This window comes from Vibrio sp. Vb0349, from assembly GCF_033338975.1.
This window is the reverse complement of record NZ_JAWOTS010000006.1, coordinates 115343-173013: the sequence shown is the minus strand read 5'-3', so window position 1 is coordinate 173013 and position 57671 is coordinate 115343. Positions and strand designations below refer to the sequence as shown.

Below are 57671 nucleotides of genomic sequence, written 5' to 3'. Positions count from 1 at the left end.
CCAACGAACGAGTGCTTCTGCGCCGTTGATACTGAAGTCTCGCGCGTTAACCTTAGGTTGATACCACACTTCCAAACCGTTCTGCTGCAATGCTTTTTGCAGTTCGATTTCAAGCCACAAACGCATACGCGCTTCTTTGTTCATTTGATCGTTAAATTTGATCAGACGATTTCTACCACGATCTTTGGCTTCATACATCGCAGTATCGGCATTTTGTAGTAGGATTCGCGCATCTTGTCCGTCTTCAGGGTATCGAACGCTACCAATTGAACAGGCAAGGCGTTTGCTGAAGTGGTGCAAGTCGAAAGGTTGGTTGATCAACGAGATAATGCGATCGGACAAAATTTCAGCCATGCGGGTGTTTTCTGGCTCCGGTAGAATGACGCCAAACTCATCGCCACCCAAATGACCAATTATCGCTTGGTTTGGCAGTAACCGTTTAAGACGGGCCGATACCTCTTGAATCACTTTATCGCCAATATGGTGACCAAGTGAGTCATTAATGTTTTTGAAGTTATCGATATCCAAATAGAACACCAGAAGCGGTGTTTGCTTTTTGATCAGCTGTTCCAAACGTTTGGTGAAGCCAAAGCGGTTGTAGAGTTTGGTGAGCGAGTCAATGTGTATGTCTTCATTCGATGCAGAAGACAGGTTTTTGGGCGCATCATCAGCATCTTGGATTAGGATAATTTGAGATTCGCTACCTAATATCGCCGTGGAATCCGCGTGTAGCTGAACTTTCCGTTCAAAGCCGCATCTTGCGCTGGTTAAGCAGACAAAAGGTTTGTCAGAAATTAATGTACTCAATCGATGACTAAATACCTTTTTACTATTTTCATCGATGAATAAACGACTTAGCTCTTCGCCCAACAATTCATGAGGAGAGTTAAGTCCGAGAAGGCGCGCTGATGCGGGGTTCGCAGAGATGACAATATCATCTTCGATAAGCAGTAAGCCGTCTGGTAGCAGTTGTGTTAACTTCGCAAACTTACTTTCGGACTCTTCTAAGGAGCGAACGAGTATCTGCTTTTCTGAAGTATCGACAGCGTGAAAAACAACAAAGCGAATGTCGTTACCTTCAAAAACTGGCGAAAGACTAAAGTGAAGACTGGTTTCAAGGTCGGTTTCATCGAGCGTGATTTCGGCTTCGACATGTGCCCCTTTGAACGCGCGCTGATAGTATGGTGCAAGCTTCTTATAAAACTGTTCACCCAGCACTTGGCAATCGTTTAAGCCGACGATTTCCTCATGACTTAAACCTGCGATATCGCAGTAACGGTCACTTACCATTCGATAATTGTGTTTTTTATCAAGAATGGCAAAGAAGAAAGGGCTATTTGAGGTTAGCGTGGCAAACCAATGTTTTAATTGCTGGGAAGGCATTAGGGTATTACCGATCTCCAATGAGCCAGATTATTCGTCCGTGTATAAAAAGCGACACCCTGATAAGCCTGCGGCGGTCTACCACCAAGCTAAAGTGTTACCTGCCATTAAAGGGCTCGCGGTTTTAGCTGTGCAGTCGACAATCACATGGATACGCTCAGATAACTATAACTTTGAAAATACGGTTGTAAAAGTGTTTATCCACCTGTTCGCATCAATAATACACGTAAGTTCAAAAAAAGAAGCGTTAGTGAGCAATAAACCACCAATCTAAAATAAGCACTTTATTGATACATAACAGTAATCTCATCGCCACGATTGCTTAATATAAGCAACCTAATGACAAAGTAACGGATAATGAACGTGTTAAACAAGATTCGCAGTCAACTAGTAAAGAACGCAGCTAATATTTTGCGTTCTCCAGTCCAGTTATTACCACAGCCAATTCAGCAAAAAGCGTTGCTGGAAGGGCTAAAAATGGTGTTTAAAGAAGCCTTGGAAGATGGTGACTTTGAGTTCCTTGAAGACAAGTGGTTAAAAGTTGCGATTAAAGACTTGAACTTAGCATGGTACATCAGCTATCAAGACGAAAAATTGGTGGTAGCTGAAAAACCAGTTCAGGAAGATGTGAGTTTTAGTGGTAATCTAAACGACCTAGTACTGATTGCTGGTCGTAAAGAAGACCCTGACACACTGTTCTTCCAACGTCGCCTTTCAATTGAAGGTGATACTGAGCTTGGCTTAGAAGTGAAAAACTTAATGGACAGTGTCGACTTAGAGCAGTTACCGAAAGCAATGCAAGTCGCTTTGAATCAATTGGCTGATTTTGTTCAGAAAGGAGTTCAAGCGCCTGCACAACCAACCGGAGTAGCGAATGCTTATTCGAACTGAAGCCCCAGCGGACATTCTTACCATTGACCGCTTATTGAAACACGCCTTCCCAACGGAAGCTGAAGCTGAGCTTGTGATGCGTTTGCGCGAAAACAGCAAATTCACGCTTTCCTTAGTCGCGTGTACAGATGAGGGAGAGGTGATAGGCCATGCTTTATTTAGCCCAGTGACCTTAAATGGTGAAGATTTGTCATGGCAAGGGCTAGCGCCATTAGCTGTTCATGAAGATTACCGTCGCCAAGGCATCGCTGCAGAGTTGATCAAAGAAGGTTTTGATTCACTGCGTGATTTTGGCTACCCAGTGTGTGTGGTGTTGGGCGATCCTGATTATTACGCGCGCCAGGGTTTTCAATCATGCGACGAGATGGGCTTTGAATGTGCTTGGGATGTCCCTAAAGGTGCATTTCGAGTCGCAGAGTTGGTCGAAGGTCAATGTGCTGGACGCTCCGGACGCATAGACTATGCGCCAGAGTTCTCTGAACTGTAAATGAAAGAAGCCCACGACTAAGTGGGCTTCTTTCTTATTCACTGAAAACTGAGATAGGGAGGTTAGGATGACTGGTTACTTTTCTTTTTGCCCCAGACCTCTATTTTCGCTTTTTTACTTACCCCTAGCAGGCTGAGTTTTGTGCTTCCCCAGCTACTGTAAGTCATTTCAATCTGTTTTAGCTTGGCTTCTTTTGTACCTGGAAGGCTCCAGGCACGAGTCGACAATCCGCTTGTTAGTACGCCCATAGAGGAAAGCTTTTTCTCACTACCATCTGTCATGACGACTTTTAAACCATTAATGTCTACCGTTCCTTGCACACATTTTAGTTTTATTTTACTGAAGCTTCGGTTTCGGAATAGGCTATTTGGTGTCACGGTATCTGTTTCTGTATGAAAGTTAACGGTTTTCGTTGCAATCAGCTCCCACTCATCGCTGTTATTAGCAAAAACACTCATACTGGTGGCGGCTACCAGTGTGCAAAGTAGTAGCGTATTTAAGAATTTCATAATGTACCTCATATGTCATACCCAATGTGTGGCCGTTGGCAAAACGCTATGTTCAGGAATATCCAAATCATCTCATTGTGTTCAGGTGTTCCTTGAAGTCCTTTAGGTATAATCGCGATAATTTGATAGGATTGCCCTCGTTCAAATAGGTGACGGAAAATGTCAATTAACGAGAAACAGTATTTACGTGAAATGGGGATCAGCACATGGGAGCTGGTACACCCTGAAAGACTGGAAGGCTATCAATCGCCATTATTGGATTTGCAAAGTTCATGTAAACTCCTATTGGTATCGCCAATATGTCCAGAAAACGAGACGGCATTGATGTTTGAGCGCGTATTAAAAAGCATTAAGCTCACGCTTGATGATGCGCTACACCTAGAGCCTGAGCGCTTATCCATGCTGGGTGAACATCAGCTAGAGTGGGTGTGGTTTGCAGGCTGTGAGGCTGATAAAAGCATCAAGGCAAAGCACCTGACCTCGCCACTATTACAAGATATTGATGGTAATAACGAACAGCGCCGCGCATTGTGGCAACAAATCTGTTCGTACTCTTAACGGAGCTAATGCGTGACAATTGAAATTACGCCGATGCGTGCAGAGCACCTCGACCAAGTTTTGCAAATCGAGCAGCAAGCACATTCTCACCCTTGGGCCGAATCTTTGGTTCGTGACTTATCCAGTCGCGGTGCTTGCCATCATGTGATGTTGGAAGGCTCTCAAGTGGTTGGTTACTTCTATGGACAGAATATTGTTGGAGAAGTGACACTATTAAATATTGCAGTAGCGCCTTCTCAACAGGGCAGAGGGCTAGGGCAAAAATTGCTGGACGCGTTTATTGAATACTGTGAACAAGCCAAAGCAGAGAGTGCTTGGTTAGAAGTGCGTGAAAGTAATCACCCAGCTATCCATATTTATGAGCAAGCAGGTTTTAATGAAGTGGACCGTCGTTACAACTATTACCCAGCTAAATCGGGAAATGGTAAGGAAGACGCCATTATCATGAGTTACTTATTTTTGAGTTAGTTTTAGGCCGTTACTAATTACCTCATCAACACTTATGCTTTAAATGCGTATCCGGATTCGAGGCTTTTGAATATGTAATAATAATTTTTTGAATTTTTACATCTCTTTGTGTGGAGCTGGCTTTCCCTTGTTAGTTGCAGGTAAAGGCTGGTGAGCCGAGTAAATTCAGTTCATGTCTTTCCAGTTTGCTAGCACAGCGATAATAAGCGAGAATACCGCACAATATCGAATAGTAGATATGCTTGCCTATTTTGTGAGCATGAAAGTAATTTAGAAGATTAACTAATGTCAAATCCCCTTTTTTTAGGCGAAGTGTCTAAGCGCAGAACGTTCGCTATTATTTCTCACCCGGATGCGGGTAAAACCACCATTACTGAAAAAGTCCTTTTATTCGGAAACGCGATCCAAAAAGCAGGTACGGTTAAAGGTCGTGGTAACGCACAGCACGCAAAATCAGACTGGATGGAAATGGAAAAAGAACGTGGTATCTCGGTAACCACTTCTGTAATGCAGTTCCCTTACAATGACTGTCTGGTAAACCTACTTGATACGCCTGGACACGAAGACTTCTCGGAAGATACATACCGTACGTTAACGGCAGTAGACTCGTGTTTGATGGTTATCGATGCGGCGAAAGGTGTCGAGGATCGTACACGTAAGCTGATGGAAGTAACGCGTCTGCGTGACACGCCAATCGTAACCTTCATGAACAAACTTGACCGTGACGTTCGTGATCCAATGGAAGTATTGGACGAGGTAGAAAACGAGTTGGGCATGATGTGTGCGCCAATTACATGGCCAATCGGCTGTGGTAAAGAATTTAAAGGTGTGTACCACATTCACCGTGATGAAACGATTTTATACGAATCAGGTCACGGTCATGAGATTCAAGAAGTTCGAATCATCAAAGGTCTCGATAACCCAGAGCTTGATGAAAAAGTTGGTGCAGGCCTTGCGGAAAGTGTTCGAGAAGAGCTTGAGCTTGTTATGGGTGCTTGCCCTGAGTTTGATTTGGAAATGTTCCTAACAGGTGACCTGACGCCAGTTTACTTCGGTACTGCATTAGGTAACTTTGGTGTGGATCATATGCTAGACGGTCTAACTGAATGGGCTCCAGCGCCGAAAACTCGTCAAGCGGTTGAACGTGAAGTTGAAGCGACTGAAGAGAAGTTCTCTGGTTTCGTATTTAAGATCCAAGCGAACATGGACCCAAAACACCGCGACCGTATCGCATTCATGCGTATTGTATCGGGCACTTACACGCAAGGTATGAAGATGAACCACGTTCGTCTTGGCAAGCAAGTGAGTATCTCTGATGCAGTAACCTTTATGGCTGGTGACCGTGCACGTGCAGAACACGCTTACGCCGGTGACATCATTGGTCTACACAACCACGGCACTATTCAGATTGGTGATACCTTTACGCAAGGTGAATCACTGAAGTTCTCTGGTATTCCGAACTTCGCTCCGGAACTATTCCGTCGTATTCGCCTGAAAGATCCATTAAAGCAGAAGCAGCTTCTCAAAGGTTTGGTTCAGCTATCAGAAGAAGGTGCGGTACAGGTATTCCGTCCTCTACAGAACAACGATCTGATCGTTGGTGCCGTTGGTGTACTTCAGTTTGATGTTGTTGTGGCTCGTTTGAAATCTGAGTATAACGTTGAAGCGATTTATGAAGGCATTAACGTTGCAACTGCTCGTTGGGTTGAGTGTGGTGATGCGAAGAAACTGGATGAGTTCCAACGCAAGAATCAAGCGAACTTAGCATTGGATGGTGGTGATAACCTAACGTATATCGCTCCAACAATGGTTAACTTAAACTTGGCGAAAGAGCGTTTCCCTGACGTTGATTTCCGTGCGACGCGTGAGCACTAATTTGCGCGGTTAGGGTAAGCCTTAACGCAAACTAGATTTTAAAACGCCCTTGGCTATAAACTTAGCCAAGGGCGTTTTTATATAAGGATAAGATATGAATTGGTTTAAACGTGGGCTAAAGCGTTACGACAACTGGTGTAAAGAGATGGGGTTAACTCCCGATCAGAAACGCAGTTGTGTCCCATATCGAAAAGACCCAGCCCATCAAACTGAAGAGAAGAGTGAAGCCCAACCATCCTCTGATTTTCTGCCCGCAGATACAGATAAAAAGCGTCAAGATGAAGCTCTTTGATACGCACTGCCACTTTGATTTTGATGTGTTTCAAGATGACTTTGCGCATCAACTTGAGCTTGCTCAAACGCAAGGCGTCGCAAGAATTTTGATTCCTTCCGTCGGTCCGCAAAACTGGGCTCGTATTCAAACTTTGGCAGAGCAACATGCCAATTTGTATTATGCGCTCGGCTTTCATCCGTATTTTCTTGAAGATAACGTTGAGCAGCACCTTACAGAGCTAGAAGGCTATCTAAATCAAAAAGGACCACAGTGCGTAGCAATAGGAGAGTGTGGTTTAGATTTTGCCATTGATGTTTATCCACAGTTGCAAGAAAAGATACTTGAAGTTCAATTTGAGCTGGCTAGACGCTTCGAACTCCCAGTTATTTTACATAGCCGAAAAGCGCACAATCGCCTCATTCAAATGGTGAAATCGGCGAATCTCCCTAGAGGTGGTGTGCTACACGCTTTTTCTGGGAGTTATCAGCAAGCCATGGAGTGGGTCAAATTAGGTTTTTTTATCGGTGTAGGAGGAACGATTACCTACCCAAGAGCCAAGAAAACACGCGACGCAATTCAAAAATTACCACTCGAAAACCTAGTAATCGAAACAGACGCACCAGATATGCCTATACTTGGATATCAAGGGGAGTCAAATCACCCAGCCAAACTCATTCACGTCTTTAATGAGCTCGTAGAGTTGCATAACGGCCGAAAGCAATCGATTGCCTCTCAACTGTGGAAAAATAGCAATTTTGCTTTCTCGATATGTGAATAAAATCTAAAGATGTGGTTTGAAATCGAAAACGTTTTCCTGCTTATTGTGAATTAACTCACAAAGCTGGTTGAATCAATCATGAATCTTATAGGAAAGTGTGAGGCTGGCATTACTTTAATTGATTCTGCATGAGTATAATTGCCCCCGCTTTATAGCTCCATTTTGTAACACGCCAATAAATAACTTATAAGGAAGTCATAAACTATGAGCCTGTTTATGAGCCTAATCGGTATGGTAGTGCTTCTTGCGATTGCAGTAGCATTTTCTAACAACCGAAAAGCTATCAACTTTAGAACTGTGGGTGGCGCATTCGCTATCCAATTCGCATTAGGTGCATTTGTTCTGTATGTACCTTGGGGCCGTGATCTACTAAACGGTTTCTCTTCAGGTGTTTCTAACGTTATCAACTACGGTAACGATGGTTCATCATTCCTGTTCGGTGGTCTTGTTTCTGACAAGATGTTCGAAGTATTCGGCGGCGGCGGTTTCATCTTCGCATTCCGTGTTCTTCCTACACTGATCTTCTTCTCTGCACTGATTTCAGTTCTTTACTACATTGGCGTTATGCAATGGGTTATCAAGATTCTTGGTGGCGCACTACAAAAAGCGCTAGGCACTTCTCGTGCGGAATCAATGTCAGCTGCAGCTAACATTTTCGTAGGTCAAACTGAGGCACCTCTAGTTGTTCGCCCATTCGTTCCAAAAATGACTCAATCAGAGCTATTCGCGGTAATGTGTGGTGGTCTAGCTTCTGTTGCTGGTGGTGTACTAGCTGGTTACGCATCTATGGGTGTTCCACTAGAGTACCTAGTTGCGGCATCATTCATGGCAGCACCAGGTGGTCTACTGTTCGCTAAAATCCTTCACCCTGAGACTGACCAGCCTCACGAAAGTATCGAAGAAGCGATGGACGGCGGTGACGACAAACCAGTTAACGTAATCGACGCAGCTGCGGGCGGTGCGGCTTCTGGTCTACAACTTGCGCTTAACGTAGGTGCAATGCTAATCGCATTCGTTGGTCTAATCGCGCTAATCAACGGTATGCTAGGTGGCATCGGTGGTTGGTTCGGCATGCCAGAACTAACACTAGAGCTAATCCTAGGTTACGCGTTCTCTCCACTAGCATTCCTAATCGGTGTTCCATGGGCAGAAGCTGTAACAGCTGGTTCATTCATCGGTCAGAAAATCGTAGTGAACGAATTCGTTGCTTACTTGAACTTCACACCATACCTAGGTGAAAACGCTCAAGTAATCGCGGCAACTGGTGAAGTAATGTCTGAGAAGACAACAGCTATCATCTCATTCGCACTATGTGGTTTCGCGAACCTTTCTTCTATCGCGATTCTACTTGGTGGTTTAGGTAGCCTTGCACCAAACCGTCGTAGTGACATCGCTCGCATGGGTGTTAAAGCAGTTCTTGCAGGTACGTTGTCTAACCTTATGGCAGCGACAATTGCAGGCTTCTGCTTAAGCCTTGCAGCACTATAATTAGAATCGGTTCTTAATATATAGACGCCGTTTTACATCATGCCCTGTAGCAAGAGATTGCTGCGGGGCATTTTTCGTTTTTCGGGCTCCAAAATTTCATCGGGTGTTTGCCTTAGTCGAGGTATTACGCAGTCAATGGAATAGGGGCTAGGAAATTTTGAGATACAAACCGTTTGCGCTCTATTTGGTGCTACAGTTTTGCGGTGAAACTCTATAATGTATTAATCACAGGATAGTGGTTAAGCTTGATTCTTAATCACGTAATGAATATTACATAATCGATGGGCAAATGAATTGCCCTGCAATATCAGATCTAATAGGCGTTTTGCTTTGTGATGTGATATTAAAGACACCGCAATCATAGATTGTTGTGCCATAGGCCAAACTGGTACTGTGCGGTGACAAGGATAGCAATTGGCATATGATAAATTTTCGCTGTATATGCCGAGTCTTCAGGGAACCAAGTCCGTTCATTAATAGACTGTTTAGCCATTTACTCACATTGTCTCGACTTGTTGATTATAGTTAAAGACGTGATGTAAGGCTGAGTAGTGAATTTTTTGAATATTGATCGGAGATAGAAATGAGCGATTTAAAAGCAGCAGCGCTACGTGCACTTAAACTTATGGACCTAACTACGTTGAATGACGATGACACTGATGCAAAAGTGATCTCACTATGTCATGACGCGAAAACAGCAGTAGGCAACACAGCTGCAATTTGTATTTACCCTCGCTTTATTCCTATTGCTAAGAAGACACTTCGTGAGCAAGGTACGCCAGAGGTTCGTATTGCAACAGTAACGAACTTCCCACATGGTAACGACGACATTGAAATCGCAGTTGCCGAAACAAAAGCGGCGGTTGCTTACGGTGCAGACGAAGTTGACGTAGTTTTTCCTTACCGCGCGCTAATGGCGGGTGATGAGAAAGTAGGCTTCGAACTAGTTAAGCAATGTAAAGAAGCTTGTGGTGACATTCTTCTTAAAGTGATCATCGAAACAGGTGAACTAAAAGAAGAAGCACTAATCAAGAAAGCATCTCAAATCTGTATTGAAGCAGGTGCTGACTTCATTAAAACTTCAACTGGTAAAGTGCCAGTAAACGCAACACCAGAATACGCTCGCATGATGCTTGAAGTTATTCGCGACATGGGTGTTGCAGAAACTGTTGGTTTCAAACCAGCAGGTGGTGTGCGCACTGCTGAAGACGCAGCAGCATACCTAGCAATGGCTGACGAAATCCTAGGTGACAACTGGGTTGATGCTCGTCACTACCGTTTTGGTGCGTCTAGCCTGCTAACCAACCTACTAAATACATTAGAAGTATCGGACGACGTCGCTGATCCAACAGCGTACTAATTCCAATAATGCGTCTGAACGGTAGCACCTAAACGGGTGCTACCAAACCTCTTCTATCCTACTACAACCATGGCTCAAAAGAGCTTGGGAGGCACTAATGTATTTACCACAAGAAATCATTCGTAAAAAACGTGACGGCGAAGTCCTAACCGCCGACGAAATCAACTTCTTTATTCAAGGCGTAGCGAACAACACGGTATCTGAAGGTCAGATTGCGGCGTTTGCTATGACGATTTTCTTTAATGAAATGACCATGGATGAGCGCATCGCCTTAACGTGTGCAATGCGTGATTCGGGCATGGTTATCGACTGGAGCCACATGAACTTCGGTGGTCCAATTGTCGACAAACACTCAACCGGTGGTGTGGGTGACGTAACTTCTTTAATGCTTGGCCCAATGGTGGCAGCGTGTGGCGGTTTCGTACCTATGATCTCTGGCCGCGGTCTTGGTCATACAGGCGGTACGCTGGATAAACTTGAATCTATCCCTGGTTACAACATTACGCCGAGCAACGATGTTTTTGGTCAAGTAACCAAAGACGCTGGTGTGGCGATCATCGGTCAAACTGGTGACCTTGCTCCTGCGGATAAGCGTGTTTACGCGACTCGTGATATTACCGCAACGGTAGACAATATCTCCCTGATTACGGCGTCGATCCTTTCTAAGAAACTGGCGGCGGGTCTGGAATCGCTAGTGATGGACGTAAAAGTGGGTTCAGGTGCATTTATGCCAACTTACGAAGCGTCTGAAGAGCTAGCAAAATCAATCGTTGCGGTAGCAAACGGTGCTGGCACTAAGACTACGGCAATTCTTACGGACATGAATCAAGTATTGGCGTCTTCAGCGGGTAACTCAGTGGAAGTTCGTGAAGCGGTTCGTTTCTTAACGGGTGAATACCGTAACCCTCGTCTACTTGAAGTGACCATGGCTTCATGTGCTGAAATGTTAGTACTTGGCAAGCTTGCTGAGAACACAGAAGACGCACGCGCAAAACTGATGGAAGTGCTGGATAACGGCAAAGCGGCTGAGTGCTTCGGCAAGATGGTTGCTGGCTTAGGCGGCCCTGCGGACTTCGTAGAAAACTACGACAACTACTTAGAAAAAGCAGAAATCATCAAGCCAGTTTACGCAACAGAAACGGGCATTGTCTCTGCAATGGATACACGTGCTATCGGCATGGCTGTGGTTGCTATGGGTGGTGGTCGTCGTGTTGCTACTGATGAAATCGACTACGCAGTTGGTTTCGACGAGTTCATCCGCCTAGGTGAGGTCGCAGACAGTGATAAACCTCTTGCGGTCATCCACGCTCGCACTGAAGAGCAATGGGAAGAAGCGGCAAAAGCACTGCGCAGTGCAATCAAAGTAGGTGGTGAATACACACCAACTCCAGAGGTTTACCGCCAAATTCGTGCAGAAGATATCTAATAGAACAAGTAATTACACAAGGCCTACTCAACCATAATAAAAAGCCGAGTGGGTCTAAGGAACGAGCAATGAAAAGAGCATTTATTTTAGTACTAGACTCATTCGGTATCGGTGCAACTGCCGACGCTAAAGAATTTGGTGATGTAGGTTCAGACACACTAGGTCACATCGCTGACCAATGTGAAAAAGGCTTAGCAGATAACGACAATCGCCAAGGTGCACTTCGCCTTCCAAATCTATCGAAACTTGGTTTGGCAATGGCGCATAAAGAATCGACAGGTCGCTTCGCACCTGGACTAGACGCAGACGCTGAAATCATTGGTGCATACGGTCATGCAGCAGAGCTTTCTTCAGGTAAAGACACGCCGTCTGGTCACTGGGAAATCGCAGGTGTTCCTGTTCTGTTTGACTGGGGTTACTTCACTGACAAAGCAAACAGCTTCCCGAAAGAATTGACTGACCGCATTCTTGAGCGTGCAGGTCTTGACGGTTTCCTAGGTAACTGCCACGCATCTGGTACTCAAGTTCTTGACGATCTTGGTGAAGAGCACATGAAGACTGGTAAACCAATCTTCTACACGTCTGCTGACTCTGTATTCCAAATCGCATGTCACGAAGAGACTTTCGGTTTAGACCGTCTACTAGAGCTTTGCCAAATCGCACGTGAAGAGCTAGAAGATTACAACATTGGTCGTGTTATCGCGCGCCCATTCGTTGGTGCTGGTAAAGGTCAATTTGAGCGTACAGGTAACCGTCGTGATCTTTCTGTAGAGCCACCATCAGCAACGGTTCTTCAGAAGCTCGTTGATGAGAAGCAAGGCAATGTGGTTTCTATTGGTAAGATTGCTGATATCTACGCAAACTGCGGCATCACTAAGAAAGTGAAAGCGACAGGTATCCCTGCATTGTTCGAAGCAACGCTAGAGCAAATCAAAGAAGCGGGCGACAACACGATCGTATTCACTAACTTTGTAGACTTCGACTCAGCTTACGGTCACCGTCGTGACGTAGCGGGTTACGCAGCGGCACTTGAGTACTTCGATGGTCGTATCAACGAAGTGCTAGAGATTATGGAAGAAGACGATGTGCTTATCCTAACGGCAGACCACGGCTGTGACCCAACATGGCCAGGCACTGACCATACTCGTGAGCACATCCCAGTATTGGTTTATGGTCAAAAAGTACCAGCTGGTTCTCTTGGCCGCCGCGAAACATTCGCAGATATCGGTCAAACATTGGCAAGTTACTTCGGTACTTCTCCAATGGATTACGGTAAGAACTTCCTATAATTAGTTAGGTTTTTGAAAACTAGGAGCTTGATTGCTCCTAGTTTTATGTTTGCAGTATGTAAATGCTGCTTGTCGGAAATGAGAATACTCTGGCTTATATCGCCTTAAGCGCGGAGCGCTAGAGAAAGGTTAAGGAAAAGAAAATGGCAACTCCACATATCAATGCTGAAATGGGTGCATTTGCAGACGTCGTACTGATGCCTGGCGATCCACTACGTGCAAAATACATCGCAGAGACTTTCCTTGAAGATGTCGTTCAAGTGTGTGACGTTCGTAATATGTTTGGTTACACAGGCACATACAAAGGCCGTAAGATCTCGGTAATGGGCCACGGTATGGGTATCCCATCATGCTCGATTTACGCAACTGAACTAATCAAAGACTTCGGCGTGAAGAAAATCATCCGTGTTGGCAGCTGTGGCGCAGTGAATGAAGACATCAAAGTGCGTGATGTTGTGATCGGCATGGGTGCATGTACTGACTCTAAAGTGAACCGTATCCGCTTTAAAGGTCATGACTTCGCGGCAATCGCAGACTACAACATGGTTCGTGCGGCAGAAGACGCTGCAAAAGCTCGCGGTATTGACGTTAAAGTTGGTAACCTATTCTCAGCAGAGCTTTTCTACACGCCAGATCCAGAAATGTTCGATGTAATGGACAAGTACGGCATTGTTGGTGTTGAAATGGAAGCTGCTGGTATTTACGGTGTTGCGGCAGAATACGGTGCAAAAGCTCTGACAATCTGTACGGTTTCTGATCATATCAAGACTGGCGAACAGACTACATCTGACGAGCGTCAAACGACATTCAACGACATGATGCTAATCGCACTAGATTCAGTATTGCTTGGTGACGAAGAGTAAGCGACGAAGAGTCATTCTATTTTTCGCTCTCAAGAGCTAAAAAAACAGCCCGCACATTGCGGGCTGTTTTTATATGAGTTGTTAGCGCTACCTAGTTACTTGGTTAGCAGCAGGTTTGGCGCTTTTTTACGACGTATCGGTTGTCGACGTAAAATCAAGATGAACAACATACCACAGACAAAGCTCATTAAGACCATCATGTACATATAACGATCGCTCTTGCGATAGTGGTGGTCAGAAATAGCCGTCACCCGGCCCGTCTCAAAGGTCACGCGAACAAAACCGATAAGCGCACCATCTGCAAAAACTGGTTCAACCAACTGCTGGCGACCAATGGAAGCTGTTGCCAAAGGCGTATCTAGGCCAAGAACTTCGCGTACCGATAATGCCTCTTCACTAGACGCTAAACGTACACCCTGTGCATCGTAGATTGTTGCATCAAACACTAAACGGTCTTGTGCTAGTTGGTTTGTTAGCTGAAGTAATCGTTCTTGATCTTTAGTTAAAATCATCTCACTGGCAGAAAGAGACGCCTGTGAAATCAAAACTTTGGTGAGTGTTTCAAGCTGTTGTGCTTGAATTTTCTCATTACCCTTACTGATCACAACACTGTTTTTTATTGTGATAAACAACATCACACACAGTAGGATTAGTGCCAGAATTCTTAGGGCATTCCTTACTGAGAACAAAGATTCACTCATGCTCTTTACTCATCCATTTAAAATAAAACAAAGACTTGCCTTTTTAGTTTGTTGAGGTAACGTTTTAGCAAAGTCATAAGGGATTATATACATGGACGCGTCAAAAAGCTTGCCTATCAGAAAACATACGACACTTTTAAAACGATTACCCGAGACTCGATTTGCCTCCCAATTAGATAAAGCAAAAGCAAACTGGATCGTATTTGCTGAGTACCTTTCGCCAAGTCACTTCGAAGACATTGATTTCTTCACCGGCTTTTACAACCCGATACTAGAAACGTGGAAAGTTGGCCAATATGAAGTAGCCCTGATGGCCGGAGAGTTGACTCCTCAACATGAAACGATCTTACAAAGTCTCAACCTAGATTACGCCTCGCTTAATGAAGTGCCCGATCTATCAACCCAAGGGTTGATTGTATTTGATATGGATTCAACGGCGATCCAGATAGAGTGTATTGATGAAATCGCGAAACTGGCAGGAGTAGGGGATGAGGTCGCTGAAGTCACTGAACGTGCCATGCAAGGTGAGCTGGATTTTGAGCAAAGTTTACGTCAGCGAGTTGGTAAGCTCAAAGGTGCCGATGAATCAATTCTTGAACAAGTTCGTTCCCAGTTACCATTCATGCCGGACTTTGAAGCGCTAATTGCGACGTTGAAAGCCTTGGGCTGGAAAACAGCGATTGCCTCCGGTGGTTTTACTTACTTCTCTGATTACATCAAAGATAAAGTCGACCTAGATTTTGCTCGTTCCAATCAATTAGAAATTAATGACGGCAAACTCACGGGTAACGTACTTGGCGATGTGGTAACGGCGCAGATGAAGTCTGACATTCTAGTGGAACTGGCGGATGAATATGAAATTGAGCAGCACAACACGGTTGCTGTCGGTGATGGCGCTAATGATCTTGTGATGATGTCGGTGGCAGGATTAGGGATTGCGTATCACGCAAAACCAAAAGTGGAAGCTCAAGCGCAATCTGCGATTCGCTTTGCTGGGTTGGGCGGTGTGCTCTGTATTTTATCTGGCGCATTGGTGAAGCAGCAAAAGGTTAGCTGGAAAGCTAAACCTTAACCATCCATTCAAAAACACCGCCAGAAAGGCGGTGTTTTTTTTTCAATTTGGTATGACTTTGAATTTACTCGGTTAACTCCAATCTAATTACAACCTCTTCAGTAATGTCTTCAAATTCACTGTAACCAACGAGCGCCGTCAACTCTTTTTCTAACTTGCTCGCTTGATGTACACCAAATTGGGTTAAGTCACTTAAATCTTGTTGCAGTAATGATGTCATCGGATCGAAAATTGGTGCAGTAGAAAGGCGAAGCACGTAAAAGTCACCCATCATTCGCGCTTTCTTTATAAATTGAATCCGCTCTTTTACGCTGTTGAACTCTTGATGAAGCTTTGACTCAATGCCTGTAATTTTATTGCCTACTTTTGCGGCGCTTATGTAGATATCCTGATGTCTGGCTTGAGCACCTTCTACACGTTTTATTGGCTCTGCGATTAATGTGCTTGTCCGGCCTTTAAAGATAGGTTCAAGTGACAACAGTTGGTCATGCCCAAGACGGGCAAAAAGCTCAATGTGTTTAGGTAGCGGCAAGTTCACCCCGATAACGGGGGTTTTTATTGAAGATGACGTACTCTTACTGATAAAAATGGGCGTGCTCAGCGTACGCGAGAGCAACATGCAGTGCAGCCTTTCAAGTAGAGCATTACTTGGTAGCGTCTCTTTTTGCGGGATTAGCTTGTCTTGATTGTGCTCGATAATGCTGTTGAAAAAAGCGATTACCTTCATGGTTTGGCTGCTTTCATCAATAACTAGCTGCACGCTACAACCATCTGGGCTTACACGAATTACTCGATATGGCACCGACATTAACGGCAATTTTTTATCGTAGAGTTGTAATTCTCGAAAGTTGATTCTTACCTCTTGCCCAGAACGTAACATCGTGGGCTCACTTAGCCTAATTCCGAGTCCTCGTTTGGAAAGGTCAACAGTACAGCCGCCTGTTTTAGTTTGTCCTGAGTACAACTCTAAAGGTGTTTTAAAACGATAACGAGGCTCTTTACGACGAGACTTTGCATCAAAATAAATGCCCTTTGGATTGCCGATAACTCTTCTCGGATGACGAAACGCGTTTAACGTATTAGCGGGTAAGCGCGGCTTTTCAGTTAGCAGGTAATCCTGCCCTGATTTTTCGTCAGCAATTTCTTGCAAAATACCAATATGAGTCAGTGATTGAGACGTTTCTGCCAACTCTGGAGAGAAAGCTGCTAGGTCTTCCTGCTCTTGCTCTGATAGTTCAAAGATTGAAATTCTAAAGGCGCGCCAACTCTCTCGTTTGCCACCTAAATGCCAAAATAGCTGGCGCTGTTCGCGAGTTGCTTCTGGGCGAAACATCGAATAGAAATAGGTTCGATTCTCGTGCTCGTGAGTAAATGAATAAAGGACATTGGTTGTTCCTTTAACACCAGGCTTAATGAGTGACGCGATGCGTTGCTCGTTGAATAAAGAACCAAACATTTGCTGGTTTCTCTCATCGTGCCAGTATTGCCAAAGCTTTTGATTGTTTGGCGTTAACATTGCTAATTTTAGGTCACTACCATCAAAGAATAGAGGCAAGCTGCTGGTGTGCTTTAGTGCGATATGCTCATAACCGCGAGTTCGAGCTCGAATAATCTTGTCTTGATTGTCGTGACGAGCCCTTTTAGCAGTACTGTTGAGCGCTTCATCTATCACTCGGGTGACGACATTGGTGTCAGTTAAGCGTATGGTTCTGAGGTATCGAACTGAATCATTTTCGTAACAGTCATCAACCGCGAGTATGCGGTATGCAAGCGGTTTCTCTATACCTGCAACGTTAGATTTGCTGGCAAATTCAGTAAACGTGACCTGAATAATTTCCCCAAGGTTATATTTAAATGCGCTAGGGACTTTAAACTTTGCGCCAGAGCTAGATAAATCAATGCTTAATCCATGAAGAAGCTGTCCTTTAGAACGGCAAATTTCAACTTGAGATTGGACTTTCAAGCGTTTTTCTTGGCGCTTTAAATCGTAGCCTAGGTGAACGGGTTCTGCTAAGAACGGGCTTTTAGGATCCGTTAACGATTGCGTTTTTTGCTGAGTAAGGCGCTTGCTCATTACGCGAAAGTTATTTCGCGTGTTGACCAATGCTTCCCACATTCCTTCCGTGTAGCAGCCAAACTTTTTGATGTTTTTATGGTAAGCGTTGAAAGCAACATCATCCAACCAATGTGGAATACCATCCAAAATATACTCGCGACATTCGCCTTGAACGCGACCTCGCAAATCAATGCTTTTTTTGCATGGAGCCATTAAGCGGTTAAGTTCCATTTTAACCAAAATTTTGGCCGAAGGCGGCTCTTCCTCGGTCAGTTGGCCAAGGACAAAGTCAAAGTCATTCGTACCGTAAACGGGAATGAGTCGTTCTGCGAGCGAGAGAATTTCAGATTGCTGCATTATTTCTGTTAGAGTATGTCGTTACTTTAAATTGTATCGGCTAAGCGAAGTAATACTTAAGTATATCAATAGTTCATTTCAGTTCAGGTCTGACTTGGCTGTGCTTAGTCACATTTGTAGAAAAAATTGAGGCATCATGGCGAAAGCAAAACGAGCGTATGTTTGTAATGATTGTGGCGCGGACTTTCCCCGTTGGCAGGGGCAGTGTAACGCATGTGGTGCATGGAATACGATAACAGAAGTACGTATCGCAGCATCGCCAACCGTTGCTCGCAATGAACGCTTAAGCGGCTACGCTGGTTCCGCAACAGAAGCTACGGTTCAAACGCTATCCGAAATTGATCTGCAAGAAGTACCTCGCTTCACCAGTGGGTTTAAAGAGCTTGACCGCGTGTTGGGTGGTGGTGTTGTGCCAGGTGCCGCAATTTTGATTGGTGGTAACCCTGGTGCAGGTAAATCAACCCTTCTGTTGCAAACCATGTGTAGTTTATCTGCGCAAATGCCAACGCTTTACGTAACCGGTGAAGAGTCATTACAGCAGGTGGCAATGCGTGCTTCCCGATTGGGCTTGCCGAAAGATCATTTAAAAATGCTATCGGAAACGAACGTCGACAAAATTTGCCAAATCGCCGAAAAAGAGCAGCCTCGTATAATGGTAATAGACTCGATTCAGGTGATGCACGTTTCTGATGTTCAATCGTCGCCTGGCAGTGTTGCTCAGGTACGTGAATCTGCGACGGCTCTGACACGATACGCAAAACAGAATAATGTTGCGGTATTTATTGTTGGTCACGTAACAAAAGATGGTACCCTTGCGGGCCCCAAAGTTCTTGAACACATTATCGACTGTTCGGTACTACTCGATGGTGGAACGGATAGCCGATTCCGCACTTTGCGTAGTCATAAAAACCGTTTTGGCGCTGTGAATGAGCTTGGTGTCTTTGCAATGACAGGCCAAGGATTGAAAGAAGTGAGTAACCCATCAGCGATCTTCCTTTCTCGTGGTGAAGAAGAAACATCAGGCTCTTCCGTCATGGTGGTTTGGGAAGGCACGCGCCCTCTGCTAGTAGAGATTCAAGCGCTGGTGGATTACTCGCAGTTAGCCAACCCTCGTCGTGTTGCGGTCGGCTTGGAGCAGAACCGCCTATCACTTTTGCTCGCTGTGTTGCATAAGCATGGTGGCTTACAAATGGCAGACCAAGATGTCTTTGTTAATGTGGTTGGCGGTGTTAAGGTGACGGAGACGAGCGCTGATCTTGCTTTAGTTATGGCGCTTTTATCGAGTTTTCGTGACCGTCCACTCCCTAAAGATGTGGTGATTTTTGGTGAGGTAGGGCTTGCGGGCGAAATCCGTCCAGTACCAAGTGGGCAAGAGCGTTTGAATGAAGCGTTCAAACATGGTTTCAAGAAAGCCATCGTGCCAGCAGCCAACATGCCGAAAGGTGGCATCCCTGGCATGCAAATTCACGGCGTTAAGAAATTGTCGGAAGCTATAGAGGCTTTTGACGAGCTGTAATGCTCATAAGAATGGTATTTGTGCAATCACAAACTGTTCTATTCGTCCTCAATAAAATGCGAATAAAGTACATAAATTGCTGTGTTTGACTATGCTTTGGGGACGGAAATTTCACGTTAAAATTTTTTTTCTTCCATCCGCACGCAAGGGTATCAGTATTGACAGAATGTGATATACTCTGCGCGCACTTTATACCTTATTAACAGAGTAAGACAATGACTGATTTATCAAAATACAGAAACATTGGTATTTTTGCTCACGTAGACGCGGGTAAAACTACCTCTACAGAGCGTATCCTAAAGCTAACTGGTAAGATCCATAAGATCGGTGACACTCACGACGGTTCAACTACTACTGACTTCATGGAGCAGGAAGCTGAGCGTGGTATCACAATCCAGTCTGCAGCAACAACTTGTTTCTGGAACGATCACCGTCTAAACATCATCGATACTCCTGGACACGTTGACTTCACTATCGAAGTTTACCGTTCTCTAAAAGTACTTGACGGTGGTATCGGTGTATTCTGTGGTTCTGGTGGTGTTGAGCCTCAGTCAGAAACTAACTGGCGTTACGCTGACGAATCACACGTATCACGTCTGATCTTCGTTAACAAACTAGACCGTATGGGCGCAGATTTCTACAAAGTTGTAGATCAAGTACAGAACGTACTAGGTGCTACACCTCTAGTTATGACTCTACCTATCGGTATCGAAGAAGATTTCGTAGGTGTTGTAGACGTACTAAGCCAACAAGCTTACGTATGGGATGAGTCTGGCCAACCAGAGAACTACGAAGTTCAAGATATTCCAGCAGACATGGTAGAAAAAGCTGCTGAATACCGTGAAATGCTAATCGAAACTGCTCTAGAGCAAGACGAAGATCTAATGATGGCTTACCTAGAAGAAGGCGAAGAGCCATCTCTAGAAGACATCAAACGTTGTATCCGTAAAGGTACTCGTGATCTAGCATTCTTCCCAACTTACTGTGGTTCAGCGTACAAGAACAAAGGTATCCAACTTATTCTTGACGCGGTAATTGATTACCTACCATCTCCAACAGAAGTTGATCCACAGCCTCTAACTGATTCAGAGACTGGTGAGCCAACTGGTGAAGTTGCGACTGTATCTGCAGACGAGCCACTACGTGCTCTTGCATTTAAGATTATGGATGACCGCTTCGGTGCTCTAACCTTTATCCGCATCTACTCTGGTAAGATGAAGAAAGGTGACACAATCCTTAACTCTGCAACTGGTAAAACAGAGCGTATCGGCCGTATGGTTGAGATGCACGCGGACGAGCGTAACGAGATCGATTCAGCACAAGCTGGTGACATCATCGCTGTAGTTGGTATGAAGAACGTTCAAACTGGTCACACTCTATGTGATCCTAAGCACGAATGTACTCTTGAGCCAATGATCTTCCCAGATCCAGTAATCTCTATCGCAGTTAAGCCTAAAGATAAAGGCGGTTCTGAGAAGATGGGTATCGCGATCGGTAAAATGGTTGCAGAAGATCCATCATTCCAAGTTGAGACTGATGAAGATTCAGGCGAAACTATCCTGAAAGGTATGGGTGAACTTCACCTAGACATCAAGGTAGATATCCTTAAGCGTACTTACGGCGTTGAGCTAGAAGTTGGTGCTCCACAGGTTGCTTACCGTGAAACTATCACTCAAGCAATCGAAGATAGCTACACGCACAAGAAACAGTCTGGTGGTTCTGGTCAGTTCGGTAAGATCGACTACCGCATCAAACCAGGTGAGCCAAACTCTGGCTTCACGTTCAAATCTACAGTTGTTGGTGGTAACGTACCTAAAGAATTCTGGCCTGCAGTTGAGAAAGGCTTTGCGTCAATGATGGAGCACGGTGTTCTAGCTGGCTTCCCTACTCTAGACGTTGAAGTTGAACTATTCGACGGTGGTTTCCACGCAGTTGACTCTTCAGCTATCGCTTACGAAATCGCAGCGAAAGGTGCATTCCGTCAGTCTATGCCTAAAGCTGGCGCGCAACTTCTTGAGCCAATCATGAAAGTTGACGTGTTCACTCCAGAAGATCACGTTGGTGACGTAATCGGTGACCTTAACCGTCGTCGTGGTATGATCAAAGACCAACAAGCAGCTTCTACTGGCGTACGTATCAAGGGTGATGTACCTCTATCAGAAATGTTTGGTTACATCGGTACTCTACGTACTATGACTTCTGGTCGTGGTCAGTTCTCTATGGAGTTCTCACACTACGCACCATGTCCAACAAACGTTGCAGAGCAAGTAATTGCTGACGTTAAAGAGCGTAACGCTAAGAAGTAATTCTTAAGTTAACTCTATAACTTGAAAGCCCCGCTTAGTGCGGGGCTTTTTGTATTTAGCAGTCTTATACGCAGAGCGTGTTTGTTTTATTCCTATTTAGCGTTTGTTTTGACGATTGTTATGATGCCGTTCTAGTACTGTTGCCTTTTAGGTCAATGGTCCTAAAGTCTGGTACCACTGACTTTTCAAATATTTCTATTTCTTCCTTCAACCATTGCGCAAACAATTGAGCTTTAGGTCTTTTTAAGTAGCCTTTTGGCGCACACAAGTAATACGCAAAGTTGGGCTTGATAGCGATATCTCCAATTCGGACCAATTTGCCAGAACGAAAATATTGATGAGCTAAACTGTGTTTTACTAATGCCACGCCTTGAAGTGATAGTGCAGCCTCAAGCACGAGATGTGATCCACTGTATTTTAAGGTAGGCTTTGCTGCGCAGTGACCCAAGGTTGCTAACCACATATTCCAATCAAGATCAGGCCAAACATCTTCAATCAGCTCAGCTTTGCTTAAATCCTCGATGTTATAGATCCCGTGCTCTTTCTGGTACACCGGATGACAAGCAGGATAAAAAGCTTCGTCCATCAGCCATTGTGATTCTAAATTGGGATATTTTCCTAAACCGTAACGAACGCATAAATCTATCTGACTATCTTGAAAAGACACCAAATCATTGGTTGGTTCTAATAGCAAGGCGATATCAGGGTGACGCTGACGAAAAGCCGTAATTTTCGGGACTAACCAATGATGAGCGAAAGAGGGGAGTGTTGATATCGAAAGGTGGTTCGGGTTTGGATCTTGATTGACTAATCTAACCCCTTGCTGCAAATGAGCAAACCCTCTTTCTGCCTGACTAAACAGTAGCTCTCCCTCTGGTGTGAGCACGATTTTTCTGTGCTGACGAACAAATAGGTCCGTGCCTAAGAACTCTTCTAAATGACGAATTTGCTGACTAATGGCCGCTGGCGTAACAAACAGTTCTTTTGCTGCCGTTTTAAAGCTTCCTTCCTTTGCTGCAACGAAAAAGTAATACAAGCCCTGTAAGGGAGGCATTCGATCTTTCACATTAGTTTTCCTTAACTCTATGGCAGATTCTATCGTTTGAGGATATCAGCGTAGTCGCTGATTATTAAGTGGTCAACATTGTATAGGGATCTTTGAAATGGAAAACATGACACACACTTGTGAGCGTACTATACCTACTGCCCATCAGAGCGGGTTACAGTTAATTTATTCTAAACTGGCGGCTTGGAGAAGGAACTATAAGACACGTCGTCACTTGAGAGAGTTACCAAAGCACCTTTGGGACGATATTGGATTAGGTGAAAGGGAGATTAGTTGTGAAGTGAGTAAGCCATTCTGGAGAGAGTAGTCTATGAGTTTGATTCAAGCTCAAAGTTAAGTTGCACTCCCCAATGGTGTTGAGGAGTGCAAGCAAAATTACAAGTCTTCTTCCCACACGACCAATTCATCTTTTGGCCAATTGTGGCCTATCTCATGATACTTTTGTTCGAGCACATGACGTTTAATTTTAAGCGTTGGCGTCAGTACGCCATTTTCTATACTCCAAGGTTCTTTAATCATTAACACGCCTTTGATTTGCTCATGAGAGGCGAGTTCTTGATTCATCCTAGCAATAACTTTACGTGTGGTGCGTGCGTATCGCTCTCGATCAAAGTTAGGGAAGTCATGTGGCACAACCAAAAGAATTGGGGCGGGTAGCCCTAAACCGATGAGACACATCATCTCTACGCGACTGTACTCAAAAAGCTTTTTCTCGATAGGAACCGGAGAGACAAATTTACCTTTGGCGGTTTTGAAGTTATCTTTTTTACGGCCTTGAATCGTTAGATAACCATCTGAATCGATAGCGCCGATATCGCCTGTGTGTAGCCAGCCCTCTGAATCAAAAGACTCTTGGGTGGCAATGTCATTTTTGTAGTAGCCAGAAAATAGCCCTTTGCCACGCACCATGATTTCATCATCAGCTGCGATTTTTAACTCAATGCCTGGCCCTGCATTACCGACACTACCGATTTTGTCAGCTCTAAATGGGTAGTTGAGCGTGCTGTAGGCAAATGATTCCGTCATCCCCCAAGCCTCTGTGATATCAAGGCCCACTGAGTGGTACCATTCCAACAGCGCTGGCGAGACAGGTGCAGAGCCACAGCCTAATACTCGAGCCTGATCTAAACCTAGACCATCTGCTAGCTTTTTCTTGATCAAAGAATTGACGAATGGGATTTTCAACAGAATATTGAGCTTCTTCTGTGGAAGTTTGTCTTGAATACGTTGCTGGAATAGCGTCCATAATCGTGGGACGGAGATAAACAGAGTTGGTCGGTGCATCTTCACATCTTCGATAAAAGTGTCCAGTGACTCTGGAAATGCTGTTGGCACGCCACCCATAATCGATGAACCGAAGATATAAACACGCTCTGTAATATGAGCGAGCGGTAAATAAGAGAACAGTCGGTCGTTTTCTTGGATACCAATATGATTGATCAGTTGCTGAACAGACCAACTGAATGCGCCGTAAGTTAGCATCGCGCCTTTCGGTAACCCTGATGTGCCTGAGGTATACACCAACGACATTAGCTTGTCATCGTAATGCTGCGGACGCTCTTCACTTGGCACTGCACCAGCAATGAGCGCTTGGTATTCGTGCTTACACTTAGGTGCCGTGTCATAAGGTAGAGCGATGCTAATGAGTTCAGGCATAGCATCAATGACTTGCTGAGTTGCTTTGGGATCATCGAGTTTTCCGCCAATGATCGCTTTACTTTCACTATGAGTCACACAGTATTCGATGGTGTCTGCACCGGCGGTAGGAAAGATTGGCACACTGACATAGTCACCAAGCATCATAGCAAGATCGCAAATAAACCATTCTGCACAGTTTTTAGATACTAACGCAACTTTGTCGCCAGGCTTTACACCAAGCGAGCGTAGTGCGCTGACAAGTTTTAAGGCTTGATCTGCAACATCAGAGAATGTGTACTCAACAAACTGTCGGTTAATAATTTGTTTTAGGTAGACCTCATTTGGACGCTCTTGAGCCCATTTGAGGATCATTTCATTTGGTGGTGGGAGAGCGCAACCAGCAGCGCTATTTAGATTCGGCTGATTCATTTTAAGTGACTCCATGTCTTCTCATTGTATTTATAATTGTTAACGCATTGTTAACTTTAGCATGTTAAATCGCGACACGGGAATGCATTTTGATGAAATATGTGGGGAAGATAGCGTTAGTTGTCCTGACAGTCGCTACAAATAAAGCCTAAAACTGCTGTCGATAATTTGCTGGAGACAGCCCCGTTTTTTTCTTAAAAATTCGAGAAAAGTAAGAAACGTCTCGATACCCGCACTGATAAGCAATGTAAGCAATTTTCATCGATTCATTTTCAATTAGCATTTTCTTAGCTAATGAAATGCGTTTCGCCGTGACATAATCACGAAAGCACATACCCACTTTACGGTGGAAAACTTTGGAAAAGTAGTTCGGCGAGTAATGACAAAGAGCGGCTGCTTCCTCTTCTCTTAGGTCCTTATGAACGTTATTGGCGATGTAATGGACTACGTCTGAAAAGTTTGACTTGCCGCTTCGAGAGAAAAGTTTATCTACCGAGATTTGTTCTTCGTCTACTTTACTATGCAAAAAGTATTTCAATTTTATTTGTGAAAGCCAGATAGGAAGAGTGAGCTCGTTCAACTTATAATATTCCGCACAAATATGCTTGGGCGGCAAGTGAGGAGCCGTATCTTTTGGAGATACGACGATCAGTTTTTTGTCGAGGTTTTTACAGAGCGTTACAACACCTTTCAAGTGCTCTTGATGATCACAGGTTATGTAGTAAAAGAAATAGCTATGTTCTTTATCACTGAGGACTGAGATATCTTTACTGCAGTCCATAATGTCAAAGCACCCATCAAACTCACAACGAAATTGTTCCGGCAGCGAGCAAAGGGTCTCTCCTATCCAGTAAGCTTTGGTCTGTTTATCCATATGAATCCTGCTCAGTACGTACTACACCAATGTTAGTATGCATTGAGGTCAGTCGAGCCTCATTCCTTGAGCTTCAGACCTCACCCTTTCGTTTATTAAGCTTAGGCTTATATAGTCATACTGCAAGTGTGAAATGTGTCACATAGCTTACAGTGATGTGTCTTATTTATGATACATTTCGTCTCTGAAGCGCAGACAGGCAAGAAAGTACTAACCTTTGGCAAAAAAGTCCTAACCCCCCTAATTCTTGATGACTAATGTTTAAGCATGATTCGGGTGTATATGATACCTGCGTCATGGACAAGCGAGATTTGGTTAAATAAAGGGGATAATCTTATGGATAACTTTCGTAATCTAATCAAGGACTTCATGGAAGACGAAGAGGGGCTAACACTTTTGGAGTATATCCTAGGTGCGGCACTAATTGTTACTGCATTCTTGACTTCAGGCTTCTGGACAACCTTGTCTAACAAGTTCACTTCAGTAGCTGGTCGTATTAGCTCTTCGTAATGGTTAGCGAGTTAATTATTTGGTCATTACTTATTGCGATTGGAGTTTCAGACGCACAGAAACACAGAATACCGAATAAAGCGGTGCTTATGCTTTTGGTTGCAGTAACTGCAAACGTAATTTACAACCCAGCCACAACTGGTTTGGATCATTTATATGGTGGGTTGGTTGCGTTTGCGGTGTGTTTCGCGCTGTATCTTTTCAAAGTAATGGCTGGAGGAGACGTTAAGTTACTCGCCGTCATAGGGGCATGGTTGGGATTGAGTAACCTTGGGGAAGCGTCTACCGGGATAATACTCGCTGGAGGCATTGTCGGCATTTTTTATCTAATGCTACATGTGTCATCGACTAGTGTTGCTCTATCACATCAGATTAAAGGGTATTGCTTAGAAAAAGTAACACCAGGTTTTAGGTCCAGTAAGCCGTTGGTCATTCCATTCGCGCCGATAATCGTAATTGGATTAGCTTATTTTTCCTATACCCACTAAATAAAAATAATAAATGGCATGCAGCATCAGTTGGCTAAGCAACTTCAAGGAGGGGAAGTGTGATGGGCTCTGTGTATTGGGAAAAACTCGTGCCACAAATAAATCCACCAAAAGTACCTTCATCGGTAGAAGGTCTTGGCATACCGGCTTCAGTCGTTGAAAACTTAGTGTTGAAACACCTGTCAGCTTATCCGAAATGTGATTTGATCGAGTTAACACAGCGGTTATGTGTGGTTTCAAATATTGTTGAACTTGCTTTGGCGCAGTTGAGGAAACGAAGCTGGGTTGAGGTATATCAGCCTACATCTGAGAAGCTAAACCATTCGTACTCGAACATTCGTTATAGTCTAACGGAGTTAGGACTTGCGGAAGCAGACATTGCATATAGAAAAGATCCGTATATCGGTCCTGTTCCAGTTTCTTTGGAAGAGTATTGGACCGTTGTTGAAGGACAAGATCTACGCAAAAACCCTGTTACCCGTATCGATGTAGAGCGTGCATTATCTGATGTTTTTGGCTCGGATCACTTAGTTCCTGTTCTCGGACCTGCTATCAACTCTGGACGAGCTTTGTTGCTTTACGGCCACGCGGGTACTGGTAAAAGTTACGTTGCATCAAGAGTGCTCAATGCAATGAACACTTCGGTGTTTATTCCTTACGCCGTATATGCCGATGGCAACATCATCAAAGTGTTCTCAGAGCATCATCACCGTCGTTTAGACAACTCCCATTCTCAGGTTTTCGTTAAGTTGGAAACCCATTACGACAAACGCTGGGTTCTTTGTGAAAGACCAAACATTCAAGTGGGCGGTGAGCTGACATTGGAGATGCTTGAGGTAAACCACAGCGAGCATAATCGTGTATGGATTGCGCCACTTCAAATGATGGCTAACAACGGAATCTTAGTAATTGATGATCTCGGTCGTCAGTCAATGCCTGTTGATGCCTTGCTAAATAGATGGATCGTTCCGATGGAATACTTATTTGACCATCTGGCGCTGCCAAATGGTCAACAAGTAACGGTGCCATTTATGCTTACTTTGGCATTCTCATCCAATTTTGCACCAAGCAAAATTGCTGACCCTGCTTTTTTACGCCGTCTGGGGTACAAAATTGAGTTTAAGCCACTTGGTGATGATGACTATAAAGCGCTTTGGTTATCGCTGTCCAAAGACTTGCAACTCGCGTTGTCGCCTGAATTCTTTGACACATTAAATCAATTGCACCGTGAAAATAACATGCCTAATTATCCATGCTTACCTAAAGATCTTTTGGGCATTAGCAGAGACGTTCTCGTTTTTGAAGGAAAACGAAAAGTCGTCTCATCAGACATTTTAACTCGTGCCTGGGGACTGTATTTCACAGTGGATGAATAGGGAGATCTAAATTATGAGTCGGACTCAAGTCATCATGCTATTGCTACTCTCCATTGTTTTCGGCCTTGCTGCCGTGTTGATAGCTAAACAATGGATGGATGGCAGAAACCAACCAACAGTCGAGTTAGAAGAGGTCGAAAGGCATCCCGTTTTAGTTGCCGCCATGGAGCTAGAACCAGGAACTATTCTCTCTGAGAAACATTTGTCTACTAAGCTCATGGAAGTGGACTGGATAGATGATGAAACATTGAAAGTAAAAGAACAGGCATTGGGAAGAATCGTTGCCAATACTATTTACGCGGGTGAACTTGTTAACCCTCATCGCCTTGCCCTACCTGGTGAAGGCGCAACACTTGCTGCATTAATTCCAGAAAACAAGCGAGCAATCACTATTCGCGTAAATGACGTTATCGGTGTGGCAGGTTTTTTGTTACCAGGCAACAAGGTCGATGTCCTGAATACAGTGAGTTATGGACAAGGTAAAAACGCCACAACAAAAACAGTGCTTAAAAATATCAATGTTCTTGCGGTGGACCAAACAGCCAAAACGAATGATAACAAACCCGTGATTGTACGCGCTGTGACTTTAGAAGTAACACCGAAAGAGGCAGAAAAGCTCTTATCGGCGAACAGCAAAGGCGATATACAGCTTGCTCTGCGCAACCCTCATGAAGTGGATAAACCTGTTGTAGCAAGAAAATACACGCCACGACCTAGTGTGACCATTATTAAGGGATCTCAGGCATCCAGTGTCCGAGTCAGCAATTAGGTGAATTATGAAAACAATAATATTACTTGTTAGCCAGTTACTTTTCGTCAGCTTGTCTGTTAACGCAGCTACGGCGCAGTCAGGAAAAGTCGTAACCGTTGCACATCACCAATCAACTCAATTGATGATATCAGGCCAAGCAAAGAAAGTGACGTTAGGGGATCCAGAAGTCTTGGATATTTTAGTGCTCAGATCGAACGAGCTGTTTCTTATTGGTAAGAAGTTAGGTACCACGAATGTGTCGGTGTGGGATCGCAGAGGCCGGTTAATTGAGCAGTTTAACGTGGAAGTCACGCATGATCTAAATACGCTTAAGTCGAAGCTTTATCAGTTCTTGCCGGATGAAAATATCGAAGTGCACAGTGCGCAAGAAAAAGTGGTACTTAGAGGCTTGGTCAGCAGTCAGCAAAACATGGACACTGCAGTCAAAATTGCTGAAACCTTTGCTTTGGGTGAAGCGGCAGATGAAGAAGATGATAGCTCTAAAGATGATGAAAGTATGGTCATCAATCTACTTTCTATTGGTGGTGCTCAGCAGGTGACGCTAGAAGTTACCGTTGCCGAAGTACAGCGCACACTTGTAAGACGCTTCGACTCAAACTTCCACTTTTTCCAAAGAAGTGGGGACTTTACTTGGGGTGGTACGACTGCTGGTGGCGGTATTGATGGCATTGGACCGATTTTGAACGTCCCAACAGTCGAAGATTTCGGTTTTCTCGGATCGTTTATCGACAGCAATACCTTATTTACCTTTGCGCTTGATGTGGCGAAGCAAAACGGCGTAGCGAAAGTGCTGGCAGAGCCTAGCCTTACCGCATTAAGTGGTACGCAAGCCGAGTTTGTCGCTGGTGGTGAATTCCCAATTCCAGTACCAAATGAAGATGGCATTACCATCGACTACAAAGAGTACGGTGTTCAACTCGACTTTGTTCCGTTTATTTTGAGCGATAAGAGAATCAATCTCAAACTGAACGTCAATGTGAGTGAAATTTCCAATTCTGGTGTGTTGACGTTTAATCCAAACGAAGTGAATGCCACTTTCTTTATTCCACCAATCACAAAACGAAGTGCTGGTACAACGATTGAGCTAGCAGATGGTCAAACCATTGGTATTGCGGGGCTATTGAGTGAAAACGCGCGTAACGTTGCGAATGGTATACCTGGTGCGAGTGATCTACCTGTGTTAGGCCGCTTGTTTAAGAGTGAAGAATTTACCTCTGGGGAAACAGAACTAGTCATTCTGGTTACTCCTCGATTAGCAACCCCAATTGATCGACGTCGAATCACTCTACCAACAGATGGTTTTGTTGCTCCAAACGATGTGGAGTTCTATTTGCTTGGTAAAGGTGCTGAGTTGGATTTCGATAGGTACCAGCTAAACGACATTAGTGAAGAAGATACTAACAACAATTTTATTCAATACGGTTCGTCAGAAGGTGGCTCTGAGGGCAAGTTTGGGCACAGTCTATAAGTGGGAGAACAAGATGAAAAGCATAATGATAATGACCATTTGTTTCACATCATTCGGCTTGTTTGGCTGTGCGAATGACCCCGAGCTTGGTATCTCGGTTAGCCAGCTGCGCGCTGAACAAACTCTGAATCCAGAAGCCTGGTATGAGAATTTGGGCTACTTACCGGAAGGTAGTGGTGAGCGCACACAAGTTAGCTTAGAGGTATATAACAACAATGGGGTAGCCAAAGATGATTAAGTGATATGTTCACTTAGGAGGGGCTATGCGAAGGAATATGCATATAGCGCCAAGGAGAGCTCAGAAAGGGATTACCTTGGTATTAATTAGTTTAGTTTTATTATTTTTACTTGGTGTTGCAGCCTTTGGTATTGATTTGAATCACCAAGTACTCAATAAAACAAGACTACAAAACGCGGTCGACTCCGCTGCATTAGCGGCTGCGGTTGTCGTCGATGAAAGGACCGACGCGGCAGATTTGGCTGAGCGGCTTAGTTTAGCGACGCAGGCGGCGAATGATGCTCTGACTCATTCTGCTGCGTCTGATGGTAACCAAGAATTAGTTTACACGGGGGAAAACATAGATGTAACTTTCTCAAATTCGAACGCTAAAGGCTCATTTGTTGAAGCTGGAGAGTTCTCTTTGGGCAGTGACAGCGACATCTATGTTCGTGTTGCCGTTAGTAATGTTCTGTTGACACAGTATTTAAGTGGCATGTTTGGGCTCGACAAAGGGGTGTCAGCGAGTGCTGTTGCAGGACCAAGTGCGCCAAGCATTACTACATGTAACGTGTCGCCTATTGCTATGTGTGGCGATGTAGGCTCAGCTGATCTGGCGTGGGGATACATTCCTTCTTCAAACCCAAACTACAATGGTGCACAAGATCGAGATGCTGACACTATTCATGTATTGAAACCATCAGGGCACACGGATGGTGGCATTGGTTCGGGTAACTATCACCTTTTAGACTTTGGTTCCGGTAAAAATACAGTAAGAGAAATGCTGGCAGGGGATACTGAGGAGTGCATAACAGTCGGTGATTTAGTCACAACAGAGACTGGTAAAGGTACGGGACCAGTAGCGCAAGGTCTAAATACGAGATTTGATGGGGGTAAGCCAGATGAAGGCATTACTTCAGATAAGTACATCGAAGAGTCCAACGTAACATACGACAATTACCAACAACAATATCAGGATGCGGAAGATCCGGCCGTTGATAACGATGCGTTTTATTATGCCGATTATGTCGAAGGGTTAGCCGCTTGTACGGGGGGGCCTGGCGCGTGCAAGTCGCAATATTACCGAGCGGATGGGAAAACCGATAGAAGGGTATTACGAGTGCCGATCGTTCGTTGTGATGAAGCTCCAAAAAAAGGCGGCAAGATGGATTTAGAAGTACTGGGCCTAGGATGCTTTTTTGTTACTCAGGAAGTGCAAAACAAGGGGAATGAATCGGAAATATTCGGTCAGTTTCTAGAGGATTGTACGGTAAAAAATGCGTCGTCTGGGGTAGATCCGGATGAAGATGGAGTTGGGCCATACAAAATCGTTCTATACAAAGACCCGTCAAGTGGAGGGTCTTAATATGATGTACTCCAATAGAAAGCATCAGATGAAAAAGATGCTCAATCAGAAAGGACTGGCAATTATAGAGTTTATTCTTGCATTGCCAGTGCTACTGATGCTGACCGTATTAGTTATCGACGTGAGCCGAGCTTTTATTCAATACACAGAGGTCAACAAAGCGTTGCAAAATGGCGCACGGTATGCCGTGGTTGATACTTATGGCACGTTAGATTTTGAAGGTATAGCTGAAGAATCTGATATTAAAAATGTGGTGATCTATGGCACGCCGAGTGGCGTTGGTACGCCGGTAATCGACTATATTGAAGCTGCTGACATTATTGTGACTCAACCAACGGACACCAATAAGGTTGTCACCATATCGGCTACTTATAATTATGAGCCTATTTTCTCAACCTTACCTTTTACCGGAACCTCTTTGGCTTTCAGTATTGGCTCTTCTGCGTCAATGAGGACTAGCCCATGAAACAATGGATAAGGAAACAGAAAGGACTGACCCAAGTTGAGTTTTCGTTAATTGCACTTGCGGTAATGTTAGTACTGTTCATGATTATTGAGTTTGCAATCTACTTTTATTCAGTGCAAATGGTCAACGAAATTACCAGGCGAGCGGCACGACTTGCCACGGTTTGTTTTATTTCTGAACGTGATGAAATACCTAATCATCAAGCTTTGGAGAGTCTATATCCTTCAGGTTTTACCGCTAATAATTTACAAATCGAATATTTAGACGATACAGGTGCAACTGTTGATGTGTCGGATTTTTTGAGTACTCCACCTGCAGCATCTACAGTGTTAGATGCTCAGTTTTCAAAAATAAAATATGTTCAAGCAAGAGCAGTTGATTATGAATTTAAGTTTTTTGTGTTAGCTGCGCTTATTAGTGCAGTAGGAAAAACGCCTGCTTTTGAAACTGTATTGCCGGCAGAAAGCTTAGGTGTATTAAAGCCTGAAGCTGATAACCCAGCTGTTTATTCGGATTGTTCCGCGGAGTAGCTTTATGTTGAAACCAGTCAAAATGGATAATGAAACACATAAAAGTTTAAAAACTAACTTGATTATTTGGATAGTTTATTCTACATCAAATTTTAAAATTCACATTGCTGATGAACTATCAAGGTGTGTAAATCTAAATATTGATTGGATAGAGCTAGATACCTTTAACTTGGACTTTGTGAAAAATAAGCAAGTTCCTGATCTCATTTATATTGAAACCGGTGAAAGCTGGGCTCAGAAAGTGGCTCATGTTTATTCTAGTGACAGCAGTTTACAGCATAATCATACCGCTTTGATTGTATTTGGCGATGAGAACGATACTGCATCCCTTAAAATGGCATTAAGGCTTGGGGCAACAGATTATTTGTCTCGTTCGGTTGATTTTGGCGAGCTATATCCTTTATTAAAATCTACCGCGGATGAAAAGATTGCCAATAAGAAAATGGGCGATCTAACATTGTTTATTAATACAAAAGGCGGCTCTGGAGCAACCACTTTGGCTATTAATACAGCAATAGAATTATCAAGCTATGCTAAGAGTAAAGTGTTGCTCGTTGACTTGGATATGCAGTTTAGTGATGCTGCTGATTATTTAAACTGTAAGCCTAAATACAATATTAATGATGTGATTGATTCTGTTAATGATTTAGATGAATTATCACTAGAAGGACTAGTCTACCAGCATCCTTCAGGTTTGAATTATTTGTGTTTTAACCAAAATGATCCTAAAGGTAATTACAAGCATGCGGTTCAAGTTAGTAAATTATTACCTATTTTGAGGCAGTTTTACTCACATATTATTGTGGATTTATCTCATGGCGTTGAGCACGTTTATCAACAAATTGTTTCTCCGGCAACACATGTTTTTTTGATTCTGCAACAGAATGTTACATCGGTGAAGCATGCTGTTAGTTATATACGTTCTTTAGAATTAGACTATGGTTTAAGTAGTCATCAGGTTGAACTAATTGTTAATCGTTTTGAAAAGAAATCGACAATATCGTTGAAAGACATTGAAAATGCGGTTAGTGGACATGCAATACACTTAGTACCTAATAACTTTGCTATTGCTATCGAGAGCGCTAATTTGGGCAACCCAATTGTTCAATCTAAGAAAAATAGTGCGCTGAAAGCGTCTTTGGCTGAAATATCGCACTTATTAGAAAGTCCGACCAAAGAGAATCAAAGTTGGATAAAAAAACTATTTTCTTAGTAAGGGGGAGTTATGTTTTTCAAACGGAAAGGCGTCGGGAGTTCTTTCAATTCCGTAGATGAAACAAAAGAATCCAAGGTTGTGAATGTCGAGTTGGCAAAATCTGATGAAGACACGTCAGATGAGCAAAAGTCTTTGTCGCCGGTAGAAGCCAAGATGAAAGCGATCGAGGAGCAGAAAAAGCAATTAGAACAAGATCTCTCGATAAAACACTACTACCACAAGAAACTACTGGATACCTTGGATCTCGGGCTTCTATCGCACTTGCAAGAAGATCGCGCGAAAGAGGAGTTGCGCGAAGCGGTTGTTCAGCTCATTGCGGAAGATCAAACACACCCATTGAGTTCAGAAGCGCGAAACCGCGTAATACATCAAATTGAAGATGAAGTGTTCGGCCTGGGGCCTCTTGAGCCACTTCTTGAAGATCAAACAATCTCAGATATCTTAGTAAATGGCCCGAAAAATATTTTCGTCGAACGTTTTGGTAAGTTGGAGAAAACACCGCACACCTTTTTAGACGAACGCCATTTGCGCAACATTATCGACCGTATTGTAAGCCAAGTGGGTCGAAGGATCGATGAGGCTTCACCCATGGTGGATGCTCGACTCAAAGATGGCTCACGTTTTAATGCGATTATACCTCCTCTTGCTATTGATGGGCCTTCAGTTTCTATTCGACGTTTTGCGGTTGAACGTTTGAACATGGATAACTTATTAGAACTTGGATCGTTGTCTCCTGAAATGGCGAAGTTTCTTAATGCGGCGGTTGTGGGGGAAATGAATATCCTGATTTCTGGAGGTACAGGTTCTGGTAAAACAACCACGCTAAATATTTTGTCGAGCTTTATTCCTAGCGACCAACGCATTGTAACCATTGAGGACTCAGCAGAGTTACAACTCCAACAGCCACATATTATCCGTTTGGAAACACGTCCTTCCAATATCGAGGGTAAGGGTGAAATTTCTCAGCGTGATTTAGTAAAAAACTCACTACGTATGCGTCCCGATCGGATAGTTGTTGGTGAGGTTCGTGGCTCAGAAGCGGTGGATATGCTATCCGCAATGAACACGGGTCATGATGGGTCTTTGGCTACTATCCACGCGAATACACCAAGAGATGCGTTGAGCCGGATTGAGAATATGTTCTCGATGGCAGGGTGGAATGTGTCGACAAAAAACTTGAGAGCGCAGATCGCGTCTGCCATCAATATTGTTGTGCAAATGGATCGTCAGGAAGACGGTAAACGTCGCATGGTTAGCGTACAAGAAATTAATGGCATGGAAGGTGACGTTATTACCATGTCGGAGATCTTCACCTTCCAAAGAAGAGGGGTCGATCAAGAAGGCAATGTGTTAGGTGATTACATGGCTACAGGGATTGTACCAAGCTGCCATGACCAATTAGTAAAACGAGGCTTAGACGTACCATTTGAAATATTCAATGAAAAAGCCCGTTAGGAGATTGCTATGGATAGTCAATTCCCCCTTTTTCTTGTACTGCTGTTTTTGTCCGTATTCTTTATTAGCCAAGCGTTAATTCTGCCTTCTGCGGGTAAAAAGGTTAAGCATAAGCAATTAATCAAGCGGATACACGAAAGCCATAAACATATTGATCAAGAGAGTATTTCTTTATTAAGGGAAAACTCGCTCAAGAATCTATCGCCATTAGAGCGATGGCTTGTGAGGTTTAGCCTGTTCGATAACTTTAAGAAGAAGTTGGAACTGGCTGGGATACACATGGGGTTCAGTCGGTTTATTTTCCTCACATTCCTCGGAGGGACTGCGGTTGGTCTATTTCTGTTCTTGTTCGGGCAAGTTTGGTACCTCTGTGCTGGTGTTGCTTTTGCTTGCTGGGTGTCTGTTTACTTCTACATACAGAAAAGGATTGCTGATCGTTTAATGAAATTTGAAGAGCAACTGCCAGAGGCTCTCGATATCATCAAGCGAGTTTTGCAGGCAGGGCAGCCAATTACGCAGGGGTTTGGAGAAGTAGGCAGAGAGGTTAGTGCTCCGCTTGGTCCTGAGTTCATGAATACCTTTAACTTACTCAACTATGGTTATGACCTCCGTTTGGCGATTATGCAAATGTCGGAGAGAACTCCTACCGTATCTATGCTTGCTTTTTCCAGTGCGGTGTTACTGCAAAAGGAAACGGGTGGTAACTTAGTCGAAAACATTGAGAAGCTCTCCCATATCCTACGTGCTCGTTTCAAACTTGCTCGAAAAATAAAAACCATTTCGGCGGAATCTCGAATGTCGGCATGGGTATTAGTATTAGCGCCTTTTGGTTTATACGTCATCATTTCCCTTGTTCGACCTGAGTATATTGAGTTACTCCACACGCATCCAATGGGGATCAAAATGGTCATTGGTGGGATGGTAGCGTTGTTTATCGGCACGCTTTGGATTCGTAAAATCGTCAATATTGAGGTGTAGCCATGGAAAGTATTCAAGGATGGTTAAACGATTTTGCTGTCGGCCAAGAAACACTGCTTATGGGGTTGATCCTCATCACTACAGTGTTGGTTGTGATGACGTTAGGCTCGATAATTATCGGGGTTAACTCGCCAATTAAACGAAAGTTAGCCGAATTGTCTGGTGATAAGAAAGAAGTCTCTCATCACAACAAAAAAATGTCAGACACCTTGGAGTCGTTAGCGCCTTTAACTTCCCCAACCAGTGAAAAAGAGCGCCAAACGACACGCAATAAACTGATGCATGCTGGGTTTCATGAAAGCAATGCATTATCGATGTTTTATGCCATTAAATCGGTCACGACGATCTTAGGTGTGATGGTGGCGGCACTGGTGTATTTCTCGGTTCCGGAATCTAAATACCTGTACACGTATATGGCGTTATCCGTGTTTATTGGGCTTTTATTTCCTGATTTTATTTTGCGTCGAATGGTGAACAAGCGTCAGCAAGCGATTCGTGCAGGTGTGCCCGACATGCTTGATTTGCTGGTGGTTTGTACCGAATCAGGGCTTGGCTTTAATGCAGCGTTGCGTCGGGTTGCTGATGAATTGGTTATCTCTCACCCAGAGCTTGCTGATGAAATCGATACGGTGTGCAACAAAATTAAAGCGGGCAAACCAATGCCAGAAGCGCTGAGGGAGCTAGTATTAAGGACAGGGTTAGAAGAATTAATGGGGCTGGTAAGTATGCTTAGCCATGCCTCTCGAATAGGGGGGAGTTTAGTCAACTCCTTGCGTGAATATACCGAAGACTACAGGGATAAGCGTCAACAAGCAGCAGAAGAAATTGCTGCAAAAATCCCAGTCAAAATGATGTTTCCAATGGTGCTATTTATTTGGCCTTGCTTTTTTATAGTGGCTATCGGACCTGCGTTAATTTCATTGGCTGAGGCATTTTCTAATTAAAAAGCAAAATAGGGATCGTTATGTGGATTAAGAAATACGTCATCATCTCGTTGTTGGTGCTTACCGCATGTTCAACAACTGAACAGTCATCAGATTTCGATTCAACGCTGTACTCAGGTAAGCCCGTTGAGTCTCTCACTAATGATGAACCTCCCAAAACAGAGGAAGAGGCAATCTCACGAGGGGATATTGCATTAAGCAACAAAAATGTCGACTTAGCCTTGTATGAATATATTCGCTCGCTCTCTTTCCCGAATGCGGTCCATAAAGATAAAACCTTGTACACCGTGGGGCGCATCCATTTAGCTAGGGAGAATTCAGAACTCGCCGATAAATCATTTCGAGCATCTTTGGCTGAGAACCCCGATCATATTGGCTCCCTGACTGAGCTTGGTACTTTATACACGAAGCGTGGAGAAAAGGACGTCGGGAAAAGCTACTACATACGCGCTTTGAATGCTGACCAAATTCGCATGGATGGCGATCCTACCATCACTAAAGACAACATTACTGCAGAGAGCGTTGCAACATATCGCTATGATGATAAATCACCAGTCTCTGCTTACTCCGGTCTAGGTGTGCTTTACGACATTCGTGGCGACCACGATATTGCGCAGGCGTTAATTCGAAAAGCGTTGGATATTGACTCAAGAAACGTAAACGCTTTGGTCAGCCTTGGCTACTCCTACTACATGGAAAAAGCTTACTCAAAAGCGGCGCACTTTACTCAAGCCGCACTAAGTATCAAGCCAGGAGATGAGAGAGGAATCAATAATTTAGGTCTCATTGCTTTAGCTAAAGATCAGCCACGACAAGCTCTGAGTATTTTTAGTCGACACATGACAGAACCCGAAGCGCTCAACAATGTTGGCTATTTCTTGATCCTTCAAGGCAAACCAGGAGAGGCGATTCCTTATTTACAACAGGCTATTGATAAGAACCCTGCCTACTATGAACTGGCAAATAAAAACCTAGAACGAGCATTGGCAATGGTGAGAGAGCGAGGGGATACCTCTACCGCGCTTCTCCAATAAATTTGAAGACCCTTTTAAAAGAAAGCCACTCTGCAAGATAGAGTGGCTTTTTCATTTATGGGGAGTAGTCCGTTGCAAAGGTGTTTGTTCAATTAGCCGTCATTCGCTTCTTTCAGGGTAAGAAGCATAGCGCCGTAAAGCCCAACCAACTATCTTCCATAACATCACCGTCAAGAGTGTTGCGAGGTAGCCATCAATCGCATAATGCCAGGCTAAATGTACCGAACCGATTTGAATGATGACTGCGAAAGCGTAAGCAAAGTAGCCGATGGTTTTGTTGAGTCTATAAATTGATAGCGCCATCAAAACAGCAATGGAAACGTGCAAACTCGGCATTGCCGAAATGCCAGAGCCAATACCATTGGCATTCGCGATGTACTCATCCCAAAGATATTGCTGTGTAGGCAATGCCCACAATTGCCCAGCGTCTACATTGGTAAGATATTGGCTTTGGACTTCGAGCGTTTTCATCAGAGGAACAAACTGTTCATCTCCAGTGATAAGCTCCACATAACATGGGCCTGCTGAAGAAAGCAACGTGGCGAAGAAGACACCAAGAATCATCCAAGACAATGCGAACGTGAGTAAAAACTGTTGCCTTACCAACGGGTATTTTTTGTAGATAAGGAAAAAGATGAGTATGCCCCACATACAAAAAAACCATGCGTTGTAGGCTACATTTAGCCCTAATGAGGCCCAAGCATTGGAGAATAATGCATGGGTCAACTCCCACGGAGCAAACCCGAAGTGTAGCAACGAATCAATATTCGCAAAGGTCAGATCCCACTTGAATGGATTGATGATTGGAATCAGCGATTTCAAAAACGTGTGATTAGAGAAAATCAGGTTGAGTGCCATCATCGAAACAAACACTGATACAGGTCGGTACAGCGGAAAAATAAGATGCTTCAGTTTTCGTATGAAGCGCTTTGCTGGCTGTTTTTCTTTGCGCAGTATGAGATAGAAATAATAGTAGATACACCAGCTTAAACCTGTGACATACAAAGCTTGTATGAGTGTTTCAAGGTAAGTGGTAAAAGAGTAATCGATAGGGAAATCGAGATACAAAGAACAAAGATAAATGACAGCAGTCGATATAAAGCAATAGGTGTAGAAAATCTTATCGTTCAATAACTCATTCTTTACTGATGTGAGTAAAGCCGATGCTTTTTGCTGCCAGCTAAGGTTGAGCTCGTAATTGTTGTCTTGTTCCATTGATGATCCGTCATCTCTATCCTTCCAATATCATTAAGCTTAGTTGAGAAAACGGGCACTCGTATTTGAGTACCCGTGGTTTATCTGGATTCAATAGTTGGCGTATCAGCAGGCTACATCATGCCCGTGACAAGGCCTGCCGCCACAAAAAACACGATCATCCACAGAACCGAAAGGTTGAGCTTTTTGTGTAGATAAAAACCTGCAACCACTAACGCCATGTCGATGGGAGCAACAACTGCGCTGCTAAATACTGGCTGGTAAAGTGCCGCGAGTAGTAACCCTACTACCGAGGCATTTACACCGTTGATGGCGCCGGAGACCAGCGGTTTTCCTGCCAGTGCTTGCCAGTTCTTAAGAACGCCAAGTAGTAAAAGAAACCCTGGGAGGAATACGCCAAGCGTTGCGATCAGCGCACCTAAAATTGGCGTATCCGAAAGCTCATAACCGATAAAAGTCGCAAAGGTGAACATTGGCCCTGGTACAGCTTGTGCAGCGGCGTAGCCTGTTAAAAATGCATCTTGGCTGAGCTGGTCGCCAACAATGTTTTGCAGAAGCGGCAGAACCACATGACCGCCACCAAACACTAAGCTACCAGCTTGGAAAAAATCACTAAACAGCCCAAGTAAAGGTAACGTATGAGCCACTAACGGTAAGCCGAGTAAAAGCACCGCAAATAGAGCCAATGGCGCGATAGACGGTTTAAACGACTCGGCTGATGGCGCGGAGTCTTTCTTCAGATACCGCATTCCGACAAAACCTGCTGCGATCAACACGAACATTTGCGTCATGATGCTTGGTGCCACCAGCAACGCAATCGCAGTCGCGACGCACAAACCCGCGGTCAGTTTACTTTGGCAGAAGTTTTTGTACATGCCCCAAGTCGCATCCGCCACGACGACGACTGCGAGCAGTTTTAGGCCGTGAACGATGTTTTGGAACACTGCGGTGTCGGTGATTTGGCTGCTCACCATCGCCAGCGCCAACATGATGACCACTGAAGGAAGCGTGAATCCGACAAATGCTGCGCATGCGCCACCTAAACCGCCACGTTTATAGCCTAAAGCAAAGCCAACTTGGCTTGAGCCCGGTCCCGGCAAAAACTGACTGAGCGCGACAATTTGCGCGTACTCGCTGTCATCAAGCCATTTCAGTTTCTCAACAAATGTTTGGCGAAAATAACCAATATGAGCCGCCGGGCCGCCGAAGCTGAACCAACCCAGCCAGAAAAAAGTTTTGAATATGGTGAACATGTCGAGCCTGTTTATCTAAAAAGCATTGTTGCTAATTTATCGAATGCTCTAAAATGACTCAAATTGATGATTTTAATTTCATCTATGAATGAAATGGGATGAGGATGTTGGAGTGAAAGAGGACATTCAGTGGCGCAACATTGACTTGAACTTATTGGTGACGTTTTCCTACTTGTATCGCTATCGAAGCGTTAGCGTCGCGGCAGAGAAAAGTTACGTTAGCCAGTCGGCGATGAGTCATAGTTTGTCTCGTTTAAGGTTGTTGTTTGACGACCCGCTTTTTGAGCGAAAAGGGCACAAGATGGAGCCCACCGAGCACGCTCACCACATCGCGCCAACTGTGCATCACTTGTTGGATTCTATCGCCAAAGACTTGCTCACTAAGTCTGCCTTCCAACCTGAAAATTACGCGGGTGTATGTCGCATCGGGTTAACGGATTATGCCGAGTTTATCTTTGCTCCTAGGCTTTATGACGAAATACGCCAGCGCGCCCCAGAGGCGCAGATCAGTTTTATTAACGTCAATCGTAGCAACTACGTGGCATTAACTGAGCATGAAAAGCTCGATGTCATTATTGGCAGCATGCCGGTGTTGGATGACAACTTTGAGAGCTTGTACTTGTACACCGAAAAGCACGTGTGCATGTGTGATAAACAGGTATTGCAAGGGGAAACACAGCTGTCTCTGGAAGCGTTCGCGAACATCGAGCAAGCTCTGGTAAGTCCCGATGGGAGCTTAAAGACACAAGTAGACCAAAAGCTTGCAGAACATGGCTTGAGCCGCAAAGTCACCGTGGCGTCGCGCAACTTTCTCACTATTCGGCATCTATTGAAAAAACGCGATCTCATTGCCATCGTGCCAGAAAAAATGGCATTGGCGGAGGGCTTTTCGGACGATCTCGTTACCGTTAAGCCGCCGATCGCCGTTGCGGATTTTGATATTGCTATGCTGTGGCATTCCAGCCGAAACAATGAAGACAAAGGCATTTGGCTACGCGAGTTGGTTTCTTCGACCATCACCTCTAAATGATAAACATTTGGGGCACTCATGGTGCTTAGAGTGATTTGTTGTTGAACTTCTTACTACCCGCTGAGTTATCGGCGTTATACCGAAACAGTACTGATTGTGCAAAATGAATGTCTTTGGTTGGGGGGGGGGATGTTCCAGATTTAATTCATAAAAGAGATTAATGGAAAAGGTATCATTGAGTTGTACCACGTAGTTTAAGCTCTGTTTGCACGTATACATGAAGAGGTTGTAAGCGTCCATCTCGGTATTTTTCCACCAGTAAGTTCACTCCCTGAGTTCCCATCAACTCAGAGTGAATACGAATTGTAGACAACGGCGGAAAGGTAAAGCGAGCAGTAGGAATATCATTCATACTAATCAACGTAATATCCTCTGGTATCTTTAAGCCAAATTCATGGATTGCACGTACTATGCCAATCGCGATGGAGTCTGAATCAATGAATACTGCTTTCGGGAAGTCACCTTTGGCTAGCATCTCTTTCGCTAAGTTATAACCGGACAAACTAGAGCAGGCACAATAGTGTATATCTTGTTCTGCGACCACGCCTTTTAGATAGCCATAGTCCAAAAACACATTTTCACGAGTGTCAGCTGCGTCGTGCTTGTCTTGACCGCCAATATAACCGATACGGCGGTAGCCTCGTTGTACAAAGAAATCAACTACTTGCCTACTGATTCGAATAAGGTCGACATCAACGCAATCATAAGGGCAGGTTGGATCTGAAAAGTTTATGTAGCAGATGCTATCGGCTAGACGTTTAGGTAATTTATCTACTACCTTTTGGTCGACATTTCCGACTAAAAGGACACCTGTTATCTTTTTCGTTTCAACATCAATTTCACTGTTATAGCAATTGGTTAGCGTAATACCTAATTTGTCGCATTGCGTTTCAATCCCATGACGAATTGATAAGTAGTAAGGGTCATTTACCTCTGTTTCTTGTTTGTAGTTATATAAGGCTAAAAAGTGATGTTTTTGCTTAGCTTCTTTGATGCCTTTCTTCGAGCTACTGGTGCGGTACTCCAGTTTTTCTGCAATTTCCAAAATGCGGTATTTGGTTTCTTCTTTAACGCTCAACGTTGGGTCCTTGTTCAAAACCCGCGATACGGTTGCAAGTGAGACGCCCGCTTCAATGGCGATATCTTTTAGCTTTGCCATGTAAATTTCCCGTCGGCACTGCTCACTGCCCAAGTGTGAGCTCAATAATCTGACTATTTTAAACAGCTACTTAGAGATGCACAAACCTTTAGTAAGACAGTCCTAAACACTTTAAATCATCATATCAAGCCAACTTGTTTTCATGAAATAGACTCTATTGAGTAATAAATAAAGCCGTAAACGTAAGGATTATATTGCTGTAAAAATACTGAAAAACGCGACTGGTTTGGAAACTTGCTACTTGTGGTAACTCTAGTACTTAATAGGAGTCGAGCTGTTTAGAGTTTAATCAAGCAAACGTTTTATTGTTCATGTTTATGTTTTGTGTCTCATTTTATAAACAAATCAATAGGAAAGTATTCAACTCTATTTATAATCTCCGCGCTTTTAAAAGCTGTCTAACAGTATGAAAAATTAGGAAATTATAATGAAAAAAGTATTGCCATTATTGGCTTTAGGTGCAGTGGTTGCTTCAGCATCAGTTCAAGCAGAAGGTTACTGGTATGTTGGTGCTGATTTGGTAAATTCAGATCTTAAAGTTAAAAGCTTGTCAAAAGATTTTTCTGCGACAGGTCTTAGCCTCGCTGTAGGTAAAGAGCTTCAATATTCAGAAAACTTCAAACTAGCTTTTGAAGGTGAGTACATATACTTTGGCGACTTTGAGGAAACATTTTCTTACATGGGATGGCCGGTTAAATTTAGTGTTGATGCTTCTGCGTTCAATTTCAATGCGAAGCCTAAATACCAATTTGCAGGTACAGGCTTCTATGTTGGTGCGATTGCTGGCCTTGGTGTAATGAGTGTTTCTTATGAAGTGAAATCATCTAGCACTGTTACCGATGATGGTCGTGATGTAGGCTTTAACTACGGTGTTGAGGCTGGTTATGAGTTCGCTTCAGGTTTGGTTGTATCTGGTGGCTACCGTGCTTCTTCGGTAAGTATTGATGCCGAAAACGGTGGCAGCGAAGATTTTGATTTTGACAGCCTGTACGTTGGTGTTGATTACAAGTTTTAAGCTTGCGTAAGCAAAACATAGATACTAAAAAGGAGCCGTTAGGCTCCTTTTTTGATCAGATTATCAATCAACTCATAATGGTGATCTTGTACGCCTGCAAGGTTGCCATATTTAGGCTGGTGGCGGTCATTTTCTTTTGCGTGTTGCCAACCAATGGTGTGACGCACAAAATGCTCTGCAAACGCATGAGATACTTCTAAGCAACCTGCCAGCACGGTATCAACATAACTTTGCATGATTGGGCTCTTTGCGCATGGTGGTAGTGGCTCGTCTTTTACGTAAACCCAAATGTCATGTTCTTGGTTAAAACTCGCATCTGTTTCGATTTGATCTGGCTGAAGTTGAATACGATGATAACCTCGCTCACGGCGGTCGAATTCTGCGAGCGCTTCTTCATTTACTTCGAGTAAAACGCCATTAACCTGTCCATCGCCTTGGTTCACCACTAATGGAGAGAGGCTGTAGCTGTCGTCAATCTTCCCCCAGTAGCGAACCAACCCATGTGCTATGACGGGAATGGCTTCTCCCGTTTGTCCGGTTAACTTACGCGACGCAGAATTAATCAAACTGCCATAGCCAAATATGTACATTGTCGTTGCATCCCTTAACTGATAGTTGTGCCTCTCATGTTTATACCTAACCCGCATCTGAAGCACAACTTTACCTCTTAAGTATAATCTTAATTATAAACATGTATTTTTTATACATGTTTATGGTAGCATCAATATGTAGTTGAGTTAACCAGCATCGAGAGACGCTTGAGGGCAAGATAATGCTGAATATCACCGATAAAAAAGTAGAAGAAAAAATCCCCGCATGGCTGCGATTAGGCTTTCGGCCGTTTTTTCTGTTTGGGTCGATTTACGCCATTGTTGCGATTGCGTTGTGGGTGTGGATGTTCCAAGGCGGACAGCCAAACGCATTAGCCGTGCCTGCATTGTGGTGGCACGTACATGAAATGTTGTTCGGTTTTTCGATGGCCATTGTAGTTGGCTTTGTACTGACCGCGGTACAAAACTGGACTGGCATTAATGGTACCAAGCATTACATGCTTCTGGCTTTATTTGGCTTGTGGTTAGTGCCCCGCATATTGCTTTGGACACCAGCACCGTTATGGTTAACCAGCAGTATCGAAGCGGTATTTTTACTGTTTGTCGCCTATGAGGTGGGCATTCGTGTGTATCGAGCCAAAGGTTGGCGTAATTTGTTTTTCGTTCCACTGTTTCTTTTAGCCATCTTTGCGAACTTTGCAAGCTACGCAACGATAAAAGGTATGCCGCCCTTTAGCTCTTCAGCGGTGTGGCAAGCAATGCTGTGGTGGTTTACCTTGCTGTTGTCAGTGATGGGCGGACGTGTGATTCCATTTTTTACTGCGCGTCGATTTAATTTCGAAAAAGCGCAACCATTGGCTTGGTTAGAGTGGTTCGCGAACTTGCCATTGGTAATGCTATTTGTGCTGAGCTTTTTCCCTGTGACGTTTGCAGAACTAGGTAGTCCTTTGATGCTATTTGCAGGTGTTGCTCAGTTGGTGCGTTTTGTTCGCTGGAAACCTTGGTTAACCCTGAGCGAGCCTTTAGTGTGGTCGCTGCATGCTGCGTATTTGTGTTTACCACTAAGCTTAATTTTGCGAGGCGTCTGGGGAGATGCATTTGCCAGCCATAACCTCATTCACCTGTTTGCGATAGGTGCGTTAGGCGGTTTGATTTTAGCGATGATTGCACGGGTGACGATGGGACATACTGGTCGCATGATCTACAAAGGGCCAAACATGAGCCTTGCGTTTACAGCGATTACCGCGGCAGCTTTGGTTCGCAGTTTCGCCGTGATCTTTGACCCAGCGAACATGATGCTGTGGATTGATATCAGCGGCGGATTATGGATTGTTGCGTTTGGGCTGTTTGTGTGGCGCTTTGGTGTGATGCTTGTGACCCCTCGTGTGGATGGTCACCCCGGATAAGATTCTAATGTGAGTAGAGAAAAGAGGAGCCGCGTGCTCCTCTTTTGGTTTTTGTTCTTTATAGGTTTAGTGTTTATTCGTCTTCGTCGTCCGCTTTATTCGTGAGCCCCAAGCGTTTAAATAGCCACCACTCTAGACCAAAAATGACAATTAAGGCGATGCAGAACCAGGTGAATGCCATGGTGGATTCCACGCCTGGCATTCCACCAACATTGATACCGAGTAAACCTGTTAAGAAGCTGGTTGGTAGAAAAATCGTTGCTACCAAAGTAAACAGGTAACTGTTTTTATTGGTTTTCTCATCACGATGATGTTTGATCTCTTCTTGGAAAAGCGCCACTTCTCCAAGATAAAACTCAAGTGTTTCATTTATGCGCGTAATATTATTGTGTGCGAAGCGATATTGATGAGGTCTCAAAGCAATCAATTCTGATTCTGACTCCACAAGATCACGGATAGCGTACTGCTGAGGGCGAATAAAACGCTTGATAGAAATCAGTGCTTTTTGAGTCGCCATATGTTTGTACGTCGATTCATCATTCACGTCGAACTGGTTTAGTGTTTCTTCAATTGTATCAAGGTAAATGTCTATTTTACTGTTTAATCCTTCAATGATCTGATGAAGTAAACTGGCAAGACTTTTTGGGCCTTTGTGTTCCGCTAATGCTTGGCGAATCTCCATGATCGCGCGTGATGGAATTTTACGAGTTGAAATGAGTGCGCCTTGAAAGTAGAGAATTCGAATACTAAGCATATCTTCTGGTGATGCATTGCCGTTCATATTGACGCCTCGTAAAATCAACATGAAGTTCTCGTCATCTAAAGGATGGAAAGATGGTCGGCTTTCGTCGGCTAATAGATGATCAACCGTAGCTCGAGGTACTTGGTTTTGCTCCAGCCAACCACGAATATCAGGATGCAGCCGTTCGCAATGGTACCAATGCTTAGCTTGAATTTGCTCTGCCGTGGTGGATTGTTGAGTTGCTTCTGGGGTTGAGAAGTCCCAATGTTCAATCATAAAACCCATTTTCTTTTCCTTGTTTGAGCCGATACCAAAATAACCTCAAGATACTTCTTTCGCGAGAATTGCATTGCCATACAGAGGCAATGCTCTGAGTACGGTACTCTGAAGTCATTGATGCATTATTTTTCAAATGAGTATGATTGTATTTAACGCCAAATGTCTATGAATAGTTGTTCTTATTTGCAATCGAGTGGAGCGCACCAAGGTGTTGTGCTTAAACAACAAAACAAAAAGCCTGCAACTAAGCAGGCTTTATTGTGGGGGGAGGGAGGGGAGCTGTTAGCCAACTTGAGAAAGATTAACCACTTTCTGTTGTAGCTTTTTCTTTAAATAGTCCGTTAAGGCCTGTTTTTCTTCCTCGTTCATGTAAAGACCAAGCTTAGTACGGCGCCATAAAATGTCTTCATCGGTCATTGCCATTTCATGGTTCATTAAGTAATCGATCTCACGTTGGTAAACACCACCGGCTTGTGTCGAGAACGTTTGTCCTAAGTCAGCTTCACTTGTTGTACCTTCCATTAAGTTCCACGTTTGGGTACCAAACTGAGTGACATAACGAAGAATCAATGCTTCTGGCGCCCAAGTGTATTTAGCATGAATTTGTTTCGCTAATTGTTCACGACTACAGCTGAAGTTACCACCAGGAAGGGTTTGGTTGGCCGTCCAGTCTTTACCCATTTCAGGTAGGAACGGAGCAAGTTTCTTCATTGCTGCTTCACCTAACTTACGGTAGGTCGTTAACTTACCACCAAAAACAGAAAGCAGAGGTGCATGGTCGTATTCCGCATCGAGCTCTAGCGTGTAGTCTCGTGTGATTGCTTGCGGAGAGTCAGATTCATCGTCACATAAAGGACGAACACCGCTGTATGTCCAAACTACATCTTCGCGAGTCAACTGGTGGACAAAGTGTTGGTTTACGATATCAATGAGGTAATCGACTTCGTCATCTGAGATCGACACTTCACGTGGGTCACCTTTGTATTCCACATCTGTTGTACCAATGATTGAGAACTTATCTAAGTAAGGAATCATAAATACGATGCGATTGTCTTTGTTTTGAAGAATGTAGGCTTGCGGTTCGTTGTGGATACGAGGAACAACGATGTGCGAGCCTTTGATTAAGCGAATGTTACGAGGAGAGGCTTGCTCTAATCCATCATCAAAGAACTGTTTTACCCAAGGCCCCGCAGCATTGACTAACGCTTTCGCTTTACGTTCGAAACGTTGGTCTGTCATCACATCGTGAATAGTAACGTGCCAGATACCACCTTCACGGTGTGCTTTTTCCACGCGGCAGTAGTTACGCACTTCAGCATGGTTTTCGCGAGCCGCAAGAACGTTCAGTAATACTAAACGTGCATCATCAACCCAACAGTCAGAGTATTCGAAACCCGTTTTCATTTCTGGTTTTAGCAAGCCAGATTTCGCAAGGTTGACGGTTTTACTGCCTTGCAGCGTCGTACGTTTACCCAAGTTATCGTAAAGGAAAAGGCCACAACGAATCATCCAAGCTGGGCGTAGGAATGGGCGATGCGGTAAACGGAAACGCATTGGTAGTGCGACGTGTGGTGCTTTACGAAGAATAACCTCACGCTCTGCGAGCGCTTCCGAAACTAAACGAAACTCGTAGTGTTCAAGGTAGCGTAAACCGCCGTGTATCAGTTTAGAACTTGCTGAAGAAGTCGCAGATGCGAAGTCATTTGCTTCATATAAGCCAACACTCAAACCTCGGCCAGCTGCGTCTGCCGCAATACCAGCTCCGTTAATGCCGCCACCGATTACGATCAAGTCTAAGGTAGTGGATGAGCTAGTAGTGGAAGCATTATTTTGTATACTCATAAATTTGACCTCTTGGTGAGCGAACGAGCATTTTAGAACATAATGTAATCCTAGCTCAGGTTTCGTTTGTGATCATCTATTATTTTCGTTTGTGAGCGTTTTGTGTGATTTAGACACAAAAAAACCTCTGTCTAATTAAGACAGAGGTCATTTGAGGGGGAATTATACGATTGACGTTACTCGTTTTCGGAGTTTGATTCGTTAGCTTCAACCACTTCAAGTGGGATAGAAGCTTCCTTCAAAATTGACAAGATTTCTTCTGGTGGCTGCTTATTGGTAAAGATCATGTTGAGCTGTGCAATATTGCCTAGTTTCACCATAGCATTGCGCCCGAACTTGGTGTGGTCTACGGCAAGAAATACACTACGGCTATTGTCAATGATCGCTTGTTTTACCCGGACTTCGTGGTAATCAAAGTCTAATAGCGAGCCATCGAAGTCGATACCGCTAATGCCGAGAATACCAAAGTCGAGACGGAACTGTTTAACGAAATCGAGGGTAGCCTCGCCAACAATACCGCCGTCTCTGCTGCGGACTTCTCCACCCGCTAAGATGACTTTGATTTCAGGGTTAGGGAAAAGAATGGTCGCAACATTGATGTTGTTGGTGACAACACGCAACTGTTTATGATTTTTATTGAGCGCTCGCGCAACTGCTTCTGGTGTGGTGCCGATATCGATGAATAGTGTGGCACCATCTGGAATGTGTTTGACTACCTCGTCTGCAATGACATCTTTTTCATTGAAGTTGAGCGCTTTACGCGTGTTGTAAGATGTGTTTTCAGAACTGAGAGGAATAGTGGCTCCACCGTGATAACGACGAATTTTGTTGTCATCGGCGAGTTCATTGAGATCGCGTCGGATGGTTTGTGGGCTGACATTGAATCTTTCTACCAACTCATCCGTGCTGACATAGCCTTGTTTTTTCACCAGCTCAACAATCTGCTGGTGTCGAGGTATTTGCTTCACTTACCACTCCCTTGTGCATTGGTAACGGCCAATGCTTCAAATTCGAAGCTCTATTGTGCTCGAATTTGCTCGTTGTGAGAAGTAAGCGAGTTCAGGAATCGGGGATAAAGCGCAAAAAGAGCGCACAAATGGCGCTCTTTTTTCTTATGGAGATGAGATTAATCTTCTTCGTCGTGAAGTTCAGACCAGGTTTGTGCACATTTCACTGCACGCTTCCAACCCTTGTAACGACGATTGCGTTTTTCTTCATCATCGTGTGGCTCAAAGGTGCGATCAAGTACCGCTTTATTCTGCAACTCATCAATGCTATCCCAGTAACCAACGGCAAGGCCGGCAAGGTAGGCTGCACCAAGAGCGGTAACCTCAGTTACTTGAGGGCGGTGCACTTCTGTGTTCAATACATCGGATTGGAATTGCATTAGGAAGTTGTTCGCTACTGCACCACCATCGACGCGAAGGTTCGCAAGCTTAATGCCTGAGTCAGCTTGCATCGCATCCAGTACGTCACGAGTTTGATAAGCGATGCCTTCCAATGTTGCACGGATGATATGGTTTGAATTCACACCGCGAGTAAGGCCGACAATCGTGCCACGTGCGTAGGCATCCCAGTATGGTGCGCCTAAACCAGTAAATGCAGGCACGACATAAACGCCGTTTGATGTATCCACTTTTGTCGCGAAGTATTCAGAGTCTTCTGCACCGTTTAGGATTTTCAATTCATCGCGTAGCCATTGGATAGAAGCTCCACCCATGAATACGGCACCTTCAAGTGCATAAGCTGGTTCGCCTGCAGGACCACAAGCCAAAGTTGTTAGAAGACCATGTGTCGAAGTGACTTTTTCTTGGCCCGTATTCATTAGCAAGAAACAACCCGTACCGTAAGTGTTTTTCGCTTGGCCAGCTTCCACACACATTTGGCCGTAAAGCGCCGCTTGTTGGTCACCTGCGATTCCAGAAATAGGAATACGAGTACCGCCTTTACCACCGATGTTGGTTTTACCGTAAATTTCCGATGAGCGCTTCACTTCTGGCATCATAGATGCTGGAATGCCAAGCTCATCTAACATTTTTTGATCCCAACATAGATCGTTGATGTTAAACAGCATGGTACGCGATGCATTAGTGTAGTCGGTTACGTGAACGCGACCTTGAGTCATCTTCCAAACTAACCAAGTATCGACAGTACCAAACAACAGCTTGCCTGCTTCTGCGTCTTCTCGTGCGCCTTCAACATTGTCCAGAATCCATTTAACTTTGGTACCTGAGAAGTAAGGGTCAAGCACCAAACCAGTGTTGTCACGTACATAGTTTTCGAGACCGCGTGCTTTTAAATCTTCACAGATATCAGCAGTACGGCGACATTGCCATACGATCGCATTGTAAACGGGTTTACCTGTTTCTTTGTTCCAGACGATGGTCGTTTCACGCTGGTTAGTAATACCGATAGCCGCTAATTGGTCGCTACGGATGCCAGACTTAGCTAGGGCTTCTACTAAAGTAGAGCTTTGTGTTGCCCAGATCTCCATTGGATCATGTTCAACCCAACCAGCTTCTGGATAAATCTGAGTAAATTCGCGTTGCGCGACGCTTACGATGTTCGCATCATGATCAAGAATCACTGCGCGAGAGCTTGTTGTACCTTGGTCTAGGGCAACAATGTATTTTTGCTCAGTCATGGTAAGAATCCTTTTGTTTCGTTATTTATATTTTAGTAAATGTTCGAGTTACGTCAGTTTTAAGCTCTAGCTTCTTCTGTTTCTTCTTCCGTCTCACATTGGTTTGGAATCGTGCAACCGTGACCTTGCTGTGGAAGGTAAGCGGCAATCGCTTTTGGATACAACCAACCACCAAAACACGCACCTGCAATCGGAGCAAGTAAAGGCACGATAAAGTAAGGAATGTCTTTAGCACCTGTCAGAGCGTAATCCCAACCAGCGAAGTAAGCGAACAGCTTTGGTCCAAAGTCACGAGCAGGGTTCATCGCAAAGCCTGTTAGTGGGCCAAGTGAACCACCGATGACGGCAATCAAAATACCGATCAATAGAGGGTTCATTGCGCCACGTGCCGCGCCGTTATTTTCATCGCCCAGAGCCAGAATCGCAAACATCAGCACAGCAGTGATAACGAATTCCACAGCAAAAGCACCAAAGAAAGAGAGGGAGGCATGCGGATAGGTTGAGAAGATACCAGCAGTTGCTAGTGCATCTTGGCTGCTGCGAACGAAGTTATGAGCGATTTCGTAGTCGGTGAAAAGGTTGCTGTATAAGCTGTATACCAATGCAGCAGAACAGAATGCCCCAAGCATTTGAGCGATAATGTATGGCACCACTTTCGCCTTATCAAAACCATGGAACATAGCAAGTGCGATGGTAACGGCAGGGTTGATGTGTGCACCAGAGACGCCAGCCGAACAGTAAATAGCGATGGCGACACCGAAGCCCCATACAATACTGATTTCCCATTGTCCAAATGATGCGCCTGTTAGAACTAAGGCTGCAACACAGCCTACGCCGAAGAAAATAAGTAGTCCTGTACCGATAAACTCGGCCAAACATTCTCCAAGCAGAGAGGGGTGTTTGTTCGTTGTCATGTTAAAAGTCCTTTGATCATTTTTGCCTGTCTAGCACGATACTATTGTGCATATATAAACGTTTGCGAAAACAAACGAGCGTTAAAAATGAGCGTTTGAGCATAAATTTGTTAATCAAAGTCTTCGTTTTTGTTAAATGGCGCATCTTTTAACCGGAAAAGAACACAACGAAAATAATTTATTTGTCACGAGGCCAGTGATGAGAGCGCTCAAATTACCGATGTGAAAAAGAATGCACAACTGGTAAGAGGAGTTTTGTGAAGCTGCTACGTGCTTGGAGACTTATTGCACAGAACTTGTGTAGCAATTAACCCTAAAGGAGTAGCGGAATGTCAAATGTATCAAGGGATAGCAGTGATATAAAAAATACGCTGTCATGTTTGGACTTTTAGAAAAAATCGTCATCCCATTGGTACCAATAGGATGAGTTGATAAGAGAATAAACGCTGTTAATGTCTTGTGTTTGTGAATCATTGCTTCGGCTTGTATTCAAATAAAAATTGTTTTTTTTATTTCGTTTGATGCTAAACGTGATCGTTTTTCAGCTTTTTAGTTATTAGTTGGTTCGGAGCGAGTAGGGCAGGCGTAAATCGCCCTTTTTACGGTTAGTTTATGTTCTAATTCGAGCCTTTGTTTCAAAGGTTTCGAATTGGAATGCTCAAGTGAGAGGTTTGAACATCAGTTTAATATTAACGAATCTTGAGTAAAGTTGAACGATGATCTAATTAATGCTCATATAATTTACTGTATTTACTTATATTTAATCCATGTGCAACATTTGTCACAGAAATAAAATCCTAACTCCATACAATTCATGAACTTTCGAACGAAGATTTATTTTGTTTCGTTCGCTCCTTTTGTGTTTTTACCATCGCATACAAAATAATGAGGTTCCTATGTTTGGAATATTCAAACCTAAGGCGCACATTGATCGTCTGTCCCCTGGCAGCATCGATAGCACCTACTCTCGCCTCCGTTGGCAACTCTTTATCGGTATCTTTGTTGGCTACGCCGGTTACTATCTAGTTCGTAAAAACTTCAGTTTGGCGATGCCTTATCTTATCGAGCAAGGCTTTAGCCGCGGAGACTTAGGTGTCGCCTTGGCAGCAGTTTCCATTGCATATGGTCTCTCTAAGTTTCTAATGGGCAGCGTTTCAGACCGCTCCAACCCTCGCTATTTCCTTAGTGGCGGCCTATTGATGTCTGCATTAGTGATGTTTTGCTTTGGCTTTATGCCATGGGCGACTGGTAGCGTCACTGCGATGTTCATTTTGCTTTTCTTAAACGGTTGGTTCCAAGGGATGGGGTGGCCTGCTTGTGGCCGAACCATGGTGCACTGGTGGTCACGTAAAGAGCGTGGTGAGATCGTTTCGGTTTGGAACGTGGCGCACAACGTGGGTGGTGGCTTGATTGGTCCACTATTTATTCTTGGCCTGTGGGCATTTAACGATGATTGGCGCACTGCATTTTATGTTCCTGCATTTTTCGCCACGTTGGTTGCTGTGTTTGTTTGGATGACGGTTCGCGATACCCCTCAGTCTTGTGGTCTGCCTCCTATTGAAGAATACAAAGACGATTACCCAGATGACTATGACAAGTCCCATGAACAAGAAATGACAGCGAAGGAAATCTTCTTCAAATACGTCTTCAGCAACAAACTTCTTTGGTCGATTGCAATTGCAAACGCATTTGTTTACCTAATTCGTTACGGCGTACTGGACTGGGCACCTGTTTACCTAAAAGAAGCGAAGGATTTCTCGGTAGATAAATCGTCATGGGCTTATTTCTTATACGAATGGGCTGGCATTCCAGGAACACTATTGTGTGGTTGGATCTCTGACAAATTGTTCAAAGGTCGTCGTGCACCTGCTGGTATCTTATTTATGGTGCTAGTGACAGTTGCAGTGATGGTTTATTGGTTTAACCCTGCGGGCAACCCAACAGTAGATATGATGGCGCTTATTGCAATTGGCTTCCTAATCTATGGTCCGGTTATGCTGATCGGTTTGTACGCACTTGAACTCGCTCCGAAGAAAGCCGCAGGTACTGCCGCTGGTCTTACTGGTTTGTTTGGATACCTGGGTGGGGCAGTTGCCGCAAACGCGATTTTGGGCTACACCGTAGACCACTTTGGCTGGGATGGTGGCTTTATCATCTTAGTGGGTTCTTGTATTACTTCTATCGTGTGTTTGATGTACGCCTTCTTAGGTGAACGTGCGCACCACGAGCAAAAAGAGCGCGAGAAGGAAGCGCTAGCGTAATATTTATTTAAAGAGGCAGTGGAATACTGCCTCTTCGTTTTATCAAGGAAATAACAATGAAAACAAAGTCAGTATGTCTTACTTTTTTAGCACTTAGCCTCTCTGCTGGTGCGATTGCGAAGCCGCTTGTCATTGCGCACCGTGGCGCATCGGGCTACTTGCCTGAGCACACGCTAGAAGCCAAAGCACTTGCTTACGCAATGAAACCTGACTACATAGAGCAAGATGTGGTAATGACGAAAGACGACCAGTTGGTCGTGTTGCATGACCATTATCTCGATCGCGTAACGGATGTTGCGGAGCGTTTTCCTGATCGTGCACGTAAAGATGGTCGTTATTACGCGATTGATTTCACTCTGGCGGAAATCAAATCCTTGCGAGTTACCGAAGGGTTCAACATCGATGAGAAAGGCAACAAAGTAGCGGGCTATCCAACCCGATTCCCTATGTGGAAATCTGATTTCACCGTGCCGACGTTTGCTGAAGAGATTGAGCTGATCCAAGGCTTAAACAAAACGCTGGGTTATGACATCGGTATTTACCCAGAAATTAAAGCGCCTTGGTTCCATCGTCATGAAGGTAAGGACATTTCTAAAGCAGTACTTAAAGTCTTGAAGCAGTACGGTTACGGCTCTCAAGACGACAAAGTCTACCTTCAGTGTTTTGATGCGAATGAACTTCAACGCATCAACAGTGAACTCATGCCTGCAATGGACATGGACTTAAAGCTCGTTCAGCTTATGGCTTACACTGACTGGAACGAAACTATGGTGTACAAAGGCGACAAGGCAACACCATACAGTTATGACTGGATGTTCGAAGCCGACGGAATGAAGAAAGTAGCGAGTTACGCGGAAGGAATTGGACCTTGGAAGCCGATGCTGGTGGATGATAAGTCAACCAAAGACAATATCATCATCAAGCCGTTGATGAAGGCTGCAAAAGACGCTGGCTTGCAAGTGCATCCATACACGTTCCGCGCCGATCCAGGACGCATTCCAGCGTACACTGACAGCTTTGAAGGCATGATGGATGTGTACTACAACCAAGTAAAAGTGGATGGTTTGTTTACTGATTTCCCAGATAAAGCGGTCAGCTTTTTAAATCAGTAATCACGCATTTTTCTTTAAGCTAAAAAATCCCCCAACAGTTTCCTGCTGGGGGATTTTTCTTAACTATTTATTAGTTGTTTTTATGCAGTTCGCTGTTCAGTTCAACCGCGCTCTTGTTAGCAAGACACTCGATTTGACCTGTTACAGAGTTACGACGGAACAGTAGGTCAGAAACACCAGCAAGATCGCGTGCTTTCACTACTTCTACTTCGTGGCCTGCAGAATCTAGCATGCGTACTTTAGAACCAGCAGTTACGTACAGACCTGATTCGATAGTACAACGGTCACCCATTGGGAAGCCAAGACCTGCGTTTGCGCCTAGTAGAGAGTTTTCACCGATAGAAACCACAACTTTACCGCCGCCAGATAGCGTACCCATGATAGATGCGCCGCCGCCGATGTCAGAGCCATTACCAACCACTACGCCAGCAGAGATACGACCTTCAACCATGCTCACGCCTGTTGTACCCGCGTTGAAGTTGATGAAGCCTTCGTGCATTACTGTTGTGCCTTCGCCAACGTGTGCGCCAAGACGTACGCGAGAAGTATCAGCGATACGAACGCCAGTTGGTACCACGTAGTCCACCATTTTAGGGAACTTGTCTACGCAATCTACGCTTAGTGCACGACCCGCTAGGCGAGCTTCAATTTGACGCTCTGCTAGTTCAGGTAGATCGATTGGACCTTCGTTAGTCCATGCGATGTTGTGCAGTAGACCGAAGATACCATCCAGTACTGTGCCGTGTGGCTTAACTAGACGGTTAGAGATAAGTTGAAGTTTTAGGAAGCCTTCTGCAACACTTTGTGGCTGCTCGTCAGTGGCAAGGATAACCAGTACAAGTGGTTGTGATGATTCTGCTGCTTTTGCTGCGAAAGATGCGTTTGCCGCATCGCCGTTTGCTTCAAATGCTGCTGCTAGTTCTGCGCTTTGTGCTGCAGAGATCTCGATAGCTTGGTTGCCTTGCTCGTAACCTGCTACTGCTGCTAGTGCGTTAACAAGCGCTTCGCTTGGGTTAAGAACTGGGTTTGGGAAAAACGCTTCGATGATTTTGCCGTCGCGGTTTTTAGTTGCCGTACCAAAGGCTAGAGAGAAGAAAGCCATAGTTGATCTCCATGTGTTGAGTCTTGTGTCTCGTCTGTTCACTGACAAGAAATAATTAAGTTGTCAGTCATCATAAAGAGAGTGTTGGGGAGTTTAAAGAGGGGAAATGGAGAAAGTCTGTAGATGGATACCTTTTGTCTTTTTAGAGATATGTTTGTCTGATGAGAAATGTGTCGCAAAAGCCTTCTCAGACCGATTTGGGGTAAAGACAAAGTGAAGTTGGAAAAGGGGCGCAGCAAAAAATAAGGGGAGGACCGAAGTCACTCCCCCTACACTGGGTTTGTTGGATTTAATCGCTTTGGATAGAAAGCGATTAAATCGGCTTAAAGGCTAAGTTCACCGACGGCTACGGCAAGTGCAACCGTTGCCCCTACCATTGGGTTGTTACCCATGCCGATGAAGCCCATCATTGCAACGTGCGCTGGTACAGAAGAGCTACCCGCGAACTGAGCATCAGCGTGCATGCGACCCATGGTATCGGTCATACCGTAAGAGGCAGGACCTGCCGCCACGTTATCTGGGTGTAGAGTACGACCAGTACCACCGCCTGATGCCACAGAGAAGTAAGGCATGCCTTCATGGTTACGTTCTGCTTTGTAGATGCCTGCTACTGGGTGTTGGAAGCGAGTCGGGTTGGTTGAGTTACCAGTGATGCTCACATC

At 44.3% G+C, this 57671-nt stretch carries 54 protein-coding genes (2 of these 54 running past the window's edge); 35 read left to right on the top strand and 19 right to left on the bottom strand.

Annotation, left to right across the window (positions count from 1 at the left end; translation table 11 throughout):
* Window positions 1-1383, bottom strand: partial view of a bifunctional diguanylate cyclase/phosphodiesterase gene (locus R7Q47_RS09955; protein WP_005380112.1) — the 5' portion only. The gene continues 657 nt to the left of window position 1, outside the view; the window shows 1383 of its 2040 coding nt (coding positions 1-1383); the start codon lies at window positions 1381-1383; its stop codon lies beyond the left edge, outside the window.
* A 363-nt stretch (window positions 1384-1746) separates the two neighbouring features.
* Between R7Q47_RS09955 and R7Q47_RS09950 the strand changes: the two genes are divergently transcribed.
* Complete coding sequence (locus R7Q47_RS09950; protein WP_005394645.1) at window positions 1747-2274, top strand: SCP2 domain-containing protein; 528 nt, start codon at window positions 1747-1749, stop codon at window positions 2272-2274.
* On the top strand, window positions 2258-2761 hold the full coding sequence (locus tag R7Q47_RS09945; protein WP_005380119.1) for a GNAT family N-acetyltransferase: 504 nt from the start codon (window positions 2258-2260) through the stop codon (window positions 2759-2761). The genes R7Q47_RS09950 and R7Q47_RS09945 overlap by 17 nt, the downstream gene beginning before the upstream one ends.
* 62 nt (window positions 2762-2823) lie before the next feature.
* Here R7Q47_RS09945 and R7Q47_RS09940 read toward each other — a convergent pair whose 3' ends face one another.
* Window positions 2824-3270, bottom strand: a complete 447-nt coding sequence (locus R7Q47_RS09940) for a hypothetical protein (protein WP_031781040.1) — start codon at window positions 3268-3270, stop codon at window positions 2824-2826.
* A gap of 159 nt (window positions 3271-3429) precedes the next feature.
* On the opposite strand from R7Q47_RS09940, the gene R7Q47_RS09935 reads away from it, so the two are divergent.
* The 6 genes from R7Q47_RS09935 to R7Q47_RS09910 all read left to right on the top strand — a co-directional run bounded on the left by R7Q47_RS09935 (window position 3430) and on the right by R7Q47_RS09910 (window position 8711).
* Complete coding sequence (locus R7Q47_RS09935; RefSeq protein ID WP_017635885.1) at window positions 3430-3828, top strand: DNA polymerase III subunit psi; 399 nt, start codon at window positions 3430-3432, stop codon at window positions 3826-3828.
* Between the two features lie 12 nt (window positions 3829-3840).
* A complete protein-coding gene (gene rimI, locus R7Q47_RS09930) occupies window positions 3841-4296 on the top strand; it encodes a ribosomal protein S18-alanine N-acetyltransferase (protein ID WP_154205066.1) in 456 nt (151 codons plus the stop codon).
* Between the two features lie 285 nt (window positions 4297-4581).
* A complete protein-coding gene (gene prfC / locus R7Q47_RS09925) occupies window positions 4582-6171 on the top strand; it encodes a peptide chain release factor 3 (RefSeq protein WP_005380123.1) in 1590 nt (529 codons plus the stop codon).
* Between the two features lie 94 nt (window positions 6172-6265).
* On the top strand, window positions 6266-6463 hold the full coding sequence (locus R7Q47_RS09920) for a DUF5363 family protein (protein WP_005380125.1): 198 nt from the start codon (window positions 6266-6268) through the stop codon (window positions 6461-6463).
* Window positions 6450-7223, top strand: coding sequence for a TatD family hydrolase (locus R7Q47_RS09915; protein ID WP_062730461.1), 774 nt, complete (start codon window positions 6450-6452; stop codon window positions 7221-7223). The genes R7Q47_RS09920 and R7Q47_RS09915 overlap by 14 nt, the downstream gene beginning before the upstream one ends.
* Window positions 7224-7427: 204 nt before the next feature.
* Entirely contained in the window at window positions 7428-8711 is a 1284-nt protein-coding gene (locus R7Q47_RS09910; RefSeq protein ID WP_005380131.1) for a NupC/NupG family nucleoside CNT transporter, read from the top strand.
* Window positions 8712-9069: 358 nt separating this feature from the next.
* Here R7Q47_RS09910 and R7Q47_RS09905 read toward each other — a convergent pair whose 3' ends face one another.
* Window positions 9070-9204, bottom strand: coding sequence for a hypothetical protein (locus R7Q47_RS09905; protein ID WP_005391675.1), 135 nt, complete (start codon window positions 9202-9204; stop codon window positions 9070-9072).
* Window positions 9205-9294: 90 nt separating this feature from the next.
* On the opposite strand from R7Q47_RS09905, the gene deoC reads away from it, so the two are divergent.
* The 4 genes from deoC to deoD all read left to right on the top strand — a co-directional run bounded on the left by deoC (window position 9295) and on the right by deoD (window position 13649).
* Window positions 9295-10071, top strand: a complete 777-nt coding sequence (deoC, locus tag R7Q47_RS09900) for a deoxyribose-phosphate aldolase (protein WP_005380133.1) — start codon at window positions 9295-9297, stop codon at window positions 10069-10071.
* A 97-nt stretch (window positions 10072-10168) separates the two neighbouring features.
* Window positions 10169-11497 carry a thymidine phosphorylase gene (gene deoA / locus R7Q47_RS09895; RefSeq protein WP_154205067.1) on the top strand — a complete coding sequence of 443 codons (1329 nt, stop codon included), beginning with the start codon at window positions 10169-10171 and terminating at the stop codon, window positions 11495-11497.
* Between the two features lie 68 nt (window positions 11498-11565).
* On the top strand, window positions 11566-12786 hold the full coding sequence (locus tag R7Q47_RS09890; protein ID WP_017820430.1) for a phosphopentomutase: 1221 nt from the start codon (window positions 11566-11568) through the stop codon (window positions 12784-12786).
* A 143-nt stretch (window positions 12787-12929) separates the two neighbouring features.
* Entirely contained in the window at window positions 12930-13649 is a 720-nt protein-coding gene (gene deoD / locus R7Q47_RS09885; RefSeq protein WP_005380140.1) for a purine-nucleoside phosphorylase, read from the top strand.
* A 95-nt stretch (window positions 13650-13744) separates the two neighbouring features.
* Here the strand turns inward: deoD and R7Q47_RS09880 are convergent, their stop codons facing one another.
* The gene (locus tag R7Q47_RS09880; protein ID WP_005391677.1) at window positions 13745-14350 is read right to left on the bottom strand and encodes a YtjB family periplasmic protein; all 606 of its coding nucleotides are present in this window, start codon (window positions 14348-14350) and stop codon (window positions 13745-13747) included.
* Window positions 14351-14441: 91 nt separating this feature from the next.
* Here R7Q47_RS09880 and serB point away from each other — a divergent pair, with 91 nt between their 5' ends.
* Window positions 14442-15422, top strand: coding sequence for a phosphoserine phosphatase (serB, locus tag R7Q47_RS09875; RefSeq protein ID WP_138939041.1), 981 nt, complete (start codon window positions 14442-14444; stop codon window positions 15420-15422).
* A 64-nt stretch (window positions 15423-15486) separates the two neighbouring features.
* Here serB and R7Q47_RS09870 read toward each other — a convergent pair whose 3' ends face one another.
* On the bottom strand, window positions 15487-17835 hold the full coding sequence (locus R7Q47_RS09870; protein WP_248486959.1) for a PilZ domain-containing protein: 2349 nt from the start codon (window positions 17833-17835) through the stop codon (window positions 15487-15489).
* Between the two features lie 136 nt (window positions 17836-17971).
* Between R7Q47_RS09870 and radA the strand changes: the two genes are divergently transcribed.
* Window positions 17972-19351, top strand: coding sequence for a DNA repair protein RadA (radA, locus tag R7Q47_RS09865; protein WP_005386443.1), 1380 nt, complete (start codon window positions 17972-17974; stop codon window positions 19349-19351).
* A gap of 215 nt (window positions 19352-19566) precedes the next feature.
* Window positions 19567-21657 (top strand): elongation factor G, encoded by a 2091-nt coding sequence (fusA, locus tag R7Q47_RS09860; RefSeq protein ID WP_005386444.1) that lies wholly within the window; start codon window positions 19567-19569, stop codon window positions 21655-21657.
* Between the two features lie 118 nt (window positions 21658-21775).
* Here the strand turns inward: fusA and R7Q47_RS09855 are convergent, their stop codons facing one another.
* Complete coding sequence (locus R7Q47_RS09855) at window positions 21776-22723, bottom strand: LysR substrate-binding domain-containing protein (RefSeq protein WP_130545035.1); 948 nt, start codon at window positions 22721-22723, stop codon at window positions 21776-21778.
* A 97-nt stretch (window positions 22724-22820) separates the two neighbouring features.
* On the opposite strand from R7Q47_RS09855, the gene R7Q47_RS09850 reads away from it, so the two are divergent.
* Window positions 22821-23030, top strand: coding sequence for a DUF1127 domain-containing protein (locus R7Q47_RS09850; protein ID WP_005380156.1), 210 nt, complete (start codon window positions 22821-22823; stop codon window positions 23028-23030).
* A gap of 68 nt (window positions 23031-23098) precedes the next feature.
* Here the strand turns inward: R7Q47_RS09850 and R7Q47_RS09845 are convergent, their stop codons facing one another.
* Window positions 23099-24790, bottom strand: coding sequence for an AMP-binding protein (locus tag R7Q47_RS09845; RefSeq protein WP_165401629.1), 1692 nt, complete (start codon window positions 24788-24790; stop codon window positions 23099-23101).
* Between the two features lie 148 nt (window positions 24791-24938).
* A complete protein-coding gene (locus R7Q47_RS09840; protein WP_248486957.1) occupies window positions 24939-25664 on the bottom strand; it encodes a helix-turn-helix domain-containing protein in 726 nt (241 codons plus the stop codon).
* Window positions 25665-26000: 336 nt separating this feature from the next.
* On the opposite strand from R7Q47_RS09840, the gene R7Q47_RS09835 reads away from it, so the two are divergent.
* The 14 genes from R7Q47_RS09835 to R7Q47_RS09770 all read left to right on the top strand — a co-directional run bounded on the left by R7Q47_RS09835 (window position 26001) and on the right by R7Q47_RS09770 (window position 38484).
* Window positions 26001-26174, top strand: coding sequence for a Flp family type IVb pilin (locus tag R7Q47_RS09835; protein WP_031781043.1), 174 nt, complete (start codon window positions 26001-26003; stop codon window positions 26172-26174).
* Entirely contained in the window at window positions 26174-26662 is a 489-nt protein-coding gene (locus R7Q47_RS09830) for a prepilin peptidase (RefSeq protein WP_031781044.1), read from the top strand. Before R7Q47_RS09835 ends, R7Q47_RS09830 begins: the two co-directional genes overlap by 1 nt.
* Before the next feature lie 62 nt (window positions 26663-26724).
* Window positions 26725-28038 (top strand): AAA family ATPase, encoded by a 1314-nt coding sequence (locus R7Q47_RS09825; protein ID WP_213876443.1) that lies wholly within the window; start codon window positions 26725-26727, stop codon window positions 28036-28038.
* 13 nt (window positions 28039-28051) lie between these two features.
* Window positions 28052-28807 carry a Flp pilus assembly protein CpaB gene (gene cpaB / locus R7Q47_RS09820; protein WP_005386448.1) on the top strand — a complete coding sequence of 252 codons (756 nt, stop codon included), beginning with the start codon at window positions 28052-28054 and terminating at the stop codon, window positions 28805-28807.
* A gap of 7 nt (window positions 28808-28814) precedes the next feature.
* On the top strand, window positions 28815-30278 hold the full coding sequence (locus R7Q47_RS09815; RefSeq protein WP_005386449.1) for a type II and III secretion system protein family protein: 1464 nt from the start codon (window positions 28815-28817) through the stop codon (window positions 30276-30278).
* Window positions 30279-30291: 13 nt separating this feature from the next.
* Entirely contained in the window at window positions 30292-30516 is a 225-nt protein-coding gene (locus R7Q47_RS09810) for a hypothetical protein (protein ID WP_031781045.1), read from the top strand.
* Window positions 30517-30541: 25 nt separating this feature from the next.
* The gene (locus tag R7Q47_RS09805; protein WP_137282334.1) at window positions 30542-31861 is read left to right on the top strand and encodes a pilus assembly protein TadG-related protein; all 1320 of its coding nucleotides are present in this window, start codon (window positions 30542-30544) and stop codon (window positions 31859-31861) included.
* A gap of 37 nt (window positions 31862-31898) precedes the next feature.
* Window positions 31899-32327 carry a TadE/TadG family type IV pilus assembly protein gene (locus R7Q47_RS09800; RefSeq protein ID WP_239931999.1) on the top strand — a complete coding sequence of 143 codons (429 nt, stop codon included), beginning with the start codon at window positions 31899-31901 and terminating at the stop codon, window positions 32325-32327.
* Window positions 32324-32857: a TadE/TadG family type IV pilus assembly protein gene (locus tag R7Q47_RS09795; protein ID WP_005386454.1), complete on the top strand. Its 534-nt coding sequence runs from the start codon at window positions 32324-32326 to the stop codon at window positions 32855-32857. The genes R7Q47_RS09800 and R7Q47_RS09795 overlap by 4 nt, the downstream gene beginning before the upstream one ends.
* Before the next feature lie 4 nt (window positions 32858-32861).
* Window positions 32862-34070: an AAA family ATPase gene (locus tag R7Q47_RS09790; protein WP_005386455.1), complete on the top strand. Its 1209-nt coding sequence runs from the start codon at window positions 32862-32864 to the stop codon at window positions 34068-34070.
* Window positions 34071-34082: 12 nt separating this feature from the next.
* Window positions 34083-35528 carry a CpaF family protein gene (locus R7Q47_RS09785; protein ID WP_046875025.1) on the top strand — a complete coding sequence of 482 codons (1446 nt, stop codon included), beginning with the start codon at window positions 34083-34085 and terminating at the stop codon, window positions 35526-35528.
* Between the two features lie 9 nt (window positions 35529-35537).
* Window positions 35538-36506, top strand: a complete 969-nt coding sequence (locus R7Q47_RS09780) for a type II secretion system F family protein (protein ID WP_046875024.1) — start codon at window positions 35538-35540, stop codon at window positions 36504-36506.
* Window positions 36507-36508: 2 nt separating this feature from the next.
* Window positions 36509-37450, top strand: a complete 942-nt coding sequence (locus R7Q47_RS09775; protein WP_005386462.1) for a type II secretion system F family protein — start codon at window positions 36509-36511, stop codon at window positions 37448-37450.
* 20 nt (window positions 37451-37470) lie between these two features.
* Entirely contained in the window at window positions 37471-38484 is a 1014-nt protein-coding gene (locus R7Q47_RS09770; RefSeq protein ID WP_005386465.1) for a tetratricopeptide repeat protein, read from the top strand.
* Between the two features lie 99 nt (window positions 38485-38583).
* On the opposite strand, the gene R7Q47_RS09765 is transcribed toward R7Q47_RS09770, so the two are convergent.
* Together R7Q47_RS09765 and chrA are read right to left on the bottom strand one after the other, a co-directional pair.
* Entirely contained in the window at window positions 38584-39699 is a 1116-nt protein-coding gene (locus R7Q47_RS09765) for a phosphatase PAP2 family protein (RefSeq protein WP_213912240.1), read from the bottom strand.
* Window positions 39700-39812: 113 nt separating this feature from the next.
* On the bottom strand, window positions 39813-40952 hold the full coding sequence (gene chrA, locus R7Q47_RS09760) for a chromate efflux transporter (RefSeq protein ID WP_248486955.1): 1140 nt from the start codon (window positions 40950-40952) through the stop codon (window positions 39813-39815).
* A gap of 112 nt (window positions 40953-41064) precedes the next feature.
* On the opposite strand from chrA, the gene R7Q47_RS09755 reads away from it, so the two are divergent.
* Window positions 41065-41982 (top strand): LysR family transcriptional regulator, encoded by a 918-nt coding sequence (locus R7Q47_RS09755; protein WP_005380171.1) that lies wholly within the window; start codon window positions 41065-41067, stop codon window positions 41980-41982.
* Between the two features lie 172 nt (window positions 41983-42154).
* Here R7Q47_RS09755 and ebgR read toward each other — a convergent pair whose 3' ends face one another.
* Window positions 42155-43141, bottom strand: a complete 987-nt coding sequence (gene ebgR, locus R7Q47_RS09750; protein ID WP_248486953.1) for a transcriptional regulator EbgR — start codon at window positions 43139-43141, stop codon at window positions 42155-42157.
* Window positions 43142-43568: 427 nt separating this feature from the next.
* Between ebgR and R7Q47_RS09745 the strand changes: the two genes are divergently transcribed.
* Complete coding sequence (locus R7Q47_RS09745; RefSeq protein ID WP_154205078.1) at window positions 43569-44156, top strand: outer membrane beta-barrel protein; 588 nt, start codon at window positions 43569-43571, stop codon at window positions 44154-44156.
* A gap of 38 nt (window positions 44157-44194) precedes the next feature.
* Here R7Q47_RS09745 and R7Q47_RS09740 read toward each other — a convergent pair whose 3' ends face one another.
* Window positions 44195-44746, bottom strand: coding sequence for a gamma-glutamylcyclotransferase family protein (locus R7Q47_RS09740; RefSeq protein ID WP_154205079.1), 552 nt, complete (start codon window positions 44744-44746; stop codon window positions 44195-44197).
* Between the two features lie 182 nt (window positions 44747-44928).
* Here R7Q47_RS09740 and R7Q47_RS09735 point away from each other — a divergent pair, with 182 nt between their 5' ends.
* The gene (locus R7Q47_RS09735; RefSeq protein WP_033905560.1) at window positions 44929-46113 is read left to right on the top strand and encodes an NnrS family protein; all 1185 of its coding nucleotides are present in this window, start codon (window positions 44929-44931) and stop codon (window positions 46111-46113) included.
* 73 nt (window positions 46114-46186) lie between these two features.
* Here R7Q47_RS09735 and R7Q47_RS09730 read toward each other — a convergent pair whose 3' ends face one another.
* The 5 genes from R7Q47_RS09730 to R7Q47_RS09710 all read right to left on the bottom strand — a co-directional run bounded on the left by R7Q47_RS09730 (window position 46187) and on the right by R7Q47_RS09710 (window position 52534).
* Window positions 46187-47140, bottom strand: coding sequence for a CorA family divalent cation transporter (locus tag R7Q47_RS09730; RefSeq protein WP_005391702.1), 954 nt, complete (start codon window positions 47138-47140; stop codon window positions 46187-46189).
* 276 nt (window positions 47141-47416) lie between these two features.
* Complete coding sequence (glpD, locus tag R7Q47_RS09725; protein WP_033905559.1) at window positions 47417-48976, bottom strand: glycerol-3-phosphate dehydrogenase; 1560 nt, start codon at window positions 48974-48976, stop codon at window positions 47417-47419.
* A gap of 176 nt (window positions 48977-49152) precedes the next feature.
* Complete coding sequence (locus tag R7Q47_RS09720) at window positions 49153-49944, bottom strand: DeoR/GlpR family transcriptional regulator (protein WP_005380192.1); 792 nt, start codon at window positions 49942-49944, stop codon at window positions 49153-49155.
* 158 nt (window positions 49945-50102) lie between these two features.
* Window positions 50103-51620, bottom strand: coding sequence for a glycerol kinase GlpK (glpK, locus tag R7Q47_RS09715; RefSeq protein WP_005380193.1), 1518 nt, complete (start codon window positions 51618-51620; stop codon window positions 50103-50105).
* A gap of 59 nt (window positions 51621-51679) precedes the next feature.
* Window positions 51680-52534 carry an MIP/aquaporin family protein gene (locus R7Q47_RS09710; protein WP_318088947.1) on the bottom strand — a complete coding sequence of 285 codons (855 nt, stop codon included), beginning with the start codon at window positions 52532-52534 and terminating at the stop codon, window positions 51680-51682.
* Between the two features lie 896 nt (window positions 52535-53430).
* Between R7Q47_RS09710 and glpT the strand changes: the two genes are divergently transcribed.
* Together glpT and glpQ are read left to right on the top strand one after the other, a co-directional pair.
* Window positions 53431-54795, top strand: a complete 1365-nt coding sequence (gene glpT, locus R7Q47_RS09705) for a glycerol-3-phosphate transporter (protein WP_154205081.1) — start codon at window positions 53431-53433, stop codon at window positions 54793-54795.
* Between the two features lie 56 nt (window positions 54796-54851).
* A complete protein-coding gene (glpQ, locus tag R7Q47_RS09700; RefSeq protein WP_005380201.1) occupies window positions 54852-55907 on the top strand; it encodes a glycerophosphodiester phosphodiesterase in 1056 nt (351 codons plus the stop codon).
* Between the two features lie 70 nt (window positions 55908-55977).
* Here glpQ and dapD read toward each other — a convergent pair whose 3' ends face one another.
* The gene (dapD, locus tag R7Q47_RS09695) at window positions 55978-57009 is read right to left on the bottom strand and encodes a 2,3,4,5-tetrahydropyridine-2,6-dicarboxylate N-succinyltransferase (protein ID WP_248486951.1); all 1032 of its coding nucleotides are present in this window, start codon (window positions 57007-57009) and stop codon (window positions 55978-55980) included.
* Window positions 57010-57332: 323 nt separating this feature from the next.
* Window positions 57333-57671, bottom strand: the 3' portion of a protein-coding gene (locus R7Q47_RS09690; RefSeq protein WP_025768220.1) for a GGGtGRT protein. 645 nt of this gene lie beyond the right edge of the window; 339 of the gene's 984 nt are visible here — the last part of the coding sequence; its start codon lies beyond the right edge, outside the window — the gene reads right to left on this strand; the stop codon is at window positions 57333-57335.

What these genes read in the sequence shown, in the direction of transcription:
- chrA (WP_248486955.1), bottom strand. Translation starts at nt 40,952, where the DNA reads ATGTTCACCATATTCAAAACTTTTTTCTGGCTGGGTTGGTTCAGCTTC.
- R7Q47_RS09830 (WP_031781044.1), top strand. Translation starts at nt 26,174, where the DNA reads ATGGTTAGCGAGTTAATTATTTGGTCATTACTTATTGCGATTGGAGTT.
- R7Q47_RS09710 (WP_318088947.1), bottom strand. Translation starts at nt 52,534, where the DNA reads ATGACAACGAACAAACACCCCTCTCTGCTTGGAGAATGTTTGGCCGAG.
- R7Q47_RS09810 (WP_031781045.1), top strand. Translation starts at nt 30,292, where the DNA reads ATGAAAAGCATAATGATAATGACCATTTGTTTCACATCATTCGGCTTG.
- R7Q47_RS09840 (WP_248486957.1), bottom strand. Translation starts at nt 25,664, where the DNA reads ATGGATAAACAGACCAAAGCTTACTGGATAGGAGAGACCCTTTGCTCG.
- R7Q47_RS09815 (WP_005386449.1), top strand. Translation starts at nt 28,815, where the DNA reads ATGAAAACAATAATATTACTTGTTAGCCAGTTACTTTTCGTCAGCTTG.
- R7Q47_RS09905 (WP_005391675.1), bottom strand. Translation starts at nt 9,204, where the DNA reads ATGGCTAAACAGTCTATTAATGAACGGACTTGGTTCCCTGAAGACTCG.
- deoC (WP_005380133.1), top strand. Translation starts at nt 9,295, where the DNA reads ATGAGCGATTTAAAAGCAGCAGCGCTACGTGCACTTAAACTTATGGAC.
- R7Q47_RS09935 (WP_017635885.1), top strand. Translation starts at nt 3,430, where the DNA reads ATGTCAATTAACGAGAAACAGTATTTACGTGAAATGGGGATCAGCACA.
- R7Q47_RS09920 (WP_005380125.1), top strand. Translation starts at nt 6,266, where the DNA reads ATGAATTGGTTTAAACGTGGGCTAAAGCGTTACGACAACTGGTGTAAA.
- R7Q47_RS09740 (WP_154205079.1), bottom strand. Translation starts at nt 44,746, where the DNA reads ATGTACATATTTGGCTATGGCAGTTTGATTAATTCTGCGTCGCGTAAG.
- radA (WP_005386443.1), top strand. Translation starts at nt 17,972, where the DNA reads ATGGCGAAAGCAAAACGAGCGTATGTTTGTAATGATTGTGGCGCGGAC.
- dapD (WP_248486951.1), bottom strand. Translation starts at nt 57,009, where the DNA reads ATGGCTTTCTTCTCTCTAGCCTTTGGTACGGCAACTAAAAACCGCGAC.
- R7Q47_RS09880 (WP_005391677.1), bottom strand. Translation starts at nt 14,350, where the DNA reads ATGAGTGAATCTTTGTTCTCAGTAAGGAATGCCCTAAGAATTCTGGCA.
- ebgR (WP_248486953.1), bottom strand. Translation starts at nt 43,141, where the DNA reads ATGGCAAAGCTAAAAGATATCGCCATTGAAGCGGGCGTCTCACTTGCA.
- glpD (WP_033905559.1), bottom strand. Translation starts at nt 48,976, where the DNA reads ATGAGTATACAAAATAATGCTTCCACTACTAGCTCATCCACTACCTTA.
- R7Q47_RS09945 (WP_005380119.1), top strand. Translation starts at nt 2,258, where the DNA reads ATGCTTATTCGAACTGAAGCCCCAGCGGACATTCTTACCATTGACCGC.
- R7Q47_RS09795 (WP_005386454.1), top strand. Translation starts at nt 32,324, where the DNA reads ATGAAACAATGGATAAGGAAACAGAAAGGACTGACCCAAGTTGAGTTT.
- R7Q47_RS09745 (WP_154205078.1), top strand. Translation starts at nt 43,569, where the DNA reads ATGAAAAAAGTATTGCCATTATTGGCTTTAGGTGCAGTGGTTGCTTCA.
- R7Q47_RS09940 (WP_031781040.1), bottom strand. Translation starts at nt 3,270, where the DNA reads ATGAAATTCTTAAATACGCTACTACTTTGCACACTGGTAGCCGCCACC.
- R7Q47_RS09915 (WP_062730461.1), top strand. Translation starts at nt 6,450, where the DNA reads ATGAAGCTCTTTGATACGCACTGCCACTTTGATTTTGATGTGTTTCAA.
- R7Q47_RS09805 (WP_137282334.1), top strand. Translation starts at nt 30,542, where the DNA reads ATGCGAAGGAATATGCATATAGCGCCAAGGAGAGCTCAGAAAGGGATT.
- R7Q47_RS09735 (WP_033905560.1), top strand. Translation starts at nt 44,929, where the DNA reads ATGCTGAATATCACCGATAAAAAAGTAGAAGAAAAAATCCCCGCATGG.
- fusA (WP_005386444.1), top strand. Translation starts at nt 19,567, where the DNA reads ATGACTGATTTATCAAAATACAGAAACATTGGTATTTTTGCTCACGTA.
- R7Q47_RS09850 (WP_005380156.1), top strand. Translation starts at nt 22,821, where the DNA reads ATGGAAAACATGACACACACTTGTGAGCGTACTATACCTACTGCCCAT.
- R7Q47_RS09835 (WP_031781043.1), top strand. Translation starts at nt 26,001, where the DNA reads ATGGATAACTTTCGTAATCTAATCAAGGACTTCATGGAAGACGAAGAG.
- R7Q47_RS09765 (WP_213912240.1), bottom strand. Translation starts at nt 39,699, where the DNA reads ATGGAACAAGACAACAATTACGAGCTCAACCTTAGCTGGCAGCAAAAA.
- R7Q47_RS09785 (WP_046875025.1), top strand. Translation starts at nt 34,083, where the DNA reads ATGTTTTTCAAACGGAAAGGCGTCGGGAGTTCTTTCAATTCCGTAGAT.
- deoD (WP_005380140.1), top strand. Translation starts at nt 12,930, where the DNA reads ATGGCAACTCCACATATCAATGCTGAAATGGGTGCATTTGCAGACGTC.
- glpT (WP_154205081.1), top strand. Translation starts at nt 53,431, where the DNA reads ATGTTTGGAATATTCAAACCTAAGGCGCACATTGATCGTCTGTCCCCT.
- R7Q47_RS09780 (WP_046875024.1), top strand. Translation starts at nt 35,538, where the DNA reads ATGGATAGTCAATTCCCCCTTTTTCTTGTACTGCTGTTTTTGTCCGTA.
- cpaB (WP_005386448.1), top strand. Translation starts at nt 28,052, where the DNA reads ATGAGTCGGACTCAAGTCATCATGCTATTGCTACTCTCCATTGTTTTC.
- R7Q47_RS09910 (WP_005380131.1), top strand. Translation starts at nt 7,428, where the DNA reads ATGAGCCTGTTTATGAGCCTAATCGGTATGGTAGTGCTTCTTGCGATT.
- R7Q47_RS09770 (WP_005386465.1), top strand. Translation starts at nt 37,471, where the DNA reads ATGTGGATTAAGAAATACGTCATCATCTCGTTGTTGGTGCTTACCGCA.
- deoA (WP_154205067.1), top strand. Translation starts at nt 10,169, where the DNA reads ATGTATTTACCACAAGAAATCATTCGTAAAAAACGTGACGGCGAAGTC.
- R7Q47_RS09845 (WP_165401629.1), bottom strand. Translation starts at nt 24,790, where the DNA reads ATGAATCAGCCGAATCTAAATAGCGCTGCTGGTTGCGCTCTCCCACCA.
- serB (WP_138939041.1), top strand. Translation starts at nt 14,442, where the DNA reads ATGGACGCGTCAAAAAGCTTGCCTATCAGAAAACATACGACACTTTTA.
- R7Q47_RS09730 (WP_005391702.1), bottom strand. Translation starts at nt 47,140, where the DNA reads ATGGGTTTTATGATTGAACATTGGGACTTCTCAACCCCAGAAGCAACT.
- prfC (WP_005380123.1), top strand. Translation starts at nt 4,582, where the DNA reads ATGTCAAATCCCCTTTTTTTAGGCGAAGTGTCTAAGCGCAGAACGTTC.
- R7Q47_RS09790 (WP_005386455.1), top strand. Translation starts at nt 32,862, where the DNA reads ATGTTGAAACCAGTCAAAATGGATAATGAAACACATAAAAGTTTAAAA.
- R7Q47_RS09775 (WP_005386462.1), top strand. Translation starts at nt 36,509, where the DNA reads ATGGAAAGTATTCAAGGATGGTTAAACGATTTTGCTGTCGGCCAAGAA.
- R7Q47_RS09825 (WP_213876443.1), top strand. Translation starts at nt 26,725, where the DNA reads ATGGGCTCTGTGTATTGGGAAAAACTCGTGCCACAAATAAATCCACCA.
- glpK (WP_005380193.1), bottom strand. Translation starts at nt 51,620, where the DNA reads ATGACTGAGCAAAAATACATTGTTGCCCTAGACCAAGGTACAACAAGC.
- R7Q47_RS09890 (WP_017820430.1), top strand. Translation starts at nt 11,566, where the DNA reads ATGAAAAGAGCATTTATTTTAGTACTAGACTCATTCGGTATCGGTGCA.
- R7Q47_RS09800 (WP_239931999.1), top strand. Translation starts at nt 31,899, where the DNA reads ATGCTCAATCAGAAAGGACTGGCAATTATAGAGTTTATTCTTGCATTG.
- glpQ (WP_005380201.1), top strand. Translation starts at nt 54,852, where the DNA reads ATGAAAACAAAGTCAGTATGTCTTACTTTTTTAGCACTTAGCCTCTCT.
- R7Q47_RS09870 (WP_248486959.1), bottom strand. Translation starts at nt 17,835, where the DNA reads ATGCAGCAATCTGAAATTCTCTCGCTCGCAGAACGACTCATTCCCGTT.